This is a genomic window from Streptomyces sp. iso_384 (genome assembly GCF_056172905.1).
The window spans coordinates 621,528-678,876 of the sequence record NZ_JBWBTT010000001.1 but is presented as its reverse complement, the minus strand read 5'-3'; the positions used below and the strand labels follow the sequence as shown (position 1 = coordinate 678,876).

Annotated in this window: 45 protein-coding genes and 1 pseudogene (1 of these 46 running past the window's edge); 12 read left to right on the top strand and 34 right to left on the bottom strand. The window is 71.5% G+C overall.

Translation table 11 applies throughout. The features are described from left to right. Window positions 1-10 precede the first annotated feature (10 nt). From AC0VY3_RS03100 to AC0VY3_RS03065, 8 genes are all read right to left on the bottom strand, one after another. Entirely contained in the window at window positions 11-1,567 is a 1,557-nt protein-coding gene (locus AC0VY3_RS03100) for a glycoside hydrolase family 43 protein (protein ID WP_475548855.1), read from the bottom strand. After that, window positions 1,564-2,472, bottom strand: coding sequence for a DUF6807 domain-containing protein (locus tag AC0VY3_RS03095; RefSeq protein ID WP_475548854.1), 909 nt, complete (start codon window positions 2,470-2,472; stop codon window positions 1,564-1,566). Before AC0VY3_RS03095 ends, AC0VY3_RS03100 begins: the two co-directional genes overlap by 4 nt. Beyond that, the gene (locus AC0VY3_RS03090) at window positions 2,469-3,674 is read right to left on the bottom strand and encodes a Gfo/Idh/MocA family protein (protein ID WP_475548853.1); all 1,206 of its coding nucleotides are present in this window, start codon (window positions 3,672-3,674) and stop codon (window positions 2,469-2,471) included. The genes AC0VY3_RS03095 and AC0VY3_RS03090 overlap by 4 nt, the downstream gene beginning before the upstream one ends. After that, window positions 3,671-4,582, bottom strand: coding sequence for a carbohydrate ABC transporter permease (locus tag AC0VY3_RS03085; protein WP_475548852.1), 912 nt, complete (start codon window positions 4,580-4,582; stop codon window positions 3,671-3,673). The genes AC0VY3_RS03090 and AC0VY3_RS03085 overlap by 4 nt, the downstream gene beginning before the upstream one ends. Then, window positions 4,579-5,511, bottom strand: coding sequence for a carbohydrate ABC transporter permease (locus AC0VY3_RS03080; RefSeq protein WP_475548851.1), 933 nt, complete (start codon window positions 5,509-5,511; stop codon window positions 4,579-4,581). Before AC0VY3_RS03080 ends, AC0VY3_RS03085 begins: the two co-directional genes overlap by 4 nt. A gap of 163 nt (window positions 5,512-5,674) precedes the next feature. Beyond that, on the bottom strand, window positions 5,675-7,444 hold the full coding sequence (araD, locus tag AC0VY3_RS03075) for an L-arabinonate dehydratase (RefSeq protein WP_475551625.1): 1,770 nt from the start codon (window positions 7,442-7,444) through the stop codon (window positions 5,675-5,677). Further along, window positions 7,441-8,343 carry a dihydrodipicolinate synthase family protein gene (locus AC0VY3_RS03070; protein WP_475548850.1) on the bottom strand — a complete coding sequence of 301 codons (903 nt, stop codon included), beginning with the start codon at window positions 8,341-8,343 and terminating at the stop codon, window positions 7,441-7,443. The genes araD and AC0VY3_RS03070 overlap by 4 nt, the downstream gene beginning before the upstream one ends. Before the next feature lie 53 nt (window positions 8,344-8,396). Further along, a complete protein-coding gene (locus AC0VY3_RS03065; RefSeq protein ID WP_006125376.1) occupies window positions 8,397-9,053 on the bottom strand; it encodes a GntR family transcriptional regulator in 657 nt (218 codons plus the stop codon). A 305-nt stretch (window positions 9,054-9,358) separates the two neighbouring features. On the opposite strand from AC0VY3_RS03065, the gene AC0VY3_RS03060 reads away from it, so the two are divergent. Both AC0VY3_RS03060 and AC0VY3_RS03055 read left to right on the top strand, forming a co-directional pair. Next, entirely contained in the window at window positions 9,359-10,168 is an 810-nt protein-coding gene (locus AC0VY3_RS03060) for an NAD-dependent epimerase/dehydratase family protein (protein ID WP_475548849.1), read from the top strand. A gap of 153 nt (window positions 10,169-10,321) precedes the next feature. After that, window positions 10,322-10,711: a VOC family protein gene (locus tag AC0VY3_RS03055; protein ID WP_475548848.1), complete on the top strand. Its 390-nt coding sequence runs from the start codon at window positions 10,322-10,324 to the stop codon at window positions 10,709-10,711. Window positions 10,712-10,861: 150 nt separating this feature from the next. Here the strand turns inward: AC0VY3_RS03055 and AC0VY3_RS03050 are convergent, their stop codons facing one another. The 7 genes from AC0VY3_RS03050 to AC0VY3_RS03020 form a co-directional block, all read right to left on the bottom strand. After that, window positions 10,862-11,398 carry a DUF6924 domain-containing protein gene (locus AC0VY3_RS03050; protein ID WP_475548847.1) on the bottom strand — a complete coding sequence of 179 codons (537 nt, stop codon included), beginning with the start codon at window positions 11,396-11,398 and terminating at the stop codon, window positions 10,862-10,864. Between the two features lie 135 nt (window positions 11,399-11,533). Then, a complete protein-coding gene (locus AC0VY3_RS03045) occupies window positions 11,534-11,854 on the bottom strand; it encodes a MafI family immunity protein (protein WP_475548846.1) in 321 nt (106 codons plus the stop codon). Between the two features lie 124 nt (window positions 11,855-11,978). After that, on the bottom strand, window positions 11,979-12,725 hold the full coding sequence (locus tag AC0VY3_RS03040; protein WP_475548845.1) for a phosphotransferase family protein: 747 nt from the start codon (window positions 12,723-12,725) through the stop codon (window positions 11,979-11,981). Window positions 12,726-12,862: 137 nt separating this feature from the next. Further along, window positions 12,863-13,687 carry an alpha/beta fold hydrolase gene (locus AC0VY3_RS03035; RefSeq protein ID WP_475548844.1) on the bottom strand — a complete coding sequence of 275 codons (825 nt, stop codon included), beginning with the start codon at window positions 13,685-13,687 and terminating at the stop codon, window positions 12,863-12,865. Between the two features lie 131 nt (window positions 13,688-13,818). After that, on the bottom strand, window positions 13,819-14,244 hold the full coding sequence (locus AC0VY3_RS03030; protein ID WP_475548843.1) for a DUF5959 family protein: 426 nt from the start codon (window positions 14,242-14,244) through the stop codon (window positions 13,819-13,821). 15 nt (window positions 14,245-14,259) lie between these two features. Then, the gene (locus AC0VY3_RS03025; protein WP_475548842.1) at window positions 14,260-14,481 is read right to left on the bottom strand and encodes a DUF397 domain-containing protein; all 222 of its coding nucleotides are present in this window, start codon (window positions 14,479-14,481) and stop codon (window positions 14,260-14,262) included. Further along, complete coding sequence (locus AC0VY3_RS03020; protein WP_103513209.1) at window positions 14,478-15,332, bottom strand: helix-turn-helix domain-containing protein; 855 nt, start codon at window positions 15,330-15,332, stop codon at window positions 14,478-14,480. The genes AC0VY3_RS03025 and AC0VY3_RS03020 overlap by 4 nt, the downstream gene beginning before the upstream one ends. A gap of 195 nt (window positions 15,333-15,527) precedes the next feature. Between AC0VY3_RS03020 and AC0VY3_RS03015 the strand changes: the two genes are divergently transcribed. The 7 genes from AC0VY3_RS03015 (at window position 15,528) to AC0VY3_RS02985 (ending at window position 22,349) form a co-directional block, all read left to right on the top strand. Beyond that, a complete protein-coding gene (locus AC0VY3_RS03015) occupies window positions 15,528-15,950 on the top strand; it encodes an ATP-binding protein (protein ID WP_475548841.1) in 423 nt (140 codons plus the stop codon). Further along, window positions 15,947-16,297 (top strand): PAS domain-containing protein, encoded by a 351-nt coding sequence (locus AC0VY3_RS03010; RefSeq protein ID WP_475548840.1) that lies wholly within the window; start codon window positions 15,947-15,949, stop codon window positions 16,295-16,297. Before AC0VY3_RS03015 ends, AC0VY3_RS03010 begins: the two co-directional genes overlap by 4 nt. Continuing rightward, window positions 16,294-16,827, top strand: coding sequence for a hypothetical protein (locus tag AC0VY3_RS03005; protein WP_475548839.1), 534 nt, complete (start codon window positions 16,294-16,296; stop codon window positions 16,825-16,827). Before AC0VY3_RS03010 ends, AC0VY3_RS03005 begins: the two co-directional genes overlap by 4 nt. Before the next feature lie 593 nt (window positions 16,828-17,420). Beyond that, the gene (locus AC0VY3_RS03000) at window positions 17,421-17,768 is read left to right on the top strand and encodes a hypothetical protein (protein ID WP_063751868.1); all 348 of its coding nucleotides are present in this window, start codon (window positions 17,421-17,423) and stop codon (window positions 17,766-17,768) included. Window positions 17,769-17,851: 83 nt separating this feature from the next. Continuing rightward, on the top strand, window positions 17,852-18,535 hold the full coding sequence (locus tag AC0VY3_RS02995) for an ABC transporter ATP-binding protein (protein WP_475548838.1): 684 nt from the start codon (window positions 17,852-17,854) through the stop codon (window positions 18,533-18,535). Further along, complete coding sequence (locus AC0VY3_RS02990; protein ID WP_475548837.1) at window positions 18,535-20,703, top strand: permease; 2,169 nt, start codon at window positions 18,535-18,537, stop codon at window positions 20,701-20,703. Before AC0VY3_RS02995 ends, AC0VY3_RS02990 begins: the two co-directional genes overlap by 1 nt. 509 nt (window positions 20,704-21,212) lie before the next feature. Beyond that, window positions 21,213-22,349: a glycoside hydrolase family 43 protein gene (locus AC0VY3_RS02985; protein WP_103513205.1), complete on the top strand. Its 1,137-nt coding sequence runs from the start codon at window positions 21,213-21,215 to the stop codon at window positions 22,347-22,349. Between the two features lie 49 nt (window positions 22,350-22,398). Here the strand turns inward: AC0VY3_RS02985 and AC0VY3_RS02980 are convergent, their stop codons facing one another. The 8 genes from AC0VY3_RS02980 to AC0VY3_RS02945 form a co-directional block, all read right to left on the bottom strand. Next, window positions 22,399-22,665, bottom strand: coding sequence for a hypothetical protein (locus AC0VY3_RS02980; RefSeq protein WP_475548836.1), 267 nt, complete (start codon window positions 22,663-22,665; stop codon window positions 22,399-22,401). Window positions 22,666-22,899: 234 nt separating this feature from the next. Next, complete coding sequence (locus tag AC0VY3_RS02975; protein WP_475548835.1) at window positions 22,900-23,778, bottom strand: MOSC domain-containing protein; 879 nt, start codon at window positions 23,776-23,778, stop codon at window positions 22,900-22,902. A gap of 147 nt (window positions 23,779-23,925) precedes the next feature. Continuing rightward, window positions 23,926-24,399, bottom strand: a complete 474-nt coding sequence (locus AC0VY3_RS02970; RefSeq protein ID WP_475548834.1) for a hypothetical protein — start codon at window positions 24,397-24,399, stop codon at window positions 23,926-23,928. A gap of 6 nt (window positions 24,400-24,405) precedes the next feature. Next, complete coding sequence (locus AC0VY3_RS02965; RefSeq protein WP_475548833.1) at window positions 24,406-28,338, bottom strand: SGNH/GDSL hydrolase family protein; 3,933 nt, start codon at window positions 28,336-28,338, stop codon at window positions 24,406-24,408. Between the two features lie 133 nt (window positions 28,339-28,471). After that, window positions 28,472-28,996, bottom strand: a complete 525-nt coding sequence (locus AC0VY3_RS02960) for a hypothetical protein (protein WP_242742612.1) — start codon at window positions 28,994-28,996, stop codon at window positions 28,472-28,474. Then, on the bottom strand, window positions 28,993-29,949 hold the full coding sequence (locus tag AC0VY3_RS02955) for a hypothetical protein (protein WP_475548832.1): 957 nt from the start codon (window positions 29,947-29,949) through the stop codon (window positions 28,993-28,995). The genes AC0VY3_RS02960 and AC0VY3_RS02955 overlap by 4 nt, the downstream gene beginning before the upstream one ends. Before the next feature lie 237 nt (window positions 29,950-30,186). Then, entirely contained in the window at window positions 30,187-32,097 is a 1,911-nt protein-coding gene (locus tag AC0VY3_RS02950) for an AMP-dependent synthetase/ligase (RefSeq protein WP_475548831.1), read from the bottom strand. 84 nt (window positions 32,098-32,181) lie between these two features. Further along, the gene (locus AC0VY3_RS02945) at window positions 32,182-33,477 is read right to left on the bottom strand and encodes an acetyl-CoA C-acetyltransferase (RefSeq protein ID WP_475548830.1); all 1,296 of its coding nucleotides are present in this window, start codon (window positions 33,475-33,477) and stop codon (window positions 32,182-32,184) included. Window positions 33,478-33,577: 100 nt separating this feature from the next. Between AC0VY3_RS02945 and AC0VY3_RS02940 the strand changes: the two genes are divergently transcribed. Beyond that, entirely contained in the window at window positions 33,578-34,900 is a 1,323-nt protein-coding gene (locus tag AC0VY3_RS02940) for a 3-oxoacyl-ACP reductase (protein ID WP_103513197.1), read from the top strand. Between the two features lie 5 nt (window positions 34,901-34,905). Continuing rightward, entirely contained in the window at window positions 34,906-35,757 is an 852-nt protein-coding gene (locus tag AC0VY3_RS02935; protein ID WP_475548829.1) for a MaoC family dehydratase, read from the top strand. Here AC0VY3_RS02935 and AC0VY3_RS02930 read toward each other — a convergent pair. The 10 genes and pseudogenes from AC0VY3_RS02930 to AC0VY3_RS02885 all read right to left on the bottom strand — a co-directional run. Further along, window positions 35,754-36,098: pseudogene (locus tag AC0VY3_RS02930) on the bottom strand (DUF2238 domain-containing protein); the annotation flags it as partial. The gene AC0VY3_RS02935 and the pseudogene AC0VY3_RS02930 sit on opposite strands and share 4 nt — an antisense overlap. 55 nt (window positions 36,099-36,153) lie before the next feature. Further along, window positions 36,154-36,798, bottom strand: a complete 645-nt coding sequence (locus AC0VY3_RS02925; RefSeq protein ID WP_475548828.1) for a TetR/AcrR family transcriptional regulator — start codon at window positions 36,796-36,798, stop codon at window positions 36,154-36,156. 83 nt (window positions 36,799-36,881) lie between these two features. Further along, window positions 36,882-38,822 (bottom strand): N,N-dimethylformamidase beta subunit family domain-containing protein, encoded by a 1,941-nt coding sequence (locus AC0VY3_RS02920; protein ID WP_475548827.1) that lies wholly within the window; start codon window positions 38,820-38,822, stop codon window positions 36,882-36,884. Next, complete coding sequence (locus tag AC0VY3_RS02915; protein WP_475548826.1) at window positions 38,819-40,354, bottom strand: condensation domain-containing protein; 1,536 nt, start codon at window positions 40,352-40,354, stop codon at window positions 38,819-38,821. Before AC0VY3_RS02915 ends, AC0VY3_RS02920 begins: the two co-directional genes overlap by 4 nt. Next, a complete protein-coding gene (locus AC0VY3_RS02910; RefSeq protein ID WP_103507885.1) occupies window positions 40,347-40,637 on the bottom strand; it encodes a phosphopantetheine-binding protein in 291 nt (96 codons plus the stop codon). Before AC0VY3_RS02910 ends, AC0VY3_RS02915 begins: the two co-directional genes overlap by 8 nt. Beyond that, window positions 40,634-40,837, bottom strand: a complete 204-nt coding sequence (locus AC0VY3_RS02905; RefSeq protein WP_103507884.1) for an MbtH family protein — start codon at window positions 40,835-40,837, stop codon at window positions 40,634-40,636. Before AC0VY3_RS02905 ends, AC0VY3_RS02910 begins: the two co-directional genes overlap by 4 nt. Next, the gene (locus AC0VY3_RS02900) at window positions 40,830-43,994 is read right to left on the bottom strand and encodes a non-ribosomal peptide synthetase (RefSeq protein ID WP_475548825.1); all 3,165 of its coding nucleotides are present in this window, start codon (window positions 43,992-43,994) and stop codon (window positions 40,830-40,832) included. Before AC0VY3_RS02900 ends, AC0VY3_RS02905 begins: the two co-directional genes overlap by 8 nt. Next, window positions 43,991-45,676, bottom strand: a complete 1,686-nt coding sequence (locus AC0VY3_RS02895; RefSeq protein WP_475548824.1) for a class I adenylate-forming enzyme family protein — start codon at window positions 45,674-45,676, stop codon at window positions 43,991-43,993. Before AC0VY3_RS02895 ends, AC0VY3_RS02900 begins: the two co-directional genes overlap by 4 nt. Continuing rightward, on the bottom strand, window positions 45,673-51,447 hold the full coding sequence (locus AC0VY3_RS02890; protein ID WP_475548823.1) for an amino acid adenylation domain-containing protein: 5,775 nt from the start codon (window positions 51,445-51,447) through the stop codon (window positions 45,673-45,675). The genes AC0VY3_RS02895 and AC0VY3_RS02890 overlap by 4 nt, the downstream gene beginning before the upstream one ends. Beyond that, the gene (locus AC0VY3_RS02885; protein WP_475548822.1) at window positions 51,444-54,875 is read right to left on the bottom strand and encodes an amino acid adenylation domain-containing protein; all 3,432 of its coding nucleotides are present in this window, start codon (window positions 54,873-54,875) and stop codon (window positions 51,444-51,446) included. The genes AC0VY3_RS02890 and AC0VY3_RS02885 overlap by 4 nt, the downstream gene beginning before the upstream one ends. Before the next feature lie 519 nt (window positions 54,876-55,394). Here AC0VY3_RS02885 and AC0VY3_RS02880 point away from each other — a divergent pair. Next, window positions 55,395-56,669, top strand: a complete 1,275-nt coding sequence (locus AC0VY3_RS02880) for an alpha/beta hydrolase family protein (protein ID WP_475548821.1) — start codon at window positions 55,395-55,397, stop codon at window positions 56,667-56,669. A gap of 109 nt (window positions 56,670-56,778) precedes the next feature. Here AC0VY3_RS02880 and AC0VY3_RS02875 read toward each other — a convergent pair whose 3' ends face one another. Continuing rightward, window positions 56,779-57,349 carry the end of a dicarboxylate/amino acid:cation symporter gene (locus AC0VY3_RS02875; protein WP_103507516.1) on the bottom strand. It continues 812 nt past the right edge of the window, so 571 of the gene's 1,383 nt are visible here — the last part of the coding sequence; its start codon lies off the right edge, out of view — the gene reads right to left on this strand; the stop codon is at window positions 56,779-56,781.

Below are 57,349 nucleotides of genomic sequence, written 5' to 3'. Positions count from 1 at the left end.
GCGGGGGGGGTCAGTGGGTGGCGCGGAAGGTGGTGAACAGCGCCGTGCCGGCGGGGCCCGTCCCGGCCGGCGCGGTGGCGAAGAGGCCGAGGAGAGCGGCGACCCAGCGCCACGGGGTGGCAGCGAAGACCTGCCCCGAGGGCCGGAAGCCGTCTCCCGTGTCGGCGGAGAAACGGCAGCGGGCCCCGGCCGTGACCTCGATACGCAACCGGGCCCGCCCGCCGGGCGAGGCGCGGGCCCCGGCCGCGTCGCGTTCGCTCTCCGCGGCGCCCTCGGCGTACCGGTGCACGAGCCGGGGCGTCCCGTCCGCCCCGGCCTCCAGACCGATCCAGCAGAAGGCGTCCCCGAGCACGGCCAGGCCCGCCTTGGCGCCCGGCTCGTCGCTGTGCAGTTCGAGGTCCACCTCGACGGTGAACTCTTCTGCGGGCATGCGCTGGACCAGGACGTTGGGCAGCAGCCGCAGGTCGTGCGCGTCCGGTGTGCGGAGGCAGGCGAGCCGCAGCCCGTCGGCAGGGCGCCCTGAGTGCCCGGAGTGCTGAGGCTCCTCGGTCCGGGCGTCGGGGCAGGGGTTGGCCGTCCACTGCCACTGCGTGCCGTGGGCGCCGCCGGGGAAGTCGTCGTCCACGGCGGGCGCTGCCACGGGCTGTTCGGGGGCGGCCGGTTTACGGTGCGTGGAGACGGGTTCGCCCGCGTCGCCGATGACGGGCCAGCCCTCCGCGTCCCAGCGCATGGGCTGGAGGTGGACGACCCGCCCGTACGCGCCGCGCGCCTGGAAGTGCAGGAACCAGTCCTCGCCTGCGGCGGTCCGCACCCAGCCGCCCTGGTGCGGGCCGTTGACGTCGGTGCGCCCCTGGGACAGCACGACGCGTTCCTCGTACGGGCCGAAGAAGTCCCGCGACCGGAACGCGCCCTGCCAGCCGGTCTCCACCCCGCCCGCCGGGGCGAGGATCCAGAAGTACCCGTCGTGGCGGTGGAGTTTGGGGCCTTCCAGGGTGAACCAGCCGGGTATCCGGTCGGCGTCGATCAGGGTCCGGCCCTCGTCGAGGAGTGCGCGTCCGTCGGCGCTCATGCGGTGCCCGGTGAGCCGGTTCTTGATCCCGGAGCGGGACTTGGCCCAGGCGTGGACGAGGTAGGCCTCGCCGGTCTCCTCGTCCCACAGGGGGCAGGCGTCGATGTACCCGCGGCCGGGCTTGAGCAGGTGCGGGGCGCTCCAGGGTCCTTCGATGTGCTCGGCGTTGATCTGCTGGACACCGTGGTCGGGGTCGCCCCAGAAGATCCAGAAGCGGCCGGCGTGGTGGCGCAGGGAGGGCGCCCACACCCCGGCGTCGTGGCGCGGCCGGGCGAAGTCGGCGGCGGGCTCGACACGGTCCAGGGCGTGCCCGACGAGCGTCCAGTTGACCAGGTCGCGGGAGTGCAGGAGCGGCAGCCCCGGGGCCCGGCCGAAGCTGGACGCGGTGAGGTAGTGGTCCGCGCCCACGCGGACGACGTCCGGGTCGGACCAGTCGGCGTTCAGCACGGGGTTGCGGTACGTGCCGTTCCCGAGATCCGCGGTCCAGGGCCGGTTCACGAGGTCACCGCCCGTCGGACGTACCCGGCGGCGGCCCCGGGGTCCAGCCGGCCGTCCGCGACGACGGTGACGATCCGGCGTACGACGGTGGCCCCGGCGGGCACGGGCAGCCGTTCGTCCGCCGCGAGGGAGGAGCCGACGCCCGGGTACTCCGTCGTCCGCACGAACCACGGATCGCGCCGGGTCTCCTCGCTCGCCCCGGCGAAGACGAGGGTCCAGCCGTCCCCGGCGAGGGCGAGCCAGTCGGCGGCCCGGCCGTGCACCGCCTCCTCGCCCTCCCGGCCGGCGGTGAACACGGCCGGCGGCGCGGCCTCCTTGGGGGCGCGCCAGAAGAAGCCGCCGTAACCGGCTCCGGGGCGGCCGTTGGTCGCGGGGCTGCCGAGGGAGAGGTCGTCGGCCGAGTGGTTGGTGAGCGCGAAGGAGAGGTCCAACGCCCAAGCGGTGGAGGAGATTTCGACCGCTTCCACCGTGCGGCGCTCCCGCAGCAGCTCGACGCCGTCCGCCTCCCAGGCGAGCGACTGCGTGAACCCGCCGGGTCCGTGCCGCTCCAGGCCGAGGCAGCGCTGGACGCCGTGGTTGTCGAGCTCGGTGGGCCCCTGCCCCCGGACGTAGGTGCGCCCGCCCCAGAAGTTGCGGCCGGACACGTCGGGCACGGCGATGGAGACGCCCAGGTGGTGCCGGTGGTCGGCGGGGCGCTCCTGGGTGACGGTGCGGCCGGCGAGCGTGCTGACGGGGTGCAGGCGGGGGCGGCCGTCCGTCCCGGCCCCGTAGCCGTGGTGGGCGACCGTGCGTCCGGCGCAGTCGAGGAGTACGGGCTGTGCGCGCTCTGCGGGCGGGACGGGCTGTACGGAGAGTTCGGGCTGTGCGGGCGGGGTCGCGGACGAGGCCGTGGCGGGTCGGTTCATGAGGCCGCTACCTCGCTGCTGCGGGCCCAGGCGGCGCCCAGTTCCGAGAAGAGGGCGAGGGATTCGGCCCCGGCGGCGACCAGGCCGTCGATGCCGTGGACCGTACGCCGTGTCCCTCCGCCGGGGGCGTCGTACCGGGTCTCCCAGGCGTCGGCGGGCAGGGCGACGGGCTCGGGGGCCGTGCGTACGGCCTCGACGACCCGCATGAACGCTCCCGTGCGCTCCGGTGGCACCAGGAGCGGTGTGCCCTGCTCCAGATGGTCGACCAGGTTCTCCAGGAGGTCGGTCCGGCCGTGGACGCTCTCCTCGGGGCCGTGGCCGGCGCGTTGGACCAGGACGCGGTCCTGCTTGTACCAGAAGGTGATCCGGCCCCGGTCGCCGTGGACGATCACATAGGGCTCCCCCGCCCGTTCCGCGCAGAGGGTGGCGGCGACGGTGACGGGCAGGCCGCCGGTGGTGGTGATCCGGACGCAGCTGGTGTCGTCCGCCTCGATGTCATGGGCCCGGAACAGCTCGGTCTCGACGGACAGGACGTCCTCGGCCGTGCCCCGGTCCGCGAGTTCGAGCGCGGTGGCCACGGCGTGCGCCAGCGGATTGGTGAGCACGCCGTCGACCACGTCGGTGGAGCCGATCCTGCGCCGCCCGGACCAGGGCGCCCGGCGGAAGTAGGCGTCGTCGCGTACCCAGGCCCCGGCGGCGCCGATCCCCGAGAGCGTCCCGATCGCCCCGGTGCGGACCAGGTCCTGGATCGCGGGCACGGCGTGCGAACCGAACGACTGGAAGCCCACCTGACAGGCGGTGCCCGCCCGCCGTACACCGTCGGCCATCCGGGCGTACGCGGCCCAGCTCGCGGCGGGCGGCTTCTCCAGCAGGAGGTGGACGCCCCGGGACGCGGCGGTCAGCGCCAGGTCGGTGTGGGTCGGGATGGGCGTGCAGACGACGGCGGCACGGGCTCCGGTGGAGTCGAGGAGCGCCCCGAAGTCGGCGGACTGCTCGGGCCTGTCGCCGCCCCGGAGGCCGAAGGCCGCCAGTTCGTCGGTGGTCAGCGGCTCCAGCTCGCAGATCCCTGCCAGCCGTACCCGGCCCTGGTGCTGGAGCCGGCGCAGGTTGGCCAGATGCCAGCGGCCGTGGCCCCGGGCGCCGGCCAGCACGACGGGGAGCGGCGCGGCGGCGGGGGCGGTGAGGCGGGTGAGGTCGGTCATCCCTTCACCGCGCCCGCGCTGAAGCCCGTGACGAGCCACTTCTGGATGAACGCGAAGACGATCACGACGGGTACGGCGGCGATGACCCCGCCCGCCGCGAGTGCGCCGAGGTCGACGCTGTCCGCCCCGATCAGGGTGTTGAGGCCGACCGGGATCGTCTGCTTGTCCTGTTCGCTGAGGAACATCAGCGCGAACAGGAAGTGGTTCCAGCTGTGGACGAAGGCGAAGGAGCCGACGGCGATCAGTCCGGGGCGCAGCAGCGGCAGGACGACCGCGCGGAAGGCGGTGAAGCGCGAACACCCGTCGACCCAGGCGGCCTCCTCCAGGGAGACGGGGACGTTCTTGATGAACCCGCTGATCAGGATGATCGACAGCGGGAGCTGGAAGACGGTCTCCGCGATGACGACGCTCCACAGGGAGTTGATCATCTGGAGGTTCCGGAAGATCTCGAAGAGCGGTACGAGCATCAGGGCGCCGGGGATGAACTGCGAGCAGAGCAGCGCCAGCATGAACGCGCCCTTGATCCTGAAGTCGAACCGGGCCAGGGCGTACCCGCCGGCCAGGGCGACCAGGGTGGTGGCGATCAGGGTGGCGACGCCGACGATCATGCTGTTCTGGAAGAAGACGGCGAAGCTGCGCTCGTTCCAGACCTTGGAGAAGTGCTCCCCGGTCATCGGCCAGGGCACCAGCGCGGTGGAGCCGGCGGGCCGCAGGGCGAACAGCAGCATCCAGTAGAACGGGATGAGCGTGAACAGCAGGTAGAGGCCGAGCGGCAGGTAGATCTGCCAGCGCGGTACGTCGTCGAAGGCGCGCTCGCGTCCGCTGCGGCGGCGCGCGGGGGGCGGCGGGCCGCCGGGGTGGACGGGCGGCCGGGCGGCGCCGTTCTTCTCGGTGAGTACGGCGGTCACTTGTTGTCGCCTCCGAACTTGCTCAGGCGCAGATAGACGATCGAGCAGAAGAGGAGGATCACGAAGGCGACGGTGGTGAGCGCGGAGGCGTAGCCGAAGTCGTGGCCCTCGATGCCGGTGTTGGCGACGTAGAGCGGCAGCGTGGTGGTCTCGCCGGCCGGTCCGCCACCGGTGAGGGTGTAGAGGAGGTCGACGTTGTTGAACTCCCAGACCCCGCGCAGCAGGGTGGCGAGGATGATGGCGTCGCGCAGGTGCGGCAGGGTGATGTGGAAGAACTGCCGGAGCCTGCCCGCGCCGTCGACCGACGCCGCCTCGTACAGCTCCTTGGAGACGGACTGGAGGTCGGCGAGGATGAGGATGGCGAAGAAGGGCACGCCGCGCCAGAGTTCGGTGACCGTGGCCGCCCAGAAGACGGTTCCGGTGTCCGAGAGCACCGAGGTGCCGTACTCCCCGATCCCGGCGTCCGCGAGGTAACGGCTGAAGCCCGTCGAGGAGTTGTAGAGCAGGATCCAGATGGTGCTGGTCAGCACGCCGGAGACGGCCCAGGGCGAGAAGACCATGGCCCGGGAGATGCCCCGGCCGATGAAAGTCTGGTTGACGATCAGGGCCAGCGCGAGGCCGAGCACGAGCTGCAGGGAGACCTGGGTGAAGACCCACTGGGCGCTGAAGCCGAGCGTCGACCAGAACTGGTCGTCCTCGGTGAAGATCCGCCGGAAGTTGTCGAGTCCGGCGAAGCCGTTCCGCCACGGCTTGGTGACGTTGTAGTCCTGCAGGCTGTAGTAGAAGACGCTGATCACCGGGTAGGCGATGAAGCCCAGCATCAGCAGGCCCGCGGGCGCGATCAGCAGATACGGCAGGCGGCGGGGTGTCGCCGTGCGGCGCCGCGGCGCCTTCGGCGGCGGGGTGGCCACGGCGGCGGGTTGGGCCATGACACGTCTCCGATCTCTGGTACGCGCTCGATGCGCTGGATGTGCGGACCTGCTGTCGCATGCGTGTGCGGAGTGGCTGTCGCCACACACACGGCAGCAAGCGCTTTCTCATGGCCGCTGGGCGGCCCGGGCGCCCCGCCGCGCGGAGCCCTCGTCGCCCGGTTCACCCCACGTACGGGTCGGGCACTTCTCCTTGCCGGGCCAGGAACGCGAAGTCGCATCCGGTGTCGGCCTGGGTGATCTGGTCCTGGTACAGCGCCCCGTACCCGCGCCCGTAGCGGGCGGGCGGCGGGCTCCAGGCGGCACGGCGGCGTTCCAGCTCGTCGTCGTCGACGCCGAGGTGGAGCAGGCGGGCCTCGACGTCCAGGGTGATGAGGTCCCCGGTGCGGACCAGGGCGAGGGGCCCGCCGACGAACGACTCGGGCGCGATGTGCAGGACGCACGCCCCGTAACTGGTGCCGCTCATCCGGGCGTCGGAGATCCGCACCATGTCCCGTACGCCCTGCTTCAGCAGGTAGTCGGGGATCGGCAGCATGCCGTACTCGGGCATGCCCGGCCCGCCCTTGGGTCCGGCGTTGCGCAGCACGAGGACATGGTCCGAAGTGAGCGCCAGGGCCGGGTCGTTGATCGTGCGCTGCATCTCCCGGTAGTCGTCGAAGACGACGGCGGGCCCGGTGTGACGCAGCAGGCGCGGCTCGGCGGCGATGTGCTTGATGACCGCGCCGTCGGGGCAGAGGTTGCCGCGCAGGACCGCCACCCCGCCCTCCTCGGCCAGGGGTTCGGCGCGCTCGCGGATGACGGCGCTGTTGTGGACGGCCGCCCCGTCGAGCTGCTCGCGCAGGGTGGCGTGCGCGACGGTGGGCCGGTCCAGGTGCAGGACGTCGGCGATCCTGCTCAGGAAGCCGGGCAGCCCGCCCGCGAAGTGGAAGTCCTCCATCAAGTACCGTCCGCCGGGGCGGAGATCGGCGAGGACGGGCACCGTACGCGCGATCCGGTCGAAGTCGTCCAGGGTGAGCTTCACACCGGACCGGCCCGCCATGGCGATCAGGTGGATCACGGCGTTGGTGGAGCCGCCGAGCGCGAGGACGGTGGCGACGGCGTCCTCGTAGGCGTCGGGGGTGAGGATCTGCGACAACGTCGTCCGCTGCCGTACGAGTTCGACGATCCGCAGACCGGAACCCGCGGCCATCCGGTCGTGCCCGGAGTCGACGGCCGGGATGGAGGAGGCGCCGGGCAGGGTGACGCCCAGCGCCTCGGCGGCGGCCGTCAGCGTGGAGGCGGTGCCCATCGTCATGCAGTGGCCGGCGGAGCGGGCGAGGCCGTTCTCCAGCTCCCCCATCTCGCAGTCGCCGATCAGCCCGGCCCGCCGCTCGTCCCAGTACTTCCACATGTCCGTGCCGGAACCGAGGACCTCGTTGCGCCAGTGGCCCGGCAGCATCGGCCCGGCCGGCACGAAGACGGCCGGCAGGTCCACGGAGGCCGCGCCCATCAGCAGCGCGGGCGTCGACTTGTCGCAGCCGCCCAGCAGTACGGCCCCGTCGACGGGGTACGAGCGGAGCAGCTCCTCGGTCTCCATGGCGAGCAGGTTGCGGTAGAGCATGGGAGTGGGCTTCTGGAAGGTCTCCGAGAGGGTGGAGACCGGGAACTCCAGCGGGAACCCACCCGCCTGCCAGACGCCCCGCTTCACCGCCTGTGCGCGTTCACGCAGGTGGGAGTGGCAGGGGTTGATGTCGGACCAGGTGTTGAGGACGGCGATGACCGGCTTGCCGAGGTGCTCCTCGGGGAGGTAGCCGAGCTGACGGGTGCGGGCCCGGTGGCTGAAGGAGCGCAGCCCGTCGGTGCCGTACCACTGGTGGCTGCGCAGCTCCTCGGGCGCGACGGGGGCGGCTTTCCGGTCGTCCGTCTCCGCGACCGCTTTCCGGTGATCCGTCACAGCGCCCACGCCGCTATCTGCTCGGCGACCTCGGCGCGCCGCTCCTCCGGCAGGACCCGGCTCGGCGCGCGTACGTCACGGCGGCAGAGGCCGAGCACGGACAGGGCCTCCTTGACGACCGTGACGTTGTTGGCGGACTGCTCCTCGGCGCGGAGCTCCTCGAAGCGGCGGATGCGCTCCCACACCTTCATGGCCGCCACGTAGTCCCCTGCGCGCAGCGCTTCCAGCATGTCGAGGGAGACGGCCGGGGCGACGTTGACGAGGCCGGAGGTGAAACCGGTGGCGCCGGTGGCGAAGTAGGAGGGGGCGTACAGCTCGGCGAGGCCGGCGACCCAGACGAACCGCTCCAGCCCGGCGTCGCGGGCGAAGGCCCCGAAGCGCGCCGCGTCGGGCACCGCGTACTTCACGCCGATGACGTTGGGGCAGCTGTCGGCGAGCGCGGCGAGCCGGTCGGCGTCGAGCAGCGGGTTGCGGATGTACGGGACGACTCCGAGCTCGGGGACGGCCTCGGCGATGGCCCGGTGGTAGTCGACCCAGCCCTCCTGGGCGACATAGGGGTGCACCGGCTGGTGGACCATCACCATCGCCGCGCCGGCCTCGGCGGCGTGCTCGGCGGCGGCGACGGCGGCCGGCACGTCGTGGCCGACGCCCACCAGGACGGTGGCGCGTCCGGCGGCCTCCTCGACGGTCAGCTCGGTGACCAGGCGCCGCTCGTCGGGGGTGAGCGCGTAGAACTCCCCGGTGTTGCCGTTCGGGGTGACGATGCGGACACCGCCGTCGAGCAGCCTGCGCGTCAGGGCGCGGTGGTTCGCGATGTCGATACTGCCGTCCTCGGCGAACGGGGTCACCGGGATCGCCACGACGTCTGCGAGGGCCGCCTTCAGCGGAGAGAAGTCCATGCGGACCGGCCTTTCGTCGGATTGCTGGTGGTGGTGCGGTTCCAGCAGACGGTTCACGCGGCACCGCCCCCGTCCTCGTCGTCGGGGAAGGCGCGGCGTACGAACGATGCGATGTGATGATGCAGAGCCCCGGCGGCGGCCTCCGCGTCGTCGGCGAGGGCGAGCCGCAGGATCTCCCGGTGCTCGGCCGCCTCGCGCTCCCAGGAGGGGACGGCCGACCAGGCCACCGTGGAGACGAGGGCCGCCTGGTCGCGGACCTCGTCGAGCATCCGGGCGAGCAGGGGGTTGCCGCAGGGCAGGTACAGGGCGCGGTGGAAATCCCGGTTGGCCAGCGACCTGTCGGCCTTGTCGAGCGCCGAGTCGGCCCGTTCCAGGGCCTCTTGGGCCGCTTCCAGCGAGGCCTTGCGGTTGACGGACCGGCGCAGCGCCTCCGGTTCCAGCAGGAGGCGTACGTCGTACACCTCCCGGGCCATGGTCGCGTCGACGAGCCGCACGGTGACGCCCTTGTACTGGCTCATGACCACGAGTCCGGTACCCGCGAGGGTCTTGAGCGCTTCGCGGACCGGGGTCTTGGACACTCCGAACTGAGCGGCGAGTTCCGTCTCCACCAACGCCTGTCCCGGTCTCAGCTGCGCGGTGAGGATGGCGTGCTTGATGGCCTCCAGCACGTACTGGGTCCGGGACGGGATCGGGGCAGGGGCGAAGGTCATGGGTGACGGGCTCTCACATCTCGCGTATCGCGTCTCATATATGACGTACGAAGTACGACGCGATGAAGCTAGAGCCGCCCGGAACGCTTCGTCAACGCTTCGGACAGAACAACTTTTCGGACGGATGGACCCCTTGACGTAACCTCATGGACTTCTTAGCTTGTCCACGTATGCGAACGCGGTCCACGGCCTTGAAGGCCTGGGGCGTCCTGACGCCGTGGAGGCGTCACGACGCTCGGAGTGCCACGACGCCCGCCCGGTGCCGCGCCCGCACCGCATCGCATCGCTCCCGAGGAGACCCCCGTATGCCAGCTCCCCGTACCGTCCTGCTCACCGGCGCAGCGGGCGGCCTCGGCACCCTGATGCGAGGGCTGCTGCCCGCGTACGGCTACGACCTGCGGCTCTTCGACCTGGTCCCGATCGAGGACGAACCGCAGGCCATCACCGCCGACCTGAACGACCGCAAGGCACTGCGCGAGGCCGTACGCGGGGTTGACGCGATCATCCACCTGGCCGGCATCTCCTTGGAATCCACGTTCGACAAGATCCTCCGCGCCAATATCGAAGGCACGTACCACCTTTACGAGGCCGCCCGTGAGGAGGGCGTCCGCCGCATCGTGGCCGCCTCCTCCAACCACGCCGTCGGCCACACGCCGCGGCCGCTCGCCGGGGGCCCGCCGATCCCGTCCGACGCCCCGCACCGCCCCGACACCTTCTACGGCCTGTCGAAGTGCTTCGGCGAGGATCTGGCCCAGCTCTACTGGGACAAGCACGGCGTCGAGACCGTCTCGGTACGGATCGGGAGCTGCTTCCCGGAGCCCACCTCGGTACGCATGCTGTCCCTGTGGATGAGCCCTGCCGACGGAGCCCGCCTCGTCCACGCCGCGCTCACCGCCGAGGACGTCGGCCACACCGTCGTCCACGGCTCCTCCGCCAACACCCGCCTGTGGTGGGACCTGACCTCGGCACGGGCCCTGGGCTACGCACCGCAGGACGACTCGGAACCGTACGCGGCGAGACTCATCGCCGAACAGGGCGAGCCGGACCCCGCCGACCCGGCGCAGACCCGGCTCGGCGGCCACTTCGTCACGGATCCGCCGATCTGGCCGCACTGAGGTCCCGGGGGGGCTTAGGCGGCGGGCACCGATGAGTTCCGCGGCCGGGGCGGGTCATGAGTGGTGGGACGCGTCGAGCGACCGGGGACGGCCCGGCCCCCGCCGCGACCGGCAGGCCCACCCACCGCCCCACCGACCGAGCGAGGAACCACCATGAATGCCTCCACGACCGAAAACGCCGACAACGTCACCGGGCTGGGGGTCATCCTCGGCAGCACCGACTCCGACGCCCTGATCACCTGGTACCGCGCAGCGCTGGAGCCTCTGGGCGCCCGCTGGGCGGAGCACTTCCTGATCGTCGGCCCCGGAGCGATCATCGGCTTCGACGAGCGGGACGACGTCGCGGACAAGGCGGCCGAGCCGGGCCGGCAGATGATCAACATCACCGTGCGGGACGTCCGGGCGGCCGAGAAGCACCTCAACACCCTCGGGGTCACGTGGGTGCGCCCGGTCGAGGAGGTCGGGGGCGGCTGGTTCTTCTCCACGATCGTGGACCCGGTGGGCAACTACCTCCAGATCCTCCAGGGCCCGGAAACGCCCTGACACCCCTCCGGAACCCTCTAGCTTGTCAAGCACATCCAAACCGAGGAGAACACGGCGGCGGCGGACCTGACCCTCACCCCGGAGCTGCGGGCGCGGCTGGACGGGATCGCGGGGGCGGCGTGACCGACGGGCGGCCCACCCCGGGTGGCATCACAGCCCGGGGTGCGGCAGGGAGCCCGAACTCGCCGGTGCGGCCGTCACATCCCGTACGACCCCGTCCGGATCGGCGGCGGCCTCCTCGGCGAACTCCGAAAAGCCCACGTTGGCGAGCTGGAGGTTCTCGTGGACCATGTGCACGGCGTCCGGCACGACCCGCACCTCGCGGGGCTGCGGGGAGTCGATGAGCTCCTGGTAGTACATCGGGTCGAGGTCCTCGTCATCATCAGCGCCGAGGTCGAGGGCGAGCAGCAGACGCAGCGGCGAGCACATGGTGACACCGTCGGCGAGGAACACCACGCTCAGCTCCTCGTCCCGCGCCGCAGCGGCAACAGCCTCGTCACCGGTGACCCCGTCCCACCGCCGGTCCTCGACGAGATGCACCGCCGCCTCCCACTCCCGCTCCCCCTCGACGGCACGCGCCAGCGCGGCGACGATCTCGCCCCACGCGGCGTCATCGGTGTAGTCGGTCCGGACGACGAGCGGCGCCCACTCATCGCCCCGAACGATCTTCGGCAACTCTTTCCCCATCAGCTCCCCGGCCTCCTGGTCGACTCCGCTCCCACCGCACGGACCTTCTCACGTCCTGCTGATACGGCCGGCGGGCTCGGGAGGAGGAGTGATCTCCACTCGCTCAGGGCCGGGGAGGTTTACCGGGTCGGCAGATCATTCCTGCGCGGAAGCCGCGGCGAGGTGACGAAGGCAGGAGTCGGCAGCCTTGCGGTGGGGCAGGTGCGGCTCATCGCTGTAGAGCCGCATCTCACGAGCCGCACGATCCATGTCCTGCCAGAAACCGAGGGGCAGACCGAGGTCGTCAGCGAGATGGACCAGGCAGTCGAAGGCGAGTCCCAGCTCGTTGTGGTCCAGGAAGTCCGTGGTCGTCGAGAGATCGATCCCCGGCAGACGCACGAGGTGGGCCCGCGCCGCGTCGAGGTGGGCCCGGGTCCGCTTCCAGCTCGCCATCAGAGCCTCACGATCATCGGTCATCGCATCAGTGTTGCCGGTGCCATGACTTTCCACCAGCTGATTGACGACGACGCTGCACCCACCTCAGGCCGTGGCCTGCCCGGCGCGGCAGCGACACCCTCGTGGCGGTCGGGCCCGCGCAGCCTCACATCCGGGATCTCAGTACGTCGACCTCACAGCCCGGCGTGAACGGGTCGAAGCCGTGCTCGATCAGCCAGCGGACTGCCAGCAGGCTCCGCAACGCCCACCACGCGCGGATCACTTCACGATCGACGTCACCGCCGTAGCCGGCGAGGACGTCGTCGACGTGCTCCTCGTGTCCGAGCGTGAAGGTGGCGAGGTCGTACAGGGCGTCGCCCCGGCCCGCCTCGGACCAGTCGATGATGCCCGTGACCTCGTCGCCGTCGACGAAGACGTGGGCGATCTGGAGGTCGCCGTGCGTGAACGCCGGATTCCACGGCCTGAGCGCGGCCTCGGCGACCTGGCGATTACGGGTGACCAGCTCGGCGGGGAGAAGCCCGTTCGCCACGAGCAACGCGCACTCGGCGTCGAGTTCCGCAGCCAGCTCGCCGATGTCTCGGCCTGCCCGGCCGGGCAGGGGCGGCAGCGGCGCGTCGTGCAGCTTCCGGATGGCGGCGCCCGCCGCGGTCCACGCCGCCGGTGATCCGGTCGACGGCCCGCCGAGGCGCCCGAGGGCCGCCCCCGGGACTGCGGAGATCGCCAGCACGGGCGGCTTGCGCCACAGGACCTCCGGCGTCGGGACGGGCGCGAGGGCCATCGCCTCGACCTCGACGTCGATACGCGCCTGATCGGCGTCCACCTTCAGGAACACGTCACCGACGCGCAGAGTCGCACGCTCGGAGTGGGCGACGACGACTTGGACCTCATCCATGGGCGACGAGTATCCCGGCGACGGTCGTGGAAGTCTCCGGGTTCATTGCGTGGGCTTGCACGAACGAAGTGCCGCGGACCATCTGCTCAGGCCGTGGCGTGACAAGCCCAGCCCGGCCCGGCCGTTCTCGGACAGCTTCAGGAACGCGACAGAAAACGAGTGATCTCCCCCGCCACGGCTTCGGGGACGACCGACGGCGCGAAGTGCATCTGGCCGGGGAACGTCGTGCAGGTGACGTGGGGCAGCGCGTTCGCGAGCCGGTCGAGAGTTTCCGGCATCGGCTGCCAGGTGTCGGCGCCGCGCATCAGCAGTGTCGGGACGGTGACGGTGGACCAGCGCCCCACATCCGCCGAGTCGGCGGCCATCGATTCGAGGTCACGGTGCCAGCCGAGCGCGTCGTCGGGTTCGTCGTCGGCGGGCTCACCCGAATCCATGAGGTCCAGCAGCGCGGACGGGACGCGGGCCACCTTCTCCGCCAGCAGCCGATCGGCACGCCGCCGGTCGCGGGTCGCGGTCAGTGCCGCGAACTCGTCCAGCACGGGTGTCAGCTCCTCGCCCGCCGCATACAGCGGCGGTTCCCACAGCACCAGCGAGCGAACCGGCAGCCCGGACGCCACGGCGTGCAGGGCGACGGTGGCCCCATAGGACATGCCGACCAGATCCACGGGGCCGCCGATCTCGGCGATCAACGCCTCAAGATCGCCCACCTCGTCGGCAAAGCGCTTCGGCGATCGGCCCGGCCCGCTCGGGGCGTACCCGCGGCGGGCGGGCATCCACAGCTCGAACCGGGCGGAGAGGTGTTCGGCCACCGGCTGCCAGGAATGCAGACCACCACCGGAGCCGTGGACCAGGACGACCGGCGGCCCCGATCCGAGCTGCCGATAGCTGATGGCAGTTCCGTCGAAGGACTCCAACGACGCTGTGGCCTCACAAGCCTCTGGCAAGTTGATCTCGCTCGGCATGCCAAGACCGTTGCACGGCCCGTCCCGGCTGATCCACCGATTTTCCGCAGCTCAAGCAGCCACCCTCAACCCGGCTCCGCGATCCGCCGGACAGACCCTGGTCACCCTCAGAGTGCTTCTACTCCTCCCGGTCACTCCCGTGACAGGTGGTCGCCCCAAGCGCTGAGGACGGATTCGAGCAGGTGCCGATGAGATTCGATCCAGTCGGCCGGCAGGTCGATCGGCACGCGAACAGTCGCCATGGAGGTGAGGACGTCTTCCACAACGACCTCGGGGCAGTCACGCTGCCCGTTCAGCTGGATGAACACGGAAGGACCACGCTGGACCTGCAACCAGGCGATGTCCTCGCCGGCCTCAAGACGGTCCAGGGCCTCGCCCCACGAGACCAGACGCGACCGCCACAACGCGAGATCTACTCGACCGCTCACGAACGGCGTGTCGACGACGATCTCCGCTGCGAGTCCTCCAGCCACTTCTTCCAGAGGACCGAGAACTGTGATGCGAACACAGTTGCCGTCGCCATCACGCAAGAGAGCCAGATCCAACTGCTCAGCCATCACCAAGTGACCTTCTTAGAGCGAGCCGTCCTGCACGGCGGCGACGAAGGCCTGCCACTGCTCCGGGCCGAAGGTGTGCGCGCCGAGAGAGCGACCCTTGGTGTCCCGGACCGCGTGGCGGCCGGAGGCCAGGAAGGCATGCTCGACGCAGTTGTTGTTCGACCCGCTGTACGTGCTCCTGTGCCAGCGCGCACACTCAAGCTCGGTCTTCGGAACGCGAGCCGATCCCTCGATCATGATCTGCTTTCCTCGATAAGGTCGCGAATGTACTGCCGGGATGCGGTGGGCGACAGCGCTGCGGCAGTCAGTTCGTCCCATGCCTTGCCGTACGCCTGCACATCGGGGTTCCGCTCCAGCAACGTACCACCGGTGATGTGCTCCAACCACACCACTTCCACCGGCGGATCGGCCTGCAGTCCGAGGATGGAGAACGACACGTACTGCTCGATCGGCAGGGCAGATTTCAGCGGCAGCACCTGAATGGTGACGTTCGGCGACGATCCGGCTTCCAGCAGATGGGCCAACTGCCCCGCAACGAGGTCCGGTCCACCGCCGATGCGGTGCAGGGCAGGGGCGTCGATCACGACGCGGAGCCGGAAGCCGAGCTTGTTGTCGAGCAACACCTTGCGCTTCATGCGGGTTTCGACAAGCGCCTCCACTTGGTCGGCCGGTACCGCCTCCTCGTACAAGCGGCGCATGTACGCCTCGGTTTGGAGCAGCCCTGGAATGACCATCGGCTCGAACGCGCGGACCGCCTGGGAGTCCGCCTCCAGCATCAGGTAGTCCTTCAGGGCGTCATGGAGAAACGGCCCCTGTCCGGTCCACCAGTCGACCTTGTGAATCTCCTTCGCCAGCCGCTTCAAGCTGGCTCGCTGCCGCTCGTCCTCAAGCCCGTACAGATTGAGCAACGTCGTCAGGTCCAGCGGGCGGATCCCCCGCTTGCCGTTCTCGATCTGACTGATCTTCGGCTGTCCGCACTCCAGCGCCTCCGCCGCGTCCTGGACCTTGAGGCCGGCGTTCAGTCGGAGCTGTCGCAGTTCGCCGCCGAGTCGGCGGCTCCGCATCGTGGGCATGTCGCTCTGAGCCATGTCGCCATCCTGGCCGCCAAGTTCACCTAGGCACAACAGACTTCAGAAACTTGCACCCTCTCGAATGAAATCCAAAAGGAATACTTGCCTAAGCGATGCCTTACGCGACACCATCACTCTCGTGACCGAAAGCACCCGCCCGATCACGATCAGTGGGACGGCGGTGTGCCACACCACTTCATTCCGGAGGAACCCATGGCCGCCCCCCTCCCCGCCGAGTTAGACCCGCCCGACTACCACCAGGAACTCGTCGCCCGCCCCGAGACCCTCGCGATCATGCGCCGGATCGTCAGCGCGCACCTCGACCTCTGGGACCTGCGCGAGCTGAGCGACACCGCCACGCTCTGCGCCCACGAGTTGCTCACCAACGTCATGCGGCACACCAGCTCACCGCTCTGCACGATCACGCTGCGCCGCAAGCCCGACGGCGTACGCGTCACCGTCAGCGACTCCGACACCGCGCCGCCCGAACGGCGCGAACCCGACTGGAGCGAGGAGAGCGGGCGCGGGGTGCTCCTGATCGCCGCGCTCGCGGCGCAGTGCGGGACGGTGATGCGGCAGGACGGCAAGGACGTCTGGGCCGACATCCGCGCCGCGACACCGGCGTACGCCACGTGAACAGGCCGCTGCCACGCACCTATTGGTGTCATACGGACACCGACCACACACCAGCCGCCGGACCTCCGGACGACCTCGTCACCACCGCCCCCGGGCCGGCCGTCACCTGGATACGCGACTCCGTGCGACGGCTGACGCCGGGCCTCGACCATGACGCCCGGCACCGGGCCCGGGCCTGGCTCGACGACCGTCAGACCGCCGAGGCCGCCGTCCGCTGCCTGCGTCGCGGCCAGGGGTACGCGTACGAGCTGCGCACCCCCGACGGAACCTGGCGCTGGACGGCGTACCCGGTCTCCGCCCTCCCCCTGTCACCGACCGGCCACCCGCCGCTCAGGAGCCACCGATGAACGACACTCCCACGCACACACCCGCACCGCCGTCACCCTCCTCGGAGCTGCGCGCCGCGCTCAGCGAGGCAGGGCTGCGTGCGGGGGTCGCGGACACCGAGGCGGGCGACCTCGTACGGATTACGCCTCTCGACCCGGTCGACGCACAGCAGTTGGCCCGACTCATCCGCACCGGAACCAAGCGTGCCCTCAAGGCCGCCCGTGCCCTGCGGGAGATCTGCGCCGGGTACCGAATCGATCTCCCGGGGCTACGCGTCCGGCAGGGCCGCATCACGCTCGGGCCCATCCAGGTCGACGACGCGGCGCGGCTGGCCCGACTACTGAATGCGGTTCCGCCGACCACCGAGCAGCCGGACACCGATGCCACACCTGACGCCGTCGCTGTGAAGGCCATGCTGACGCATGCCTTCCCACAGGCCACCGGCGGCGTCCTCTCCGTATCCGTACGGGAGAACACCCCCGACCTCCTGGACCTGGGCTCGATCGACGCCAGGACCGCACGACGCCTGATCCGCGCGCTTCAGTTCTGAACCACCACACTCAGGCAGCACCTGCAGCACAACTGCGCTTACAAAAAGGCGACTTGTTGGTCGGGGGTCGCTCCTTTCCCTCATCGGTGATCTGGTTCGTGAAAACAACCAGATGCCGAGCCTCCTTCTCCCGTACGACAGCATGTCGTCCGCCACGGCAGCGTCAGTGGTTCTGCACGAGAAGTGCAGTGCGACCGGCGGGCTCCATGGAACTACGCCGCGTCCGCCCCGAACGCCACTTCAGGGGGCGGAGGAGCCCAGTGCGCGATGCGATCTCACCGGCTGACGCGGAGGCTCTTATTCCGAAAACTGGATTCAGGCCAAAACTCCCTCATGGCCATCAACGGCATATGCAGTGTTTGTGCGCGCACCAGTGAAAAGCCGGGCTGGCGCACCGTGATCGATTTTGAGCCTTCGAGAGGCCAACTCTGCATATGAGCAAGTCACTTGCTTATAGTGATCACCGCGTCGCGTCCGGGGCCCCGGCATGGACGTCGCCAGAGCAGGGCTTTGCATCAATCGGCGACCACGCTGCCGCCTCTCTGGTATGCCCAGTGTCCTTTCGACATCATCATCTGAAGGAGTGCACACGAATGACGAGGACGAAGTTCGTCGCTGCCGCGCTGCTTACTGTGGCGCTCGCGGTTCCTACGGCCACTGCCGTTGCCGCTGACGCCTACGGCGGCGGCGCCCATGCATGGTCTCCGGCTGATGGCGGCAAAAGCGGAAAGATAGCCGTCAAGGACAACAGCAAGGACGGGGATCCGGTGAAGGCCGAGTACTACCGGACGTCCAGCTCGGAGACGAAGCGGACCCTGTGGAACCACAGTGGTCCGGGGACCAAGGCCACCTCCGGCGACGGATCAAGAATCTACAAGTTCAAGGCATGTGACGAGAACTACGGATCGCCGGACGACTGCTCGGGCTGGGTCATCCCATAAGTCTGCTCTCCACGCCCAATACGCCGCGCCGACCCGTCCCGGGCCGGCGCGGTGCCCTCATTTTCCGACAAAGGCAAATTTCTGTGAAGCAAAGTGATTCTCCGGGGCTCCGCATAAGCGGCCTCAGCTATCAGATCGAGGGCAGGACCCTCCTCGACAGCGTGGAGTTGGCCGTGTCTCCCGGTGAATCGGTCGCAGTGACCGGTCCCAGCGGGTCCGGCAAATCGACGCTACTCATGTGCATCCTCGGCCTGATAAAGCCTCAGGCAGGCACCATCAGCGCCGGGGGCAGGGAGATCACCGGGCTCAGGCCCACGCAACTTGCGCAGGTACGGCGGGAGGCCCTGGGCATGGTGTTCCAGTTCGGTGAGCTCCTTCCCGAACTCAGTCCGGTAGAGAACGTCGCTCTGCCGATCCTGCTCGACGGAGGCCGCCATCAGGACGCCTACCGACGCGCGGAGGAACTCCTCGATGAACTCGGAGTCCCCGCCGGTTCCACCCCGACCGGCATGCTCTCCGGCGGCGAACGTCAGCGGACTGCCGTCGCTCGGGCTCTGATCACCGAGCCGGACGTCCTCCTGGCCGACGAGCCCACCGGAGCCTTGGATCCCGACGCCAAGGAGGCAGTCGCCCGGCTGCTGTTCACGACCGCCCGTGAGCGGGGCTGCGCACTGCTGCTGGTCACGCACGACCTGTCGGTGGCTGCTCGGGCCGACCGCCGGCACGAGCTCCTCGGCGGAATCCTGGCCGAAGCAGGAGCCCTCTGATGCGGGAAGGAGCCCGAACCGCGGGAAAGCTGTTCAGGATCGGTCTCGCGGCGGGCCGCTCCACTCCCGGTGACCGTCTGCGCTGGTGGGGGCTGTTCTGCGCCGCAGCCGCGGTCGCCTTCGTCACCATGGCGACCGCGGCCACCGTTGCGACGTATCACGGCCGCGAGACCAGAGCGGATGACAGAGGGCCGGTGATCACTTTCGGCAAGAACGCCAAGCTGCTGTACCGGGAGGGAATCGATTCTGTCGGCTCCAGACCCGTATCCGTCGTGTTCCTCCATCCGCTCACACCCGAGGCTCCTCTTCCTGCCGGTGTGGCCCGCTGGCCGGGTCGGGGCGAGGTCGTGCTCTCTCCCGAGCTTGTCAGGACCGGGGGCGACGAGGGCGTCCTGAACCGGTATGGGCGGTTGGCCGGAACCGTCACCAACGACGGGCTGGTCACTCCCTCGGAGCGGATCGCGTATGTCCGGGTGGCGGACACTCCGCCGAAGGATGATCCCAGGTGGATGGGCGTTTCCGCCTTCGGGAGCGGCGGCGGAGCGACAGGAGAGATGGCCGATCAGCCCTCGGTGGCCTCCCCCGTCCTGGCTCTGTGGGCGCTGACCGGGCTGCCCGCCCTCGCCCTGGCAGTGGTTGCCGCTCGGGTCGGTTCCCGCACCCGTGACCGGCGCAGCAGCCTGTTGCAAGCCCTGGGTGGTACATGGCGGCACCGGATGATCGTCAACGTTGGTGAAGCCGCGATTCCTTCGGCCTTGGGGACGCTCGTCTCCTTCGTCCCGTATGCCGTGGCTTCCGTGTGGGACATCCGCCTTGCGCCCACCGGTTACATCCTCGACCACCGTGACGTGTGGGCGGCATGGCCGACCGCCATGGCGTCGGGTGCTGTATCGCTGTTGATCGTGCTGGGCATCGTGGTGGGTACGCACCGTATTGGCCGGGACGGCAGGTCCACCCGCCCCGCCTCTTTCACCTCCCGTGTCCCCGCGTGGCGCCTGGTCGCCTGCGGTGTCGGCGTCGGGCTGGTCCTGACCAGCCAGTACGTGCCACGCAAGGCCCAGCTCGTCGTGTTCACCTTCGGGACCGTCGTGATGTGGGCCTTTCTTTCCTCGGTCGTGGCGCTCCTCACCCGCCACCTGGGCTCCTGGCTCGCCGCCGATGGGAAGCGCAGGGGACATGCGGGCCGTCTGATCGGCGGGCGGTGGACGCACGCACATCCCGGCGTGATCGTGCGCCTCGCTCTGGCCATGGTGATCGGTATCGGGATCGTCGCTCAGATGCAGGTGTGGACCAGCAGGCTCGGAGTGCATTCACAGGCGGCAGCCGCCACGCACCAACGGATCAAGGACACGGTGATCGAGGTGACCGCCGGCGGCATGAGCGCGTCGGAGACGGACCGGTTCCGCTCACAGCTTCCGGCCGGTTCGATATTGTTGAACCGGACCTTCCACGATCCGGGAGCGTCCCAAGACCCCTGGACGACCATAGGGGGGTCTTGCCGCGATCTACGCAGGCTGCAAGTGGCCTGCGACGGTGACACCAAGGCGGAGACGAAGAGCGGCGCCCCGTCGGCCGAGGTGGAAGAGATGGGCCGCTGGTACGGCGACGTCAGATTCGCAGAAGTCCCCCGCATCAGCGTGAGGCCGGACGGCACGCAGTCCCTCGTTGTCGTGACCCCTACATCGGGGCAACTCGCGGCGGTGAAGCAGGCCGCGTTCACCCTTCCCAATCCCTCGCTGCAGGTCGAGACTCTGGGCGGAAACTGGTTGGGGTCCTCGCGTTCTCACCTCGCGAACTGGATCCAACTGTTCGGCGTCACTGGAATCCTGTTCATTCTCGTGGCCGGTTCGATGAGCGCGGCGGCAGAGTTCGTCCGGGTCCGCCACGCGCTGGCCCCGCTCACCATCCTGACCGGACACCGCCGGGTATTCCGCTCCGTGGCCTCCTGGCACCTGACCGTCCCCTTGCTCATCTCCACCGTGGTCACCGGGGCCGTGACCGCGTGGCATTCGGTCTTCTTCATTGCTCTGGTCCAGGAAGGCTCCGTGTCCTGGACGGTTCTCGGATACGGGATCACCGTGTGTGCCGCGGTTTCCCTGGCGGTCGGGTTCCTCGGCGCGCGAGCGGCAGCCCGGGAGGCCAACCAGTGGCGCCCCGCCGCCGATTGAATGAAACGCAACACGGCCAGTTTTCCGAGACGAGTGAGCGTGCAGGAAACCCGAAGCCGCACGCGTGAGAGCCCCGTGCGACAGCCGCCTCTCAGCGTGTGATGACGGACGGACGCACGGTTCCGGGGCGCTCGTGCTCGACCCTTCTGCCCGAGGGGTGGGGTACCGGCGCACCCAGATCATCAGCAGGGAGCGGTCAGCCGTGTCGGTCATGAGGTGCTGCTTTCGAGCTGAGAGGGGACGCGGGAGCCGCGCGTCTCGTACCCGATACGGATGTCGGTCAGCAGGCCAGTGGCAGACTCCGCTGACGCCTCGGTGGCAGACGGCACAGTGAAGGGTTCGCTCAGCGGCCTTCCTGACGTGTCATCCGCAGAGAAGTGCCCCGGTCATTGACAGGTCCCGCCCCCGGCGGGATTCTGCGAGAGCGCTCTTCTATCGATGTAAATCGTTGCCGTCGTCACCGCCATCAGCGCCGTCACCATCGAGCCCCCCACCCAGGAGCGAGCCCCATGAGCGACCCCACGCGCAAGCCGCTGCACAGACCCAGAAGCCCCTTCCGCCGCTCGTCCGCCCTCGGCGCGCTCGCGCTGGTCGGCGCGCTCGCCGCGACGCTCTTCCTGTCACCACCCGACACCGCCCAAGGCGCGCCGCCCGCCCGCGAGGCAGCCCCGCAGGGGCAGACCAGCCTGCGCGCGGCCGACCCCAGCGTGTTGCGGGTGGGCAGTACGTACGTCGGCGTCCAGTCGACCGGCGGCGGCATCGTCGTACGGCAGGCGTCGTCCACGGACGGGCTGGCCACCGCGCCCGCCCGGCAGGTCTGGGCCGACAGCCGGGGGCGCGGGGAGGTCTGGGCCCCCGAGATCGTGATGGACGGTGGGCGCTACTACATCTACTTCACCGCCGGTGTCGGGGCCGCCCACCGCATGTTCGCCATCAGCTCGGCGTCGCCGGACAGCGGATACGGAACCGAGACCCAACTCGCGCTGCCCGGCGACAAATGGGCCATCGACGGCACCCTCTTCACCTTCGAGGGGCAGCGCTGGTTCGTCTGGTCCGGCTGGGCGGGCGACACCAACGTCGAGCAGAACCTCTACATCGCCCGGATGAGCAGCCCGACCCGGCCCACCGGCGCGCGGTACGTCATCTCGCAGCCGCGCGAGAGCTGGGAGCGGGTGGTCGGCAACCCGTTCATCAACGAGAGCCCCGAGGCCATCAAGGACCCGAACGGGCAACTGCACATCGCGTACTCCGCCAACGGCAGTTGGAGCGAGCAGTACTGCCTGGCCGACCTGCGCCTGCGCAAGGGCGGCGATCCCACGTACGTATGGGACTGGTACAAGTCGAACGGCTGCCTGTTCGGCTCCAACCGGTCGACGATGATGGCGGGTTGGGACCCGACGCTGTACGTGAACGGGCCCGGCCACCACACCTTCGTCCTGCTGCACGGCGACATCGGCACCAGCCCGCCCGCCGGCCCGAAGTTCCCGTCGATGTACCACGCGGTCGCGAAGGGCACCCCGTACTCCTGGGCCAACCGCCACTGGTACACCGGCACGTTCGTCTGGTGGGGCGATACGACGTACTCCCGCGCTAACGTCCCCGGCCCCACGTCCGACAAGGGGTGGAGCCTGAAGTTCTTCGAGTGAGCCCTACGGCCGTCGGCAACGACGACCGAGCCGTGAGTTCGCCGAAAGGTCAGGAACTGGCGACAGGCCTGGGTCGCTGCAGGATCCACCGGTGTACGGGCGGGGTGATGCCGGCACCCACGATGAATCCGATCACTACGCTCTCGCTCGCGTTCGCGATCGCCCCGACAAGCGCGCACAGAACCATGCCGACCACAACCAGGCCCGCGACCTTCGCGGGCGAGGCCTGCCGGTTCAGCCATTTCACGGTCGAGAGGGTGGTGAGATACGCGGTGGATCCGAACGCGGCCCATGCCAGAACGGTCAGGGCATCCATTCCGCAACCTCAGCTTCCTATGGTGCTCCCCCAGGGGCAGAGCGTGGTGATCGATCGAGCAGAATGAACACTAACGATCTTGAGGGGATGATCAAATTCAATTGAGCAATCCCTGAGGGAAGCTGCTCGCGGCTCCCCGGGCCCCGACCGTCAAGCGCGCGCGTCTTCACCGGAACATGCCGACGCGTACGGCGCAGGTAGGGGCGCCGCCCCGCTCGGACGCGGGCAGAGGCGTCAGCTTGCGGCCTCGCCCCACTCCTCTACGGCCACCTCGTCGCCGACCGACAGCTTGCCCGGCCGCACCACGGCGAACTTCGCGCCGAACACCACCCCGCCTGCCGAGAAGCGCCGGTGGCCCGCGAGGGTGCGCAGCGGTTCCGGGCCGCCCCGGGCCCCGGTCTCCTGGTCGACCAGGGTGACCGCGCAGCGCACGGCGAGCTTGGTGTAGCCGAGCTCGGCCGCGCCGATGGTCATGCGGCGGATCCGGTCCTCGGCGTGGGGCTCCGCCGCCCAGCCCTCCCCGTGTTCGCCGTGGGCTCCCTCGGGGCGGCTGTCGACGACGATGTTCGGGCGGAAGCGGTCCATGGCCAGGGGCGGGGCGTCGCGCTCGGCCATCCGCGTGTTCAGGAGGGCGAGGGAGGAGCGGGACAGCAGGTGGACGGCGCTGCTGTCGGCGTAGCCGGAGGTGCCGGGGGTCAGGCCGTCGGTTCTCCGGTCGTGCTCCGGCGGTACGCGGACCAGACGGCTCGGGGTGCCGAGGAATTCCGTGAGCCAGGCGGCGGCGTCCTCGCCCTGGTCGATGCCCTGGTACGTCGCGCCGAACAGGTCGACGTCACGCCGGGGCGCGGAGGTGGTGACGTCGAGGTGCAGCTCGCCATGGCCGCTGTCCGGCTCCGTCGATGCGAGCGTGAGCCTGCTGCCGTCGGCGCCGACGGTGGGCCGGACGAGGGCGAGGCGGGGGTCGCGGCGCTGGGTGCGGTAGACCCCGTCGACGCTGACGACCATGAAACTGCGGTCGTGCGCGAGACCCGCCGGCGTGAGGTGCGTACTGTCCACGGACGTTCCCGCGCAGCCCTTGACGGGATAGGTGATCAGATCGACGACCGTAGCCATGCGGCCTCTCCTTCGCGACGCCCTGCCCGCGGATCTGCTGCCGTCGGGCCCTTACGGCCAGGGTGCCAGGGGGCGCGGACGATGATCGACGGGTTTTTGCGCCAGCCCGCGACGCGCCGTCGATGTCGCCCACGCCTCCTTGTCGGACTATCGGGCCTGTTCGGCCACGTCCCGGCAGGAATCGCCCGCGTCGTGTGCTGTGATCCGGGCGGACTCCTCCCCGGCCCCGAAGTGGATCGTGAAGCAGCGGCGGGTCCTGACGTCCGCCGGGCCGAAGAGGGGCAAGGAACGCTCGTACAGACGGGAGAACTGGACGACCACGCGGGTACCGTCGGCGATGGGCACAACAGCGAAGAGCCGAGCGTTTCCCTTCCCGGCCGAAGAGTCCAGCATTTCCCGGACGTCCGCCCACGCCATGGAACCTGCGGGCGCCCGTTCGGCGACGCGCTCCGTAAACCGTCGCGCATCGGTGCGGGTGGCCTCGAAGGCCGTGCGCTCGCGCTCGTCCTCGCGCCGGTCGCCGATGACGTACGACGCGGTGAGCAGCGCCAGCAGGGCGAGCAGGACCGCCCCGAGGGCCTTGGCCCAGGGGGCGGTCCGTCCTGATCTTTCGGTCGGCATCGCTTCCTAGAGGTTGCTCACCGCACGTCGGAACGCCGCCGCGTAGGCCGACGTACCCGTGCTGTTGGGGTGGAAACTCTCACGGCTGACACACCAGTTCTGGGCGTTCCAGCAGTCGAAGTCCCCGTCCCCCTGCGGAGCCTTCACTATCTTGTTGATGCCTTCGGTGCTGTCACAAGCCCGTTTGCCCTCGAAGTCGATGTCGGGCGATTCGAAGCTGACGGGCAGCTTGGCGGCTTCGAGGTCCGTGATCAGCTGAGTGTGCCGCGCCGTCATGTAGTCCGCCAAGGAGTTGATCCGGCTCATTCCGACACCACCGACGCCACTGACGCAGGTGATCGCGCTCGCGTTGAAGAGGCGCGGGTATCCGAGCAGCACGATCTTGGCGTTCTTGGCGCTGCCGTGAATCTGCCTCAGGACCTCCTCGACTTCGGACATCGCATCGTCGATGTCACTCTTCACATCGTCCTCGGGCGGGCATCCCGTGGTCGCGCACTCTGTCATCACCTGAGGGAAGCCCGCGTCGTTGCCACCGATGGTCAGCGCCACGAGCGTGGTGTCGTCGCTGAGGACACCGGAGTCGATCTGCGACTTCTCACGGAACTTCCCGTCCATGTCCCAACGGGGATTGCCGTTGTCGTCCACAGGATCGCCGGCGGTGACCTGCCAGGCGCGGGCGCCGGAGCAGGAGATGTTCTGGAGATCGAGGGCAGCGGAGTAGCTGTCGGTCAGCTGGCCCACGGTGGAGGAGTATCCGGGAAGAGTCGCCTTGCGCGCCCAGGAGTTCTTGCTGCGCCGGCATCCGTTCCAGCGCTCCGTGTCGTAGTCCTTGTTGCTCTCGGGCGAGTAGGCCTCAGCTCCTTCGCCCGAGCTGTAGGAATCCCCCAGAACCGCCACGATCTGCTGAGGTTTCGCGCCCAGCGGCTGGAAGGCGACCGCGTCCCACGCCACGTCCTCGTCGCCCGTCCCGTCGTCCGTCTGGCTGGTCAGGCGGACCCTGGGCTTGCCACTGACCTTGTACACCCCCAAGGTCACCCAGGCATTGGACCCATGCTCCTGGCCGATGTACCGGTGCCTGGAGAAGACTCCGTTTCCTGTGTCGATCTCGTAGCGGGCCTGCTGGGTGTGGGCGCCGTGGTCCGGAACGTGGACCATGATGCGGACCCATTGGTCGAGCGTGCTTCCGAGGGTCCAGGTCCCGGTCGTCTTGAGTCGGGCCCCGTCCGAAGTGCTCGCGGGGCGGGTGTGGGTGAACCAGAAGTGGTCGCCGTAACCGGCACCGATCTGGTGCAGGTCGATCTTCCCTGGATAGGTGCCGTTCCAGTCGGCGAAGGAGAACGCGAAGGTACCGTCGGACGAGGCCGGGCCGCAGGTGTGCCCCGTCTGTCCGGCAGGTCTGACGCCGTTGGGCACGTCGTCGACCACGAGCGTGCCCGCAGGCAGGCCGGCGTCGCAGCGTGGCGGGTACGAGGAGTTCTCGTTCGGCTGTTCCGGGTAGTCGGAGTTGTTGAACCGATGGATGGCGTAGCCGCACTGGGCCGCTGCGCAGGACTTCCATTCCACCGATTTGTGCCACCAGCACTTCAGATAGAGGGGGTCGGACTCATTGGGGTCTCCCGGCAGTGTGCACGGGCCGTTCCCCGTCTGATTCGACGATCCTTCATTGATCTTGGAGTTGTCGCAGTCGTTCGACTCGTCGCAGAACAGCGCGATGGGAGGCTTGGCGCTGGTGCGGTACTGGTTGCTGTTCCACCAAGCAGGTCGGTAGCCGGCCTGCATGTCACCGGGTTTGAACATGGCCGAGATCGGCCTCGCGGCCCAGCCGATCACCTTCTCCTGATACGGCCAGTGCTGCGGGTTCGCGGCATGGCTGTAGTCGTCGGCGCCGCTGGCGTTCTCCAGGAAAGGAGTGCGGTTCTCCTTCCACAGCGGGTTCGCCGGGTTGTTGGTCCAGCCGACGCCCCACTTCCCCCCGTTGCTTCCGGCGGCGGCCTTGGGGTAATAGCCGGCGTTGTACGCCCACAGCGCGAAGAACCAGTTCTCGATGTGCTTCGGCTTGCCGTCGTTGACGGTCAGGCCGTCCTTGCGGGTGTCGTTCCACTTGGACGCGAGAATGTCGGCGCCGTACGCGATGTTGGCCGTGTAGTCGAGTGCGGCGGCTTCCTTCTGGTCTGCCGTCAGGCTCGTCTCGGACTTACGCATTCCGTCGGTGACCTGCGTGATGCCGTAACCACAGTCCACCTTGGACCAGTTGATGGCCCACGGGTCGTTCTGCGTTCCGTCAGAGGCGTATTTGATGCCGTAGTAGTTCCCGATGAGCGGGTTCCCCGTCAAGCCGGGTACGACCGTGCGGGTCGCCTGCCACATGTTCGACTCTTGCGCGGTGATGCCGAGCAGGATCTGCGAGGGGATGTGCCACTCGTCCTCCCGGTCGGTGTATCCGTTGGGGTCGCCGGCCAGCACACGCAGGGGGAAGCGGGTCTGGGGCGTGTAGGGACTCATTCCGGTGCCGTTCCAGTTCGCGGGCCGGTTGACCCACATGTACAGCCCGTCGATGACCGCCTGGTTCACCGCCCATTCGACCTGCCTCGGCGTCGGCTGTAGAGCTTGCTTGGTGAGGCTGCCACGCGGTAGGGAGCAGGCGCGTTCGTCCTCGACCGGGTCGGTGGGTGACGCCGCCGCAGCGCCGTAGCGGCTCTTTCCTCCGCCCGCGGAACCGGACTTCAGGGCGGGTGAGACCGTCTTCCCCGTTCCGAGGTGAGCGGCGGAAACCGGTACGGCGCCCGGCTTCGTGCCGAGACGGGCTGTTCGCCCGGTGGCGAGACTGTGGACATCGGCTTCGACGGGCCGTGCGTCGAGAGCCGACTGCCCCTGCGCCGGTTCGTCTGCGTCCTGCCAGTGGGACGTGACCAGGGCCTGCCCACGTGTCGAGGCGGTCGCCTCCTTCGCGACACCGGGATTGCGCACCACATCCGGCAGGGAACGCGTTGTCTCCGCCTCACCGGTGATGAAGACCGTGCCGTCGGCGGACGCCGTCACATCGACCTTCGTCAGGTCGCCCGCCGCCAGCGTGGAGACCTTGCCGTCCACGACCCGCTTGACCCGACTGCGGTCCTTGCCCACGTTGTCCAGGAAGACCAAGCCGTCGGCGCGGTCGACACGCAGTTGGAACGGCACTCCCGATGTGGCGGCCAGCTCCGTGCGTGAGCCGCGCCGGTCGATGCTCACCACGCGATAACCGTCGGCCGCAGCGATACCGCCGCGGTACGGGACCGCGGAGGTCACCTGACCGTCGACGGTGAGCGGATCGGCGGCCTTGGCGGCACGGGCGTCGACCGTGACCAGCCTCGTGGTGCGCTCGGGACTGGAGTCGTCGGTGAACTGGGAGACCACAGCCTCCTCGCCTCGGCCGCAGCCGGGCGAGAAGTAGGCAAGGGAGGACTGCACCGCGAGCTTCTTGACCTCGCCGGTGACAAGATCGATGACGGCGGTGAAGGCGCCCCGGGTCATCAACTCCGGTTTGTTGGTGAAGGTACGTGGCGCGTAGACGGCTACAGCACGCTTGCCGGAGGCGGTGACACAGGCATTGCCGATCCACGCGTCCGCTTCGAAGCCGGGTTCCGACAGCGATGCCGCCGTCTTCCACGCGTAGCCGTCGGACTTGTCCGCGATCAGGATATGGAAGCCCTCGGCATCGGAACTGGTGCTCCAGGCCAGGTCGGAGGAGTCCTTCCAATCCTTTCCGAGCAGGTCCGCGCGTTGCGCAGGTGGCACCTCGGTGGCGTTGGCCGTCGCGCCGGTACTGCCCTCCTGCCGTGTATCAGCGGGCGTCGGTCCGGCGGCTTCGGCCACCGCGGCGACCTGTACGAGTCCGGCAAGGAGCGCAGTCGCGGTGAACCCCGCGAACAAGCCGCGCGCAGAACGAATCGGTCTGGGCATTTCCACCCATCTACCCTTTCTCTGAACTTTTCTGGCAGGCAAAGCCCGCCCCGGTGAAGCGGAACGCCGGGGCGGCCGGCAAGGGGAGGGAGAAGGCTGCGTGTTCCGGCGCACGGGCCGGGTCGCGCCACTCCTAGTAGCGGTCGTGCGAGGCGTTGTTGTTCTTCAGGGTGGAAACAAGGTTGTCCGACGGCCAGTAGTCGCCGCAGTTCGGCAGGAAGGCCTGGCTCGGCCCTCCGTAACCCGAGTACACATAAACGCGATACGTGGCGGAGCACTCGCCGTTCGACGCCGAAGCAGCGTTGTTCTTCACACCCTTGCCGTCCCCGTCGTTGGACAGAACACAGGTTGCCGCTGTCCCGGATATCTGTCCCGGTCGGAAGACGTACCTGACCAGTACCGCCCCGTTCGGTGAATAGCCGTAGTAGTCAGGGATGTCCTTGTTTGCCACGAAACAAGGACTGCCGGAGTACCAGGTCTGCGCGCCTCTGCTGTTGTAGTGGACAGCGAAGCAGTATCTGTTGCCCGACGAGGTGCATGCATCCGACTCGTACGACGTCGGGGTGGCGGCCGTCGCGGGAGAGGACGAGAGAAGAAGCAGCGACCCCAGGGCACTGACCGCGGTGGCGAGCGCGACGAACGTGTTGCTGCGTCTCATCGCTGGGCCGCCGTCTCGTATGCCTGCCGGACTCTGGAGGCGTTCCTGTCCTTGAGTGCTTTCTCCCTCGCCAGCACCGGCGATCCGCGTTTGATCGCCTCTTGCTGCCGGCCCCGTTCCTCCGCGCTCCAGATGTCCACCAGCCGGGTCTCTTCCTTGCATGCGACATCGGCGACGGCCTGAGCGATCTCCTCGTCACCGGCAGTTGCGGACGACATCTGGATGCCGGCGGCGCCAAGGTCCTCAAGAGGGTGGCTCCGGTCGAACCCCGCCTTCTTCATGCAGGCCGACCAAGCTCCCACCGCGGCGGCGACGACGTCGCCGTTCTTCGACTGCTCGAACACGGCGGTGTCGAGAGCATCGGCCTCGGGCGTCCGAGGTGCGGGGAACATGGCCGCGGTCTCACCGCGGCAGCCGCCGTCGGGCAGCGCCTCACCATCGTGTGTGCCATCGGCGATCTCCGGTCCCGAGCCGGTGAAGAGTGCGGTCTCGATTCCCGGCTCGGGCTCCCAATGTGGGGGTTCGGGAACGTCGTCGGGCAGGTGGTAGCCGTATTTCTTCGCCTGCTCCATGCTCGAAATGCCGTAGCGGCGTCCCATGACCGCGTTCGCCTGCGCTTCGACCATTGCTTCCGCCACCGGCGGAGGACCGAAATCGTCGACGCCGAAGCGTGCCATGCACGACCGCCACTGCTGCTGCACCGCCACCTGCCACGCGTACGCCTCGACCGGTGTGGTCCGGTACTGCTCCAGCGGCAGCCTCAGCCCTTTGGCCAGGCCTTCGGTCGGGGCAGTCGGCAGTTCGGCCAGGGCGCTTCGTACGGGTTGCGCGCCACGAGCGCCGGACTCCGACGACGAGTCGCCACGGCCGGCGGATACGGATGAGGCATCACCCGCTTGCTGCGTACCGCATCCGACAAGCAGTGTCACCAGCGCGGCCGCCGTGGCCGCCATGCGCCTCTCGGGTCTCACCATCTCAAGACGTCTTCCCCCGCTTTTCACAGAGTCCCGACCGCTGAGGGGGGCGACACCGGTGGCACCCCCCGCGCTGACCGGCTTGACGATTGGCGAGCGTATACATGACAAGGAGATTGATCTAGACCAATTCGAGACGGCGGCCGCGGTGTCTCATAACCGCCCTTCGGGCCTGGCGCCGGGATACATCCGACAGCCCGGTGCCAGGCCCGGCCCTCACCCCTTCCGGTACAACTCCTCGATCTCCCCCGAGAAGTCCCGCGCGATCGCGTCCCGTTTCAGCTTCAGCGACGGCGTCAAGTGGCCCTTCTCCTCGGTGAAGTCCACCGGCAGGACCGCGAACTTGCGGATCGACTCCGCACGGGACACCAGGCGGTTCGCCTCGTCCACCGCCTTCTGGAGTGAGGTGCGCAGGTCCTCGTCGTGGATCAGGTCGCGCATCGGGATGTCCTGCTTCTTGGTCATCTGACGCCAGTGCTGGAGGCCGTCCGGCTCCAGGGTGATCAGGGCGGTGATGAACGAGCGGTTGTCGCCGACGACCATGCACTGGCTGACCAGGGGGTGGGCGCGGAGCCAGTCCTCCAGGGGGGCCGGGGTGACGTTCTTGCCGCCCGACGTGATGATGATGTCCTTCTTGCGGCCCGTGATCGTCAGGTAGCCGTCCTCGTCCAGCGCGCCCAGGTCGCCCGTCGGGAACCAGTCGTCCGCCAGCAGCGCCGGGGTCACCTCCGCCCGCTCCCCGTCCCAGTAGCCCCGGAACACCTGGCCGCCCTTCAGCAGCACCTCGCCGTCGTCCGCGATGCGCACCGAGGTCCCGGGCAGGGGCCAACCCACCGTGCCCAGGCGGGGTTTGAGGGGCGGGGTCACCGTGTGGGCGGCTGTCGTCTCGGTCAGGCCGTAGCCCTCGAAGATGCCGATGCCCGCGCCCTCGTAGAACGCGGCGAGCCGGCGGCCCAGCGGGGAGCCGCCGCAGATCACGTACCGGACCTTGCCGCCCAGCGCCGCCCGGATACGGCGGTAGACCAGGGGATCGTAGAGAGCTCGGGCCGCCCGCAGGCCCAGGCCGGGGCCCGGGCCCGTACCGTGTTCGGCCGCCTCGACCGCCTTGCCGTAGCGCTGGGCCATGCGGGCCGCACGGTCGAACGACGAGGCGCGGCCCATCTTCTCCGCCGTCGCCCGGCCCGTGTTGTAGACCTTCTCCAGGACGTACGGGATGGCCAGGAGGAAGGTGGGGCGGAAGCCCGCCAGGTCGGCCAGGAGGTCGTCCGTCTGGATGGAGGGGGCGTGGCCCAGCCGGACCCTCGCCCGCATGCAGCCGATCGCCACCATCCGGCCGAACACGTGCGAGAGGGGGAGGAAGAGGAGCGTGGACGCCGGGTCCTTCGAGACCGACTTGAAGACCGGGTGGAGGAGTTCGATCGCGTTGTCGACCTCGGCGAAGAAGTTGCCGTGGGTCAGGACACAGCCCTTCGGGCGGCCCGTGGTGCCCGAGGTGTAGATGAGGGTGGCCGGGCTGTGCGGTTCCAGGGTGGCCCGGCGGGCCGCGACCGCCGCGTCCGGGATGTCCTTGCCGAGCGACTTGAGGTGACCGATCGCCCCCGTGTCGAACTGCCACAGATGCGCCAGGTCGCCCAGTTGCCTGCGCTCCTGGCTGATCAGGCGGCCCTGCTCCTTCGTCTCCACCGCGCACGCCACCGCACCCGAGTTCTGGAGGATCCAGCGGGCCTGGAAGGCGGAGGAGGTGGGGTAGATGGGGACCGTCACCAGGCCGGCCGCCCAGGACGCGAAGTCCAGCAGCGTCCACTCGTACGTCGTCCGGGCCATGATCGCGACCCGGTCCCCCGCCCGCAGCCCCTCCGCCATCAGGCCCTTCGCGACCGCCACCACCTCGGCGGCGAACTCGGCGGCGCTCACGTCCTGCCACGTGCCCTCGGCGTCCTTGCGGCTGAGGACCAGGTCACCCGGTGCCTCCCGGGCGTTGTCGAACGGGATCTCGGCCAGCGAGCCGCGCTCCACGGGCGGCGCGAACTTCGGTACGGAGACCTCCTGGACCCTGCCGTCCGGGCCGCGCTTCTTCGTCGGTTCGATCAGGACAGGTCGCGATACGGCGGAAGATGGCGTTGACACGTGCGGCTCCTCGGTTCGGGGGTCGGGCGGGTCGGTTCGCCGGGTCGTCCGTCCGGCAGGGTGGAGAGGAAGGGAACAACTGCGCTACGGGCGCTCCAGGATCGCCGTCACCCCCTGCCCGCCCGCCGCGCAGATCGAGATCAGACCCCGGCCCGGGCCCTCCCGCTCCGCCAGCAGCTTCGCCAGGGTCGCCACGATCCGGGCTCCCGTCGCGGCGAAGGGGTGGCCGGTGGCGAGGGAGGAACCGGCCACGTTCAGGCGGGTCCGGTCCACCGGGGCCAGGCCCTGCTTCTCCCAGGCGGCGAGAGTGGCCAGCACCTGGGAGGCGAACGCCTCGTGGATCTCGTACAGGTCGAAGTCCTCGATGCCGAGCCCGGCCCGCTCCAGCAGGCGCGGCACCGCGTACGCCGGGGCCATGAGGAGGCCGTCGTCGCCGTCGACGTAGTCGACCGCGCCCGTCTCGTACAGGGAGAGGTAGGCGAGTGGTTCGAGGCCCCGTTCCTCGGCCCATTCCTCGCTCGCCAGCAGGACCGTCGCCGCCCCGTCCGTCAGCGGCGTCGAATTGCCTGCCGTCATGGTGGGGTTGGGGTCGGTCGTGCCGAACACCGGCTTCAGGCGGGCCAGTTTCTCGGCCGTCGAGTCAGGGCGCAGGTTCTGGTCGCGGTCCAGGCCGCGGAACGGGACCACCAGGTCGTCCAGGAAGCCCCGTTCGTACGCGGCGGCCAGGCGTTGGTGGCTCGTCGCGGCCAGCTGGTCCTGGTCCTCGCGGGTCACCGCCCAGCGGCGGGCGGTGACGGCGGCGTGCTCGCCCATCGACAGGCCGGTGCGGGGTTCGGCGTTGCGCGGGATGTCCGGGACGAGGTGGCGGGGGCGTACCGCGCACAGGGCCTTGAGGCGGGCGCCCGCCGTCTTCGCGCGGCGGGCGGCGAGCAGGATGCGGCGCAGGTCGTCGTTGACGCCGAGCGGTGCGTCGCTGGTGGTGTCGGAGCCGCCCGCGATCGCCGAGTCGGCGGACCCGAGCGCGATCTGGTTCGCGGCGGCGATGACCGCCTGGAGGCCGGTGCCGCAGGCCTGCTGGATGTCGTAGGCGGGGGTGCGCGGGTCCAGCGCCGAGCCCAGGACGGTCTCGCGGGCCAGGTTGAAGTCCCGGCTGTGCTTGAGGACCGCGCCCGCGACGAACGCCCCGGCCCGGTCACCGGCCAGACCGTACCGCTCCACCAGACCGTCCAGCGCGGCCGTCAGCAGATCCTGGTTGGAGGCGGTCGCGTACGGGCCGTCGGAGCGGGCGAACGGGGTGCGGCTGCCGCCGATGACCGCCACGCGGCGCGACTGCGGCAGAGCGAGCGGAACGAACGGGTCCTGGCGCGTCATCGTGACCATCTCGTCTCGGTCGGTCCGGGATTGTGCATCTCGACCAGCTCCTGACTCTTGAGTAACCTTACTCAAGAGTAAATCTACGACCGAGCAGGGAGTCAGGACAATGGCCGATCGCTATCTGCACCTCACCGGCACAGCACCCGGCCGCTTCCTCACCCGCAGGCTCGGCCTGCCGCAGCCCGCCCCGCTGCGCCGCTGGACCCTGGAGACGCCGAGCCTGGACGGGCCGCTGCTGCACCTGACCGCCGGGGCCTCGTCGGTCACGGACGGGCTGGCGAAGGTGCTGGCGGCGACCGGGCTGACGGTCGGGACACGGTCCGCGCGGCCCGCCGGGATCGTGCTGGACGCCACCGCGGTCGCCTCCGCCCAGGGCCTCGCCGAGGTGCACGCGGCCCTCCATCCTGTTGTACGGTCGCTCGCTCCCGGTGGCCGGATCGTCGTTCTCGGCACGCCCCCGTCCTCCGAGGACCACCATCAGGCCGCTGCCCAGCAGGCGTTGGAGGGTTTCGTCCGGTCGCTGGGCAAGGAGATCGGGCGCGGTTCCACCGCGCAGCTCGTACGGATTGCGGCCGACGCCGAACCGGCGGCCGCCGAGTCCACCCTCCGCTTCCTCCTCTCCCCCCGGTCCGCCTACGTCAGCGGCCAGGTGATCGAGCTGACGGCCGCCGCACCGGACCCCGTCGCCGACCGGGACGCACCGCTCGCCGGGCGCACCGCCCTGGTCACCGGAGCGGCCCGGGGCATCGGCGCGTCCGTAGCCTCGGTGCTGGCCCGTGACGGGGCGCAGGTCATCGTGCTGGACGTCCCCCAGGCCCAGGACGATCTCGTACGCACCGCCGACCGGCTCGGGGCCACCGCGCTGCCGCTGGACATCACCGCACCCGACGCCGCGGCCCGCATCGCCGCCGCCGCACCGGACGGGCTCGACGTCCTCGTCCACAACGCGGGCATCACCCGCGACCGCCGCCTCGCCAACATGCCGGCCGACCGCTGGGCCCAGGTCATCGACGTCAACCTCGACAGCGTGCTCCGCACCACCGACGAACTGCTCACCTCGGGCACGCTGAACCGGGGCGGCCGGATCGTCGCCACCGCCTCCATCGCGGGCATCGCCGGCAACAACGGCCAGACCAACTACGCGGCCAGCAAGGCGGGCGTCATCGGCCTCGTCCGCTCGCTCGGCCCGCGCGCCGCCGCCGAGCACGGTGTCACGGTCAACGCGGTGGCCCCCGGGTTCATCGAGACGAAGATGACCGCCGCCGTGCCGTTCTTCATCCGTGAGGCGGGTCGCCGGATGAACTCCCTTGCCCAGGGCGGTCTTCCGGCCGATGTCGCCGAGGCCGTCGCCTGGTTCGCGCAGCCCGACTCCACCGCCGTCAACGGCCAGGTGCTGCGCGTCTGCGGCCAGAGCCTGCTGGGGGCGTGAGACCGATGACCTCACTCAGCGCCTCGCTCGTGCGCGGGGCCCTCTCCTCACCGTTCAAGCGGGCCGGACGCCCGGACGCCGCCCTGCCCCCGGGCCGCCTCACCCGCCCGGCCGCACCCGTCGCGCCCGGGCCCCTCGCCGGGTACGCCAGGATCTGCGGGTTCGCCGATTCCGGCCCGCTGCCGGTCACGTACCCGCACGTCCTGGCCTTCCCGCTCACCATGCGGCTGATGACCGGGCGCACCTTCCCGCTGCCGGTGCTCGGGCTCGTCCACACCTGGATCGAGATCACCCCGCACCGGGCGTCGCGGCCCGATGAGCCGCTCGAACTGACCGTGTACGCCGATGGATTGACGCCGCACCGGCGGGGCACCGAGGTCACGATGGTGACCGAGGCGCGGGTGGCCGGCGAGCTGGTGTGGGAGTCCCGCAGTGGCTATCTGTCCCGGCACCGGCAGCCTGCGGGTGACACCCCGCCGCCACCGCACGCACCCCCGGCCGCCGAGGAGCTGCCCGCCGTCACCGAATGGCGGCTGCCCGGCGATCTCGGGCGGCGGTACGGAGCCATTTCCGGCGACCGCAACCCGATCCACCTGCACCCGCTGACCGCCCGGCTGTTCGGCTTCCCCCGAGCCATCGCCCACGGCATGTGGACGGTCGCCCGCTGCCTCGCCGAGGTTGGACATGCCGCCGAACTCTGTTCCATGCGGGCCGAGTTCAAGGCCCCTGTGCTGCTGCCCGCGACCGTGACGTACGCCGCCGACCCCGCCGGGAACGCCTTCGCCCTGCGGGGTGCCGAGGGGCGCGTGCACCTCGTGGGGGCGGTGACGCGTCCGGCCCAGGACGACACCGCCTAGGAACGTGCCGGCGTGTGCAGGCCCTTACGGGTGAGGGAGCGGTCGTGGACCCGGCTCAGGAACAGCAGGGCGCAGACGGCACCGATCAGGGCGCAGAACATGTCCCACTGGGTGTCCCACACGTCGCCCTGGGTTCCCAGGAACGCGTCCGCGGCCTCGCCGCCGGTGACGGCCGCCAGCCATTCCAGCATCTCGAAGACGGCGCTGAAGGCCAGGCAGGCGCAGACGGTGAGCAGCGGGAGCCAGCGGCTGCCGCGCAGAGGTGAGGTGCGAACGAGCAGTTCGCGCACCAGGATCGCCGGGACGAAGCCCTGCACGAGGTGGCCGAAGCGGTCAGCGGGCTCGTAGACCGGTGCTCCTTGAGTACACGTACTCAACCGACCCCTGATGACGTGCCTATGACATCGGGGGCGTCCAGGGCTTGGCGTGCATCAGGTTCTCCAGGCCCGCCCACGCGAAGTTCATCAGGGTCGCCGCGGCCTCCTTCGCCGAGATGTCGGGGGTGTCGTTGGCCCAGCCCGCCAGCGACTCCGCGGCTCCCACCAGGGCCTGGGCGAGGCCCGCCACGTCGCGGTCCGCGAGGGCGGGGTCGCTGTGGGCCTCGCGGGCGGCGGCTCCGATCAGGCCCGTCACGAACGCGACGATCTCGTCCCGCATGGAGCCGACCTCGCTGACGAACGGCTCCCCGTGCGAACGCGCCTGGCGGTGCAGGACCGACCAGCCGTCCGGGTTCTCGGCGGTGTGGACGAAGAACGCCCTTAGCCCCGACCACAGTTGGCGGTCGGCGGGCAGACCCGGCTCGACCCCGGCGCGTACCGCCTCCAGCAGGGCCGCCGCCTCCCGGCGGATACAGGCGGAGAACAGCTCTTCCTTGGAATTCAGGTACAGGTAGACCAACGGCTTGGAGACGCCCGCCAGCTCCGCGATCTCGTCCATCGAGGCCGCCCGGTAGCCGCGCTGCCCGAAGGTCCGCACCGCGGCGTCCATCATCTGCTTCTCGCGCACCGCGCGCGGCATCCGCTTGCTCTTCACTGCACCCACGTCCGGCTTCCTCCCCGCCCCCATTGCCCCGCTCCCCGTCCACACTACGGCGGCGGGCAGCCCGGCGTCGTGCCGGAAGCCGATCAGCCGGGCGGTACGGCGGGCCGCGCGCACAGCAGCAGCGGGCCTCCGGCGACGGCCGCGTACAGGCTCCCGGCGCGGCCCGCGAGCCCCGTGCAGACGCCCGGGTGGCCGGTGGCCGGGGAGGGGCCCGGCGCACCGCTGTCCGTGAAGGCGGCGGGCCCGTCCGCCGGGCCCGCCGGGAGACGGGTGCGCAGCCGGCCGTCGGCGGTGACCGCCCAGAGCCTGGTGTTCAGCGTGGTCAGCGCCACCGCCCCGCCCGCGTCCCCCAGCACCTGCCACGGTTCGTCGAGCGCGAGCGCGGAGAGGTGGTGGAGCCTGTCGTCGTGCGGGGTCACGGCGAAGATCCCCGCGTCGCAGAGGGCGAGCGCGGTCGTGCCGGCCGGCACCGTCCCGGCCTCCACCCACTCCCGCGCCCCCGGCACCGGCCCCGGCACCGGGTCGCGGCGCAGCAGCCGGCCGTCCTCCGTCGCCGCGTACAGCTCCAGCGGCAGCCCGCCGGACGCCTCGCGCGCCGAGGCCAGCGCCCGCACCCCGGGAGCGTGCCCGGCCGGCCGCCACGGCAGGTTCTGCCCGGACGGCTCCCGGCACAGCAGCCGGCCCCGGCCGTCGACGCCGAACAGGGTGCCCGCGCAGACGGCCAGCGCATGCACGTCGTCCGGGTCTCCGGCCGCCTCCCAGCCGTCGCCGGGAACCGCCCCGCCGAGCCGGTCCAGGACGTTGCGGGTGATGCGGTCCGCGACCGGGTCGTCCGCCAGGACGCTGCCCCAGTTGATCGTGCCCGCGTTGAACACCGTGCCCGCGCCGAGCCGGAAGACGCCCATCGTCGCCGCGCCGCCCTGCCCGTACTCCCGCCAGTGCCGCAGATCCGCGGTGGCGAGGACGACGAACGAGCCCGGTGTCCCGTCCACGCCCGTCGCCCGCGGCACATCGCCGGTCCACTCCAGGTCGCAGGCGTCGGTCTCGTAGCCGAGTGCGCCGCGCGCGAAGGGTTCGCCGTCCGACAGCCCCGTACCGGCGAAGGCCCAGTGCCCGGCGAACCGGGCCGTGTAGGCGTCCTTGCGCATCACCGCCATGCCCTCGCCCCAGGCTCCCGCGCCCCGGCGGAAGCTGAGGCCCGTCATCGTGTTCTCCGGGCGGTCCACGGGCGAGCTGGACCACTCGACGGTGGTCCGGCGCGGGTCGGTCGCCGTCACCGGGTCGGTGAGCGCGTCCCGGTGGCAGACCATGGTGCGGCCGTCGTCCTCCAGCCGCATCTGCCACCAGGCGGTGTTGGCCGCGAAGAAGGCCACGTTGCCGCCGCGCCGCGCGAACGCCTCGACGCTGTCGCGCATCTCCATCGACCAGTACTCGTCATGGCCGTTGACGACCAGAAGGCGGTAGTGGGAGAGGAGTTCGTCACCGCCGTGAAGGTCCAGGCCGGAACAGAAATCCACTGGACGGCCGGCCATCGGCAGCCAGCGCAGCAGCCCCTCCTCCCAGCGCTCGGGCGGCGGGCCGCCGCCGGGCGAGGCGAAGGAGACCCGGGCGGCGCGGTGGGGCTGCTCGGAGTAGTAGAGGCCCCGGTGCGGCTGCCCGGCGTGGGTGTACGCCCGCCAGGTGGCGAACGGGATCGGGACGAGGATCCTGGAGGCCGTGCCGGGGCGGGCCGCCCGGACGGCGAACCAGACCTCGTGCTCGGCCTCGTCGGTCGTCGGCCGGTCCTCGCCCGGTACGTCGAAGACGGCGCGGCAGAGCGAGCTGGGCCACTCCGGCGGGACGTCCAGGGTCCAGTCGGGGCCGGTCGCCGCAGCCGTGAGGAGCAGTTCCTCGCTCACCCCGTCGAGGACGCGGACCCGGACGGCCGTCGACCGGTCCGCCCCCGTCAGGTGGAAGGCGAGCCGGCCGCCCTGGACGCAGGAGGTCCGGTCGGCCCAGGCCCGCAACGGTTCGCCGGTGGTCATGGCCGGTCCCCCTCCGCCGTCTCCAGCAGCGCGCGGAGCTCCGCGACAAGCGGAGGGCCGCCCGCCGCGCTCGTGACGATCAGCTCCTCCATCGCGTACAGGTGCGCGCGGATCGCCTCCGGCGGCAGATACGCGGTGTCGGCGGTCAGCGAGACCGCCAGCGCGTCGCCCTCCTCGGTGATGTGCAGGCAGTAGCGGCACGCCACCCGGTCCTGGGTGGCGGGGAAACCGAAGGCGGTCCGCCGCCGGGCCTCCGTCAGCTCCTCCGCCGGCTCCTGCGGGGCCGGCCGCGGGCCTTCGGACACGGGCCGTTCGACCAGGCGCATGTCGTTGAAGCAGCAGTACGGGTGCACCTCGCTCCCGTACTCCGTGTGCAGCCGCTCGCCGAGCGCGTCCCACTCCACCGGGTCGTACACGGCGGCCCGGTAGGCGCGCAGGGCCGCACGGTGGGCGGCGGGAAGGAGGTCCGTGAACCGGGCCGCCCCGTCTCCGTCGTCGTGCTTCCTTTCGGCCGCCGCCAGATCGAGGATGAACAGGCCGTCCTGGGACAGCGTGGAGACCAGGTCGCGCAGGGCCTCGGCGGTGCGGTTGCCGACGATCGGCATCACGGCCGCCGTACGGTGCCCCTCCCCGGCGGCCACCAGCGCGGCCGACGCGGTGAGCAGCACGGTGGAGCCGCTGACCCCGTGCGCGGCGGCGACCGCGGCGACCGCGCGGGCCAGGGCCGGCGACACGATCCGCCCGGTCCAGAAGCGCGGGCTGCGGGGTTCCGCGCACGGCTCGGGGAACATCGTCGGCGGCGCGGCCCGGAAGCCCGCCTCCCAGTGCTCCAGGGCCGCCGCTCCGCGCCGCCGTCCGCGCTCGGCGTGCTGGTCGCGCGCCAGGTCCAGCGGGGTGGTGGCGGGCGGCCGCCCGGCCGAGCCGCGCCGGACCAGCAGCCGCAGATCGCGTACGAGGACCTCGGCGGCGTGCCCGTCGGCGGCGAGGTGGCACAGCACCAGCACGGCATGGGTGACCCGGTCGCCGACGGTGACCAGGGCGGCGCGCAGCGGCCATTCGGCCGGGTAGTCGAAGCGGGTGGCGGACATCCCGTCGAGCAGCGCTTCCGCCTCGGCCGCCGCCTCCGGCAGGCCGGTTGCCGGGGCGATCGTCACGGGCAGCGTCCCGGTGTCCGTGAGGCACTGCGCCGGTTCGCCGCCCGCCGCCGCCGGCACGAGCCGGGTCCGCAACGCCTCGTGCCGCTCGATCAGCCGGGCCAGCGCGTCCAGCGTCGCGGCGACCGTGGCGGGGCGGCCCCGGTCGGCCAGGGGCAGGACGCGGCCGATGTTGAAGTAGTGGTCGTTCGGCGCGGTGCGGCGGATCGCGTGCCAGATGGCCCGCTGGCCCCAGGTGAGCGGGGCCGTCCCGGACCGCTCGCCACGGAAGCTCACCTCGGTGGGGATGGTCTCTCCGGCAGAGGCGGGGGCGGAGGCGGGGGTGCCGGTGGCGGTGCGGGTGCCGGTGAGGGTTGTCTCCACCGCGGTCTCAGCCATGGTCGCCGCCGCCCGGTTCCACGCCCAGCTCGGCCAGATGGCCGGCCAGGCCGTCGAGGTCGTCCAGGAAGCGGAACGGCCCGTCGAGGTCGAGGAAGATCCCGAACTCCTCCTCCACCGCGTCGATCAGCCGGAGCAGCGCCAGCGACGTCACCCCGAGAGCGGTCAACGAGACGCCCTCGGCGAGCAGTTCGGCCTCGGTCACCTCGCCGTCGGTGGCACGGGACACCAGCGCGGCGATCCGTGCCCGCAGCGCGGCCCCGGCGGCGGCCGGGGCCGTCACCGGCCCTGCTCGGCGAGGCGGCGGCGCAGGCCGAGCGGGCGGATGTCCGTCCAGACCCGGTCGACATGGGCCATGCACTCCTCCTCGGACCCGGAGAAGCCCTCCGCCCGCCAGCCGGCCGGCGGTTCGGTCCTGGCGGGCCACAGCGCGTGCTGCTCCTCGTCGTTGACGACCACCTGGTACGCGGTTGCGTCACTCATCGCTGCTCTCCTCCTGCTGCTGGAGCTCGCTCACCACGGCCGAGACCTCGGCGAGCGTCGGGGTGTCGAAGAAGACGTCGAGGGGCACCTCGACGCCGAGCCGCTTGCGGATCCGGGCGGCGATGGCGGTGATCGTCAGCGAGTGACCGCCGAGGTCGAAGAGGTCCTCGTCCGGGCCGATGTCGTCGAGCCGCAGGACCTCCTGCCAGATGTCGCGCACCACGGCGGCGGCCCCGGCCGGCGGTGCACCGGCCGCCTCAGCCGCGAGGGTCCCGGCGGTCTCCGGCCGGGTCCTCGGGGCCTGCGGCAGCCGGGCCCGGTCCACCTTGCCGTTCGGGGTGAGCGGCAGCGCGGACAGCGGGACCCAGGTGGCGGGGACCATCGCGGCGGGGAGCGTACGGGCGAGGTGGGCGCGCAGGCCGTCGGCGGCCGGGGCCTCCTGCCCGGCTCCGACGACGTAAGCCACCAGCCGGTCCTGTCCGGCCTCCCCGGCCCCTTCGGCATCGTCCGCGCGGTCCAGGACCACCACCGCCTGGGACACCGCGGAGTGTTCGGCCAGCCGGGCCTCGATCTCGCCCAGCTCGATGCGGTGGCCGCGCAGTTTGATCTGCGTGTCGACGCGCCCGGCGAACTCCAGCCGCCCGTCCGGCAGTCGGCGCACCAGATCGCCCGTGCGGTACATCCGCGAACCCGGCGGCCCCCATGGATCCGGCACGAAGCGCTGGGCGGTCAGCCCGGGTCGGCCCCGGTAGCCGTGGGCCAGTCCCGTGCCGCCCAGGTGCAGTTCGCCGGGGACGCCGTCCGGCACGGGCCGGCCGTGCGCGTCGAGGACGTACGCCCGGGTGGCGGCCAGCGGCCGGCCGATCGTGACCGGGTCTCCGGGGCCCAGCTCGGCCAGGGTGGACCAGACGGTGGTCTCGGTCGGCCCGTAGACATTGATCAGCCTGCCGACGGATCGGCCCAGTTCGGCCGCCAGCGGCTCCGGCAGCGCCTCGCCTCCCGCCAGGCCGACGAGACCCGGGCGGTGCAGACCGGCGGCCAGCATCAGCCGCCAGCTGCTCGGCGTGGCCTGGACATGGGTGACGTCATGGGCCTCGATCAGCTTCAGCAGGGCGGCGCCGTCGCGCTGCCGCTCCTCCGGGACGAGGACGACGCGGGCTCCGGCGGTCAGCGGCAGCAGCAGTTCCACGGTGGAGATGTCGAAGGACAGCGAGGTCAGCCCCAGCCAGCGGTCCTGCGGCCCCGCCGCCAGCCGGTCGGCCAGCGCGCCGAGGAGGTTGGCGAGCGCGCTGTGCGGCACCTCGACGCCCTTGGGCCGGCCGGTGGAGCCGGAGGTGTAGAGGACGTACGCGGGATCCCCGGCGGCCGGAGCGGGCGACCGGTCACGCGGCGGCACGGGAGCCCCCCGGCGCTCCGGGGACGCCCCGTGCTCCGGGTACGCCCCGCGCTCCAGGAGCAGCACCGGCAGGCCGTCGGGCAGCCCGTCCGGCACGGGCCCTTCGACGACCAGTGCGGCCAGGCGCGCGTCCGCGCGGACGAAGGCGAGCCGGTCGGCCGGATAGCCGGGATCCAGCGGTACGTAGGCCGCCCCAGCCGCCAACGTACCGAGCACAGCTGTCAGTTCGCTCGACGACCGGGCCACCTGGACGCCCACGAGATCACCGGGACCAATGCCCTCGGCGGCCAGCCGGTCCGCGAACGCCCTCGCGGTCGCGTGGAGTTCGCCGTACGAGAGTTCCGTTCCGTCCGGCGTGACCACGGCCACGGCGGACGGGGCAGCCGCCGCCCGTCCCGCGAACATCGCCCACACCGTGGCGTCCGCCGAGCGGGCCGGGGGCGTGCTGTTGCCCGCGTACAGCGCCCGGTCCAGCTCGTCGCCCGCCAGCAGCGGCAGGTCGGCGAGGCGGGTGTCCGGCGCGGTGAGCACCGCGTCGAGCAGGGTGCGGAAGTGGCCGACGATCCGGGCGGGCGCGCCGGGCGCGAAGGCGTCGGTCCGGTGCTGCAACGAGCCGTCCACCCCGTCCGGCCCCTCCACGAGCTGGAGGTGCGCCAGATTGCGGACGGAGTGCGTGAAGCCGATCCAGTCCACGGCGACGTCCGGTGCTTCCCGCGCCTCCCAGCCGGTGCGGCGGCGGTAGCTGACCGAGAGCGGTGTGAGCGCGGTGCGCGGGGTGAGGCCGCCGCGCACGGCACGGCCGAGGGGGACCGTGCGGTGGTCGTAGAGGGCCCGCAGCTCGGCGCGGACGTCCCGGACGAAGTCGGCGAACGGCCGGTCCTGGCCGGGCCGGCTGAAGAGCGGCAGCTCGTTGACGTACAGGCCGATGTGGTCGGGGCTTCCCGGGCGTCTGGTGGAGAGTTCCAGTGCGGTGACGGGTGCTCGGTCGCCGTAGCGGAACAGCAGCGTGTGCCAGAGCGCCAGGAGCAGTTCGAAGCGGGTGACGCCGAGCGACCGCGCGGTGTCGGTGATCCGGGAGTGGAGCGGGCCGTCGAGCGTGAAGGGGACGGCGGAGCCCGGTGCCGGAGCGGTGGTGTCGCGTACGGAGGGCGGAAGGCCGGGGAGCACGGGCGCGGCCGGGTCGGACCAGCGACCGGCCCAGAACTCCGCCGCTGCGGCCGCTTCTTCGGCTGTCGGCTCGGCGGGCTCGTTCGGCGGCAGATCGGCGGTCGTCTCCGCGCCGAGGATCTCCGCGAGCAGGACGTCCTTCGACGTGCCGTCGAACACCAGGTGGTGGACCACGGTGTGCAGCACCGGGCCGGCGTCCCCGGCCGTCACGAGCGCGAACCGTACGAGCGGACCGGCGGCCAGGTCGAAGGGCCGGGCGCTCTCCTGCGCGAGGAGCGCGTCGAGTTCGTCCGGGGCACACGTCAGCCGGCGCAGTTCGGGCGCGCGGCCGGTGGCCGGAGCGAGCGCGGGGCCCTCCGGGTCCAGCCGCGACGCCAGCACCGGATGCCGTGCGAGCAGGCGGGCGCAGCCGGCGTCGAGTGCGGCCGGATCGGGCGGCACGGCGAACCGCGCGGTCACCGCGAGGTGGTGCGCCGCGCCGGGCCGCAGCACCTGTTCGGTGACCCACATCCCGTGCTGGGCCGGCCCGAGGGCGAGTTCGGGAGAGGCAGAGAAGGAAACGGAAGGAGAGGGAGACGTCGTCGGGTTCGTCATCGCAGGGCCTCGTCGTCCAGGAGCAGGCGCAGCTCGCGCTTGAGGATCTTGCCGCCCTCGTTGCGCGGCAGGAAGGGGCGGAACAGCAGGCGGGCCGGGAGTTCGTGGGCCGCCAGCCGGTCGAGCAGGAAGGTCCGCAGCTCCGGCACGGCCAGCTCGCCGCGCGGCACGACCACGGCGGCGACGACCGCACCCAGGACGGGGTGCGGAACACCGAACGCCGCCGCGTCCGCCACCGCCGGATGGGCGTGCAGCGCGTCCTCCACCTGGAGCGTGGAGACCTTGTACGCACCGGACTTGATGACGTCCCGCTCCCGGTCGAGCAGATGCAGATACCCGTCCTCGTCCAGCCGCCCGAGGTCGCCCATCCGTACCCAGTGGCCCTGGAAGACCTCCGACCGGGCGGCGTCCTCGCCGAGGTAGGCGCGGGGCGCGGCCGGGGTGCGGAGCCGGACCTCGCCCGGTTCGCCGGGCGGCAGCGGGGTCCCGTCGGGGGCGGTGATCCGCAGGTCGCGCAGGGAGGCGGGGCGCCCCGGGGAGTCGGGGCGGTCGGGGTCGAAGAGCAGGGTGATCTGGGCGGGGGCGGCCTCGGTGGAGGTGTAGTAGTTGACGACCTGGGCGCGCGGGAAGGCGCGGGCGAGGCCGAGGGCGACGGGCCCGGGGAGGGCGGCGGCGGTCGAGCCGACGAGCCGGACGCTGTCGGTGGCGTACCGGCGGGCGGCCTCGGAGCCGAGCAGTTCGATGGCCATCGCCGGCACCAGGAACACGCTGCCGACCCCGTACTCCTCGATGAGCCGCGCGAACCGGCCCGGGGTGAACTGCGGTGCGGCCACGGCGGTGGCGGCGGAGTCGAGGGCGTTGACCAGCATCGTCTGCCCGGCGTTGGTGCCGACGGGGAAGGCGTGCAGGAAGTGGCGGGAGTGCCGGAGCGGACGGCGGCGTTCGTCGAGCGTGCAGCCGTACGCCAGGTTGCCGTGGGTGGCGGTGACGCCCTTGGGCCTGCCGGTGGTGCCGGAGGTGTAGAGGATCTGGGCGAGGGAGGCGGGGGCGGGCTCGGCGAGCGGCTCCGCGAGGTCGGCGGGGCCTGGCTCCGCGAGCGGCTCGGCGAGGGAGGCGGGGCCGGGCTCCGCGAGCGGCTCGGCGAGGGAGGCGGGGCCGGGCTCCGCGAGCGGCTCCGTGCCGGGCGGCGCTGCCCCCGTCGCCTCGATCTCCTCCGCCGTGGCCGACCACACTCCTGGCGGGAGCAGGCCGGAGGGCAAAACCGCCCCGGACGGGCGCAGTACGGCCGCGGCCCCGCTGTCCGCGAGGACATGGGCGGCGGTCGCCGGGGCCTGCCGGTCCGAGAGCGGTACGGCGACACAACCGGCGCGCAGGACACCGCAGTACGCGACGGCGTACGCGATCCAGTCGCCGCTGCCGTAGCGGAGCACGACCCGCGCCCCCGGCCCGAGGCCCCGGCTCCGCAGCCCGGCGGCGAGCGCCTCGGCCCGCTCGTGCCACGCGCCGAAGGTCAGGGTGCGGGGGCCGCAGATCAGCGCGGTGCGGCCGGGGTCGGCGGCGGCACGGTGGCCGAGCAGGGCCGGAAGGCTGCGTGGGGCGGTGGCTGTGATGGCGGCCCGGGAGGCCGGACGCCCGGCCGGCGGCCTGGACGAACTCCCGGGCGGGCGCGGGGTGGTGGTCATCGGACGTCCTCCAGGACGGCCTTGGCGCCCTGTGCGTCCTGCGTGCCCTGGAGGGCTTGTGCGTCCTGTGCGGCCCGTGGGTTCCGTGCGTCACGTACGTCCTCCACCTCCCGCGCCTGCCGCGCCTCCCTTGCCCGGCGTTCGCGCTCCTGGATGCCGACCAGGTCGTCCGGCAACGCGTCCGGGACGTCGAGGTCGAAGCGGGCCAGCACCGGCAGCCGGAGGCCGATCACCACCAGGGCCAGCATGGCCGCGCCGAACAGCAGGTACATGAACCCGATCCCGCGCCCCGGCCCCGTACCGATGAGGGCTCCGACCGTCGAGGTCAGCGAACCGCCGTCCTCGAACATCGGGCCGAAGACCGACGAGCCGACCGGCGCGATGATCCCGTGCCCGATCGGCAGGGTGGACCAGGCGACCAGCGTGTTCAACGCGAACACCCGGCCGTGGAACCGCTGCGGGACCTTGATCTGGACGATCGTCGTGTAGACGCCGTTCACCATCGACAGCGCGCAGGACATCCCGAACGCGCCGACGCCGATGATCCACAGGTCCGCCCGGACCCCGACCAGCGCACAGGCCACCGCGAGCAGCCCGGCCAGGCCCAGCATGCCGCGCATCCGGTTGCGCTGCGGGCCGCCCCAGAAGCCCATCGCGATGCCGCCGAGAATCGCGCCCGCCCCTCCGGCCACCGAGATCCGGGCCACCGCCTCCAGCGAGTCGAACGACAGCACCAAGGGCGTGACCAGCAGGAACAGTGGGGACAGGAAGATGTTCAGCGCCGCGAACCACAGGAGCATGGTCCGGAAGCCGCGGTTGCGCCAGGAGTGGGCGAAGCCGTGCTTGATCTCCGCGACCAGCGACTCCCGCCGCGTCCACGGCAGCGTCTTCGGGAACTTCACGAACGACAGCACACCGATGGCGATGGTGTAGCTGACGACGTCGAGGATGAGGATGCCCTTCAGCCCGATCCCGGCCATCAGCGCCACCGCCGCCAGCGGAACGATGAACTGCGCGAAACCGAAGGCCATTTGCGTGATGCCGTTGGCGTGGCCGAGGTACTGCTTGGGCACCAGCTGCGGTACGGAGGAGGCGTACGCGAGGCGTTGGAAGGTGAGCGCGACCGACAGCAGCCCGAGCAGGGTGTAGATGTGCCAGGAGGCGAGGTTGCCGCTCAGCAGGAGCGTGAGCAGCGCCGCCTGGGTGGAGCCGGCGACCACGTCGCTCGTCAGCATGACGCGGCGGCGGTCGAGCCGGTCGACGACGGCTCCGGCCAGCGGTCCGACGAGGATGCCGGGCAGCATGCCGATGACGGCGTAGAGGGCGTACTTGCCCATCGAGCCGGTCTCCATGTAGATCCACACCGGCAGTGCGAACTCGGTGAGCGCGGAGCCGGTGATGGAGAGCAGCTGGCCGAAGGCGACGGCCAGGAAGCGGCCCATGCCGGGCGGCGGGCCGGCATGGGCGACCTGCTCGGCCCGCTCGGCCTGCTCGGTCTCCTCCGGCGCCAGGTTCTCGTGCGCCGCGTCAGCTGCCTCGGTCCGCTTCCCGCCCTTCCCGCTCACCTCGTGGAACCACCACGGCCCGTCGTCCGCCTCCTGCGGCAGCGCCCGTACGGCATCCGGACCGGCCGCGACCGCCGCGTGCGTGCGCGTGAGGATCTCGACGAGCTCCCGGGCCCGGTACTTGAGGAAGAAGTGGCCGCCCTCGTCCAGGACCGCCAGCGCCGAACGCTCCGCGAGCATCTGCCATTCGCGGTAGCGCTCCCGGTGGAAGTCGGTCGCCGGATCGCGGTTGCCGATCACCGAGATCACCGGGGCCCGCAGCAGTGCCCCGCCCGCCTCGACCTCGGCCAGCACGTCGGTGAAGTACTCCTCCGCCGCGCGGGAGTCGGCGCGCATGTTGCCGATCATGAACGTCATCTGGGCTTCGTCGAGGTCGCCGACCTCGGCCCCCATGGAGCGCAGCCAGGTGAAGTAGACGCGGTCGCTGAGCAGCGGGTCGAGCGCGGAGATCCGGCTCAGCAGGCCCAGCACCCGGCCGCGCGGCCGGGCGAACGGGAACTGGGCCCCGATGTAGACGGCCTCCACCTCCCGGCCCGCACCTTCGAGGAGCCGGGCGACGGCGACGGTCAGCGCGCTGCCGACGGCGCAGTGCCCGTACAGCGCGACCGGTCCCTCGACCCGTTCGCGTATCTCGTCGGCGATCTTCCCGGCCAGTTCGTCGAAGGCCAGGTGTTCCTCGGTGACGCCCATGTCGTGGCCCGGGATGGCCACGGACCACAGGTCGTATCCGGCGGGCAGTTCGTCGGCGACCGGCTGGTAGACGACCGCGCTGCCGCCGCCGTACGGGACACAGACGAAGGAGAGGGTCCGGTCGGCGGGCGGCGTGGGGCGGGTGAGCCGGTGGAGCAGATGGCGCGGGCCGCGCTCGGACTCGTCCAGGTCGGCCAGGGCGGCGAGTTCCCGGACCGTACGGGAGGTGAACAGGTCCATGACGCTGACCGGCCGCGCTCCGGCCTCCGGCAGGCGTCTGCGGGCGCGGGCGATGACCTGGGTGGCGAGAAGCGAGTGGCCGCCGAGGTCGAAGAAGTCGTCGTCGACGCCGACTTCGGGCAGATTCAGGATCTCGGCCCAGATCTCGGCCAGCACCTGCTGGGTGGCGGTCTCCGGCGCGGCCACCGCGCCACCGGTACGGCGGGCCTGCGGCGCGGGCAGGGCGCGGCGGTCGAGCTTGCCGTTGGGGGTGAGCGGGAGGGCGTCGAGCGTGACGAAGGCGGCCGGGACCATGTAGTCGGGGAGTGTGCGGCGCAGGGCGGTGCGCAGGAGGGCGGGGTCGAGATCGGTGTCCGCGTCTGGGTCTCTACCCGCCTCCCGGTCCGCGTCCGCTGCGCGCACCACGTACGCCACCAGGCGCTTGTCGCCCGGGTTGTCCTCGCGGACGATCACGGCCGCGGCGGTGATGCCCGCCTCGGCGCGGAGCGCGGCCTCGATCTCGCCGGGCTCGATGCGCAGGCCCCGGATCTTGACCTGCTGGTCGATCCGGCCCAGGTGCTCCAGCTGACCGTCCGCCCGCCACCGGGCCAGGTCTCCGGTGCGGTAGAGGCGGGCGCCGGGCGGGCCGAAGGGGTCGGGGACATAGCGTGCGGCGGTCAGGCCGGGTCTGCGGTGGTAGCCGACGGAGACCTGGACGCCGCCGATGTGGAGTTCGCCGGGCGTGCCGACGGGGACAGGGCGCAGGTCGGCGTCGAGGACGTACAGCCGGGTGTTGTCGACCGGTGCGCCGATCGGCACGACGGCGAGGTCGCCCGCGCACTCCCAGCTGGTCACGTCGACGGCCGCCTCGGTCGGCCCGTACAGGTTGGCGAGTGCGCAGTGCGGCAGCCGGGAGGTGAACGCGCGGGCGGTGTGCGGGGCCAGCTCCTCGCCGCTGCACACGACCCGGCGCAAGGTGGTGCAGCGCTCCACGTCGTCCTCGGCGAGGAACACGTCGAGCATGGCGGGCACGAAGTGCGCGACGGTGACGCCGTGGTCGGCGATGGTGTCGCGCAGATGCGCGGCGTCCTTGTGCCCGCCGGGCTGTGCGACGACCACCCTGGCCCCGGTGATCAGCGGCAGGAACAGCTCCCAGACCGAGACGTCGAAGCCGGTCGGCGTCTTCTGGAGGACGGCGTCGGCCGGCGTGAGGCCGTACGTACGGGCCATCCACAGCAGCCTGTTGGCGATGGCCCGGTGGGTGTTGGGCACGCCCTTGGGGCGGCCGGTGGAGCCGGAGGTGTAGATCATGTACGCGAGGTCGTCGGCGGCCGGACCCACAGGGCGCACGCCGTCGCCGCCGGGGCCGCCGTCGGCGTCGCCGTCCCACTCCGCCGGGTCGTCCAGCAGCAGGACACGCGCCGCGCACCCTTCGGGCACCGGCACCCGGCGCTGGCTGAGAAGCACCTCCGCACCGCTGTCCGCGAGCATGAAAGCCAGCCGTTCTGCGGGGTACTCGGGGTCAAGCGGGGTGTAGGCGGCACCGGTCCTGAGGACGCCGAGGAGGCCCGGGAGCAGGTCGGGCGAGCGCTCGGCGCTGACCGCCACCAGGCTTCCGGGGCCGACGCCTTCGCGGGCCAGGCGGCGCGCGATCCGCTCGGCGGCCCGGTCCAGTTCGGCGTACGTCAGCGTCTCGCCGCCGAAGCCGACGGCGACGGCGTCCGGCGTACGGGCGATCTGCTCGGCGACGAGGCCGGTCAGGGTCGCGTCGTCCGGGAGGGCGACGGCCGTGTCGTTCCACGTGTCGAGCATCCGGGTCCGCTCGACGGGGTCCAGGACGTCGTGCGCGGAGACCGGCAGGCCGGGCCGGTCGGCGACGGCGTGCAGCAGGCGGTCGAGGCTGTCGGCGATCCGGGCGATGCCGGACTCGTCGAAGAGGTCGGTGTTGTAGTTGAACGCACCGCGCAGCCCGCCGGGCCACTCCATCAGGAACAGCTCCAGGTCGAACCGGGTCCCGGCGGCATGCAGCCCGAACGGCTCTACGTCCAGGGCGAGTTCTGCCTGCGGGACGGCAGCGGCGTAGTTCTGGATCGCCAGCACCGCCTGGAACACCGGTGAACGCGTCACGTCCCGTTCGACGTTCAGCTCGGACACCAGCTGGGCGAACGGCAGCTCCTGGTGGGCGTACGCCTCCAGGCAGGTCTCCCGGGTCCGGCCGAGGAGTTCGATGAAGGTCGGGTCGCCGTCCAGCCTTGCCCTGAGCGCCAGGACGTTGACGAACATCCCGACGAGACCTTCGAGTTCGGGCTCCGGACGCCCGGCCACCGGCGAGCCGACGGCGAAGTCCCGCTGCCCGGAGATACGGGACAGCACCAGCTGGAACGCGGCGAGCAGCACCATGTGCACGGTCGCGCCGTGCTGCTTGCCGAGGGCGGTGAGCCGGTCGAGGAGATCCCGGTCGATGTCGAAGCCGAACCCCGCGCCGTCGAAGGTCTGGCGCTCGGGTCGCGGCCGGGCCGTCGGCAGCTCCAGCGGCCGGACCCCGGACAGCTCGCCGGCCCAGTACGCGACCTCGTCGGCCAGTCGGCCGCCGGTCAGCCGGTCGCGCTGCCAGAGCGCGAAGTCGCCGTACTGGAGAGGCAGTTCGGCCAGCAGGTCCGGTCCGCCGGTCGTGTACGCGGTGTAGCCGCGCAGCACCTCGGAGACCAGCACCTCGCTGGACCAGCCGTCGCTGACGCTGTGGTGCACGACGAGGAGGAGGACGTGGTCGTCGTCGGCGATGCGGACCAGCAGCCCGTGGATCAGCGGGCCGGTGACCAGATCGAACGGCAGGGCTCCGAGTTCGTCGACGAGCCGGGCCGTGTGCTCCTCGTCGTCCGCGTCGGCGGTGCGCAGATCGAACGGTGCGGGTGCGGCGATCTCCAGGACCGGGCGGCCGTCGTCGGTGGCCGGGTAGCGGGAGCGCAGCGTCTCGTGGCGGGCGATCACCGCGTCGAGAGCCCGTTGCAGGGCGGGGCGGTCCAGCGGTCCGCGCAGCCGGCGGGCGACCGGGATGTTGTACGCGGCGGTGCCGGGCGCGAACTGCTCCATGAACCAGAGGCGTTCCTGGGCGAAGGAGAGCGGCGGCACGGTGCCTTCGGGACGTCTCGGCACGGCCTGCACAGGGCGGGCGCGGCCGCGCAGCCGCTGGGCGAGCAGGGCGCGCTTGGCGTCGGAGAGCGGGGCGGCGGGCCTGCCACCGGGTCTCGCGTCGCCGTCCCGGGCGCCATCCGTCGGGTGTGCCTCGGTGCTGCTCATGCCGTGGTCGTTCCGTTTCTCTCCGGGCCGGACTCGGCCGCGAGCATGTGCTCGGCGTCCTCGTCGGTCAGCGCTTCGATCTCCGCCAGCAGCAGGTCCTCCACCGCGACCGCGAACGCCTCGGCGGTGCGGTGGGCGAACAGCGCCCGCAGCGGCACCGACAGACCGGCGGCCGCCCGGATCCGGGCGACGACGCGGGTGGCCAGGAGCGAGTGGCCGCCGAGGTCGAAGAAGTCGTCCAGCGCGCCGACCCGGTCCAGGCCCAGCACCTCGGCCCACACCTCGGCGACGAGCCCCTCCGCATCGGTGCGCGGGGCCACGTAACCGGGTCCGAGGTCGGGCCGCTGCTCGGGCGCGGGCAGGGCGCGGCGGTCCACCTTGCCGTTCGGGGTCAGCGGCAGGGCGTCCAGGACGACCAGGGAGTTCGGGACCAGGTGGGCGGGGAGCACGGCGGCCAGAGCGGCGCGCAGAGCCCCCGCCGCAAGCCGTCGCCCACCGTCGCCCGGGACCTCCGGATCACCACCGCCGCCCAGGGCCTCGGGACGATCACGGTCCTCCGGACGATCACCGCCGTCCCGTTCCGGCACCACGTATCCGACCAGCGCCTCGTCCCGTACGGTCACCACGGCCCGGCCGACTCCGTCCAGGGCCAGCAGCGCGGTCTCCACCTCGCCGGGCTCGACGCGGAAGCCGCGCACCTTGACCTGGTCGTCGATGCGGCCGAGGAACTCCAGCCGCCCGTCCGCCCGCCACCGGACCAGGTCGCCGGTGCGGTAGCGGCGGGCGCCCGGCGGGCCGTACGGATCGGGCACGAAGGCCCGCGCGGTGGCGCCTGGCCTGCCGCCGTAGCCGTACGTCACCCCCGCGCCGCCCACGTGGAGTTCGCCGGGCGCTCCGTACGGCATGAGCCGGCCCAGCGCGTCGCAGACGGTGAGCGTGGTGCCGCCGACCGGGCTGCCGATGGGCGGGCGGTGGATCGCGTCGGCGCGGCCGAGTTCGGCGGTGGCGGCGATGACGGTGGTCTCGGTGGGGCCGTAGGAGTTGACCACCCGCACGGTGTCTCCGAAGCGGGCCCGCCAGGCGGCGACCGCGCGCTGCTGCACCTGGTCCGCGCCGAGGATCAGCAGCCGCAGGCCCGGCGGCCGGGCGATCGCGCCGAGGTCGTCGACGAGCTCGTGCCAGTACGGCGTGGGCAGGTCCAGGACGGTGGGTCCGCGGCCCCCTCCGGCGGCGGCGAGCCGGAGGTGGTCCGGGAGGGTGCTGTCGGATCCGGCGACGACCAGGCGGGCTCCGGCGGTGAGCGCCGGGTAGATCTCCTCGGCGTGGGTGTCGAAGCTCAAGGAGGCGAACTGGAGCACCTCGTCGTCCGCCGTGATGCCGTAGTTCTCCCGCATCCAGCCGACCCGGGCGGCGAGCGCGCGGTGCGGGACGACGACGCCCTTGGGCGTTCCGGTGGAGCCGGAGGTGTGAATGACGTACGCGGGGTCGTCCGGGCCCGCCTCCCAGCGCGGGTCGGGCACGCCGGTTCCGTCCGGGCCGCACGGCGCGAGCACGGTGACCCGCTCCGCAAGGCCCGCGCCGATGGCCCCGGCCTCGGTCTCGTCCGGGCCCGCCACGACCACGCGTACGCCGGTGTCCGCGACCATGAACTCCAGGCGGGCCGCCGGGTAGGCGGGGTCCAGTGGCAGATAGGCCGCGCCCGCCCGCCAGGCGGCCAGCATCGCGGTGACCGCCCGCGTACCGCGCGGCAGCAGGACGCCGACGACGTCCCCGCCCCGTACGCCCGCCTCCCGCAGCCGCACTGCGAGCGCCCCGGCCGCCGCCCACAGACCGCGGTACGTCAGCTCCCCCGAATGCTTTCCCGACTGCTCCCCCGACCGCATTCCCGCCTGCTCGCCCGACCGCTCGCCCGACGCGTCGCGCACCGCCGTCCGGTCGCCGTACGTCTCGGCCGCGCGGCCCAGAGCGGCGGGCAGCGCCTCGGCGTCGGCCGCCGGAACCTGCGCCCCGGTGCCCAGGGCCAGCAGCTCGTCCACCTCGGACCGCGCGAGGAGCGGCAGTTCGGACACCGGCGCGTCCGGGTCGGCCAGCGCGCCGCGCAGCAGCGTCTCGAAGTGCCGGGCGAACCGGGTGACCCAGGCGTCGTCGTAGAGGTCGGTGCGGTAGCCGAACACCGCGATCAGGTCGTCGCCCTCACGGCGCAGGTCGAGCATCACCTCGACCTTTCCGGCCGCGTGACCGCCGTCGGCGTCGGCGTCGGCACACCGCAACCCCGCGAAGTTGCGCTCACCGCTGCCCTGTTCGTCCTGGGTGTGGACGGTCAGCAGGGTCTGGAAGAGCGGGCTGACGCCCAGGCGGCGCTCGATGCCCAGCTCGTCGATGAGCCGCTCGAACGGCACGCGGTCATGGGTGAATCCGGCCAGCGCGGACCGGCGGACGCGCCGCAGGAGCTCGCCGAAGGACGGCGAACCGGCGAGCTCGGCGCGCAGCACGAGCGTGGTGGAGAAGTAGCCGATCAGCTCTTCGAGTTCGGGCTCGTTCCGGCCGGCCGCCGGCACCCCGACGCAGAAGTCGTCCTGCCGGGTCCAGCGGTGCAGCAGGACCTGGTAGGCGGCGAGCAGCACCATGAACGGCGTGCACCGCTTCTGCCGGGCCAGTGCGTCGACCGCCGCGCCCGCCCCGGCGATCCGCCGGGTGTGGAACGCCCCGCCGGTGACCCCGGTCCCCTCCGCCACCGTCGGCCGCAGATCGAGCACCGGGGCGCCCGCGAGCCGCTCGCGCCAGTGGGCGAGCGCGGCCTCCGCATCGGAACCCTCGGCCCCCTCGGCGAACTCGCGTTCCCTGCGGGCGTATTCGGTGTACGGGAGCAGCTCGGGCAGCTCGACGGAGCGGCCGTCGGCGTGCGCGGCGTAGCGGGTGGCCAGCTCGGTGCGCAGCAGGTTCAGCGACCAGCCGTCGGCGACGATGTGGTGGAGGACCAGGCACAGCAGATGCTCGTCCTCGTCCGTGCGCAGCAGGCTCACCCGCAGCAGCGGCCCCCGCGCGAGGTCGAAGGCGGCGTTGGTCCGCTCCGCCAGCAGCCGGGCCGCGTCCGTGGGGCGGCCGCGCAGGTCGACGCTCTCGACGGGCACGGGCGCGGGCGGCCCGACGAGCGCGGCGGGCCGCCCGTCCCGGTCCGGGAACCGGGTGCGCAGGGCCTCGTGCCGGGCGGCGGTCCCGTCGAACGCGGCGCGCAGCGCCGGTTCGGAGAGCGCACCGGTCAGCCGGAGCACGAGCGGGATGTTGTACGAGGCGTCGTCGGGCTCCAACTGCTGGAGGAACCACAGGCGTTCCTGCGCCGGGCTCAACGGCAGCCCCTCACCACCCCCCTGGCCCGCGTCGGCACTGTCGTAAGTGTCCGCCCCGGTTTCACCGGCCGTACCGATCATGTGCGGTGCTCCCCTGTGTGCCGACCGTTGGTGACGGCACCGCCGAGGACGGCGGGCAGCACCGGACGCAGTTGCCGACGGGTCGTCAGAAAGCAGCGCGGGGGGTGGCAGTGACGTGTTCCGGCCTCCCCCGCGACCTCGGCCCCGGGCAACGGTCACGGTAGGAGGAGGGGGCAGTCCAAGTCAATGGTCTGGACCACGCAGAGGTGGCCGGTACCGGTCGAGGGGATGGGGACGAACCACCAGAAACAGTGCGGCAGTACCTGTTTCACTGGCCGAAATCGCCCGGCCCGAACGGCACGGACGTCCCCCGGCGCCGGCACCGATACCGGCGCCGACAAGGGCATCGACATCAACATCGGCATCGGCGCACCGGCCGCCGGAATCACGTCCGCCCTCCCCGCCGCCGGGCAGTCGCCGCTCTCCCCCGCCCGGCAGTCGCCGTCCTCCCCTGGTCCGACACCGGCTCCACCTGGCGTCCGATGCGGGCGGCCCGTGCCGCCGCCTAGCGTTGCGGGCATGACGATCTTCGCTCGCAGCAACCGACCGGCCATGGCCGCCGCGACCGCCGCGGCCCTCGCCCTGACCGCGCTGGCCGCCCTGGCCGGGACGGCCGCACCCGCCGCGGCGTCCGGCCCGTCCCCGGCCCGGACACCGCCCGCCGCCTTAGCCGCCGCCCCCACACCCTCGGTCGCGACCGGCGACCTGGCCGCCCCGGCTTCGCCGACGCTGCCCCGCCCCACCGGCCCGTACGCCACCGGCCGCGACACCCTGTTCCTGACCGACCACGCGCGCCCCGACCCGTGGGTACCGGCCGCCGGGCCGCGCCAGTTGCTGGTGTCGCTGCACTACCCGGCCCGCCCCGGCAGCGGCGGCGACCCGGTCCCGTACATGACGACGGAAGAGGCGCGGCTGATGCTCGCGCAGCGCGGTCTGGAGGACGTCGTGCCGGCCGATGTCCTCGGCGCGACCCGCGCCCATGCGCGTAACGCCGCCCGGCCCGCACCCGGGCACTTCCCGCTGGTCCTGCTCTCGCCCGGCTTCGGCACGCCCCGGGCCACACTGACCGGGCTCGCGGAGGAACTGGCGAGCCGGGGTTACGTCGTGGCGACCGCGGACCATCCGTACGAGTCGACCGGTACGGAGCTGCCCGACGGGCGGGTCCTGACCTGTGCCGCCTGCGACCGGGTGGCCGCGCAGCCCGACGACGCCGCGCGGCGCGAGGTGCTGGCCTCCGTCGCCACCGGGCGGGCCGCCGACTTCTCGTTCCTGCTGGACCGGCTGACCGGCCCGCACCCGGCGTGGCGGCACGCCCGGACGATCGACCCGCACCGGGTCGGCATGGCGGGCCACTCCATCGGGGGCAACGCGGCCGCCTCCACGATGGCCGCCGACCGCCGGGTGGACGCGGGCGTCAACATGGACGGCACGTTCTTCGCCCCGGTGCCCGCCAAGGGGCTGGACGGGCGGCCGTTCCTGATGCTGGGCACCGACCCAGGGCACGGGCCCGGCGCGGGTGACACGTCCTGGGACGACGGCTGGGAACGGCTGAACGGCTGGAAGCGGTGGCTGACGGTGCGCGACTCCGGGCACTTCACCTTCACCGACACCCCGGAGATCGGTGAGCAGCTCGGCATCGAGGACCCGGACGCGACGCTCTCCGCGGCCCGTTCGACCACGATCACCAGGAGCTATGTGACCGCCTTCTTCGACCGGAGCCTGCGCGGCCGGCCCGCCCGGCTGCTGAACGGCCCGACCCCGGCCAACCCCGAGGTCCTCTTCCAGAACCCCTGACGGACGGGCACGGACGAGCAGGACGACACGGAGGCGCCCCCGGGCCCGTACGGAAACGTACGGGGTCCGGGGGCGCCTTCGTGCGGAGTACGGAGCTCGGAGTGCGGAGCTACGCGGTGACCGGCACCGCGCTCTTGGGCTCCGCGTCGCGCACCTCGTCCTGGTCGGTGTCGCCGAAGGAGTCGATCGGGGAGGCCGAGGCCGAGTTGTACTTGTCGTGGTCGAGGATCTTCTCGCGGGCCGCGACGATGACCGGGACGACCGCCTGACCGGCCACGTTGGTGGCGGTACGGATCATGTCCAGGATCGGGTCGATGGCCATCAGCAGGCCGACGCCCTCCAGCGGGAGGCCCAGCGTGGACAGGGTGAGGGTCAGCATGACCGTCGCGCCGGTGAGACCGGCGGTGGCCGCCGAACCGATCACCGAGACGAAGGCGATCAGGATGTAGTCGCCGATGCCCAGCTGCACGTCGAAGATCTGCGCGATGAAGATCGCCGCCAGCGCCGGGTAGATCGCGGCGCAGCCGTCCATCTTGGTGGTCGCGCCGAACGGGACGGCGAAGGAGGTGTACTCCTTCGGAACGCCGAGGCGCTCGGTGACCTTCTGGGTGACCGGCATGGTGCCGACCGAGGAGCGGGAGACGAAGGCGAGCTGGATCGCGGGCCAGGCGCCCTTGAAG

Excerpts from the sequence above, each read along its gene's own strand:
- AC0VY3_RS03095 (WP_475548854.1), bottom strand. The coding sequence starts at position 2,472 with ATGAACCGACCCGCCACGGCCTCGTCCGCGACCCCGCCCGCACAGCCC.
- AC0VY3_RS03090 (WP_475548853.1), bottom strand. The coding sequence starts at position 3,674 with ATGACCGACCTCACCCGCCTCACCGCCCCCGCCGCCGCGCCGCTCCCC.
- AC0VY3_RS03080 (WP_475548851.1), bottom strand. The coding sequence starts at position 5,511 with ATGGCCCAACCCGCCGCCGTGGCCACCCCGCCGCCGAAGGCGCCGCGG.
- AC0VY3_RS03070 (WP_475548850.1), bottom strand. The coding sequence starts at position 8,343 with ATGGACTTCTCTCCGCTGAAGGCGGCCCTCGCAGACGTCGTGGCGATC.
- AC0VY3_RS03065 (WP_006125376.1), bottom strand. The coding sequence starts at position 9,053 with ATGACCTTCGCCCCTGCCCCGATCCCGTCCCGGACCCAGTACGTGCTG.
- AC0VY3_RS03060 (WP_475548849.1), top strand. The coding sequence starts at position 9,359 with ATGCCAGCTCCCCGTACCGTCCTGCTCACCGGCGCAGCGGGCGGCCTC.
- AC0VY3_RS03055 (WP_475548848.1), top strand. The coding sequence starts at position 10,322 with ATGAATGCCTCCACGACCGAAAACGCCGACAACGTCACCGGGCTGGGG.
- AC0VY3_RS03050 (WP_475548847.1), bottom strand. The coding sequence starts at position 11,398 with ATGGGGAAAGAGTTGCCGAAGATCGTTCGGGGCGATGAGTGGGCGCCG.
- AC0VY3_RS03045 (WP_475548846.1), bottom strand. The coding sequence starts at position 11,854 with ATGACCGATGATCGTGAGGCTCTGATGGCGAGCTGGAAGCGGACCCGG.
- AC0VY3_RS03040 (WP_475548845.1), bottom strand. The coding sequence starts at position 12,725 with ATGGATGAGGTCCAAGTCGTCGTCGCCCACTCCGAGCGTGCGACTCTG.
- AC0VY3_RS03035 (WP_475548844.1), bottom strand. The coding sequence starts at position 13,687 with ATGCCGAGCGAGATCAACTTGCCAGAGGCTTGTGAGGCCACAGCGTCG.
- AC0VY3_RS03030 (WP_475548843.1), bottom strand. The coding sequence starts at position 14,244 with ATGGCTGAGCAGTTGGATCTGGCTCTCTTGCGTGATGGCGACGGCAAC.
- AC0VY3_RS03025 (WP_475548842.1), bottom strand. The coding sequence starts at position 14,481 with ATGATCGAGGGATCGGCTCGCGTTCCGAAGACCGAGCTTGAGTGTGCG.
- AC0VY3_RS03020 (WP_103513209.1), bottom strand. The coding sequence starts at position 15,332 with ATGGCTCAGAGCGACATGCCCACGATGCGGAGCCGCCGACTCGGCGGC.
- AC0VY3_RS03015 (WP_475548841.1), top strand. The coding sequence starts at position 15,528 with ATGGCCGCCCCCCTCCCCGCCGAGTTAGACCCGCCCGACTACCACCAG.
- AC0VY3_RS03005 (WP_475548839.1), top strand. The coding sequence starts at position 16,294 with ATGAACGACACTCCCACGCACACACCCGCACCGCCGTCACCCTCCTCG.
- AC0VY3_RS03000 (WP_063751868.1), top strand. The coding sequence starts at position 17,421 with ATGACGAGGACGAAGTTCGTCGCTGCCGCGCTGCTTACTGTGGCGCTC.
- AC0VY3_RS02990 (WP_475548837.1), top strand. The coding sequence starts at position 18,535 with ATGCGGGAAGGAGCCCGAACCGCGGGAAAGCTGTTCAGGATCGGTCTC.
- AC0VY3_RS02985 (WP_103513205.1), top strand. The coding sequence starts at position 21,213 with ATGAGCGACCCCACGCGCAAGCCGCTGCACAGACCCAGAAGCCCCTTC.
- AC0VY3_RS02980 (WP_475548836.1), bottom strand. The coding sequence starts at position 22,665 with ATGGATGCCCTGACCGTTCTGGCATGGGCCGCGTTCGGATCCACCGCG.
- AC0VY3_RS02975 (WP_475548835.1), bottom strand. The coding sequence starts at position 23,778 with ATGGCTACGGTCGTCGATCTGATCACCTATCCCGTCAAGGGCTGCGCG.
- AC0VY3_RS02970 (WP_475548834.1), bottom strand. The coding sequence starts at position 24,399 with ATGCCGACCGAAAGATCAGGACGGACCGCCCCCTGGGCCAAGGCCCTC.
- AC0VY3_RS02965 (WP_475548833.1), bottom strand. The coding sequence starts at position 28,338 with ATGCCCAGACCGATTCGTTCTGCGCGCGGCTTGTTCGCGGGGTTCACC.
- AC0VY3_RS02960 (WP_242742612.1), bottom strand. The coding sequence starts at position 28,996 with ATGAGACGCAGCAACACGTTCGTCGCGCTCGCCACCGCGGTCAGTGCC.
- AC0VY3_RS02955 (WP_475548832.1), bottom strand. The coding sequence starts at position 29,949 with ATGGCGGCCACGGCGGCCGCGCTGGTGACACTGCTTGTCGGATGCGGT.
- AC0VY3_RS02945 (WP_475548830.1), bottom strand. The coding sequence starts at position 33,477 with ATGGTCACGATGACGCGCCAGGACCCGTTCGTTCCGCTCGCTCTGCCG.
- AC0VY3_RS02940 (WP_103513197.1), top strand. The coding sequence starts at position 33,578 with ATGGCCGATCGCTATCTGCACCTCACCGGCACAGCACCCGGCCGCTTC.
- AC0VY3_RS02935 (WP_475548829.1), top strand. The coding sequence starts at position 34,906 with ATGACCTCACTCAGCGCCTCGCTCGTGCGCGGGGCCCTCTCCTCACCG.
- AC0VY3_RS02920 (WP_475548827.1), bottom strand. The coding sequence starts at position 38,822 with ATGACCACCGGCGAACCGTTGCGGGCCTGGGCCGACCGGACCTCCTGC.
- AC0VY3_RS02915 (WP_475548826.1), bottom strand. The coding sequence starts at position 40,354 with ATGGCTGAGACCGCGGTGGAGACAACCCTCACCGGCACCCGCACCGCC.
- AC0VY3_RS02905 (WP_103507884.1), bottom strand. The coding sequence starts at position 40,837 with ATGAGTGACGCAACCGCGTACCAGGTGGTCGTCAACGACGAGGAGCAG.
- AC0VY3_RS02900 (WP_475548825.1), bottom strand. The coding sequence starts at position 43,994 with ATGACGAACCCGACGACGTCTCCCTCTCCTTCCGTTTCCTTCTCTGCC.
- AC0VY3_RS02895 (WP_475548824.1), bottom strand. The coding sequence starts at position 45,676 with ATGACCACCACCCCGCGCCCGCCCGGGAGTTCGTCCAGGCCGCCGGCC.
- AC0VY3_RS02890 (WP_475548823.1), bottom strand. The coding sequence starts at position 51,447 with ATGAGCAGCACCGAGGCACACCCGACGGATGGCGCCCGGGACGGCGAC.
- AC0VY3_RS02885 (WP_475548822.1), bottom strand. The coding sequence starts at position 54,875 with ATGATCGGTACGGCCGGTGAAACCGGGGCGGACACTTACGACAGTGCC.
- AC0VY3_RS02880 (WP_475548821.1), top strand. The coding sequence starts at position 55,395 with ATGACGATCTTCGCTCGCAGCAACCGACCGGCCATGGCCGCCGCGACC.